This window comes from Bacillus sp. FSL M8-0063 (assembly GCF_038005545.1).
Taxonomy (GTDB): Bacteria; Bacillota; Bacilli; order Bacillales; family Bacillaceae_G; genus Bacillus_A; species Bacillus_A wiedmannii.
The window spans coordinates 4,110,742-4,167,758 of the sequence record NZ_JBBOTJ010000001.1; the positions used below are offsets into that span (position 1 = coordinate 4,110,742).

Annotated in this window: 64 protein-coding genes, 3 pseudogenes and 1 other annotated feature (1 of these 68 running past the window's edge); of the genes and pseudogenes, 23 read left to right on the plus strand and 44 right to left on the minus strand. The window is 36.6% G+C overall.

Annotated features, from left to right (window positions below):
* Positions 1–3,310, minus strand: the 5' portion of a protein-coding gene (gene dnaE / locus MKX31_RS20930) for a DNA polymerase III subunit alpha (protein WP_064474604.1). The gene continues 17 nt to the left of window position 1, outside the view; only the first 3,310 of its 3,327 coding nucleotides appear in the window; its start codon is at positions 3,308–3,310; its stop codon lies off the left edge, out of view.
* A gap of 42 nt (positions 3,311–3,352) precedes the next feature.
* Between dnaE and MKX31_RS20935 the strand changes: the two genes are divergently transcribed.
* Both MKX31_RS20935 and ytrI read left to right on the plus strand, forming a co-directional pair.
* Entirely contained in the window at positions 3,353–3,766 is a 414-nt protein-coding gene (locus tag MKX31_RS20935; protein WP_002008713.1) for a YtrH family sporulation protein, read from the plus strand.
* Positions 3,763–4,266, plus strand: a complete 504-nt coding sequence (gene ytrI, locus MKX31_RS20940) for a sporulation membrane protein YtrI (protein ID WP_064474603.1) — start codon at positions 3,763–3,765, stop codon at positions 4,264–4,266. The genes MKX31_RS20935 and ytrI overlap by 4 nt, the downstream gene beginning before the upstream one ends.
* A gap of 234 nt (positions 4,267–4,500) precedes the next feature.
* Here ytrI and MKX31_RS20945 read toward each other — a convergent pair whose 3' ends face one another.
* Positions 4,501–5,433: a DHH family phosphoesterase gene (locus MKX31_RS20945; RefSeq protein WP_048562137.1), complete on the minus strand. Its 933-nt coding sequence runs from the start codon at positions 5,431–5,433 to the stop codon at positions 4,501–4,503.
* A gap of 238 nt (positions 5,434–5,671) precedes the next feature.
* Between MKX31_RS20945 and MKX31_RS20950 the strand changes: the two genes are divergently transcribed.
* Positions 5,672–5,968 carry a YtpI family protein gene (locus MKX31_RS20950; protein WP_001144772.1) on the plus strand — a complete coding sequence of 99 codons (297 nt, stop codon included), beginning with the start codon at positions 5,672–5,674 and terminating at the stop codon, positions 5,966–5,968.
* A 17-nt stretch (positions 5,969–5,985) separates the two neighbouring features.
* Here MKX31_RS20950 and MKX31_RS20955 read toward each other — a convergent pair whose 3' ends face one another.
* The 4 genes from MKX31_RS20955 to MKX31_RS20970 form a co-directional block, all read right to left on the minus strand.
* Positions 5,986–6,249 carry a DUF3949 domain-containing protein gene (locus MKX31_RS20955; protein ID WP_048544372.1) on the minus strand — a complete coding sequence of 88 codons (264 nt, stop codon included), beginning with the start codon at positions 6,247–6,249 and terminating at the stop codon, positions 5,986–5,988.
* Positions 6,250–6,336: 87 nt separating this feature from the next.
* Positions 6,337–7,278 carry a phosphotransferase enzyme family protein gene (locus MKX31_RS20960; protein ID WP_064474601.1) on the minus strand — a complete coding sequence of 314 codons (942 nt, stop codon included), beginning with the start codon at positions 7,276–7,278 and terminating at the stop codon, positions 6,337–6,339.
* A 76-nt stretch (positions 7,279–7,354) separates the two neighbouring features.
* Positions 7,355–7,678, minus strand: a complete 324-nt coding sequence (locus tag MKX31_RS20965) for a hypothetical protein (protein ID WP_064474600.1) — start codon at positions 7,676–7,678, stop codon at positions 7,355–7,357.
* Between the two features lie 148 nt (positions 7,679–7,826).
* Positions 7,827–9,140 (minus strand): CBS domain-containing protein, encoded by a 1,314-nt coding sequence (locus tag MKX31_RS20970; RefSeq protein WP_000201565.1) that lies wholly within the window; start codon positions 9,138–9,140, stop codon positions 7,827–7,829.
* 244 nt (positions 9,141–9,384) lie between these two features.
* On the opposite strand from MKX31_RS20970, the gene MKX31_RS20975 reads away from it, so the two are divergent.
* Positions 9,385–9,546 (plus strand): hypothetical protein, encoded by a 162-nt coding sequence (locus MKX31_RS20975; protein WP_088048025.1) that lies wholly within the window; start codon positions 9,385–9,387, stop codon positions 9,544–9,546.
* A gap of 40 nt (positions 9,547–9,586) precedes the next feature.
* On the opposite strand, the gene MKX31_RS20980 is transcribed toward MKX31_RS20975, so the two are convergent.
* Complete coding sequence (locus MKX31_RS20980) at positions 9,587–10,270, minus strand: metal-dependent hydrolase (RefSeq protein WP_088048024.1); 684 nt, start codon at positions 10,268–10,270, stop codon at positions 9,587–9,589.
* A gap of 149 nt (positions 10,271–10,419) precedes the next feature.
* Between MKX31_RS20980 and pepQ the strand changes: the two genes are divergently transcribed.
* Positions 10,420–11,517 (plus strand): Xaa-Pro dipeptidase, encoded by a 1,098-nt coding sequence (gene pepQ, locus MKX31_RS20985; protein ID WP_088048023.1) that lies wholly within the window; start codon positions 10,420–10,422, stop codon positions 11,515–11,517.
* 40 nt (positions 11,518–11,557) lie between these two features.
* On the opposite strand, the pseudogene MKX31_RS20990 reads toward pepQ, so the two are convergent.
* Positions 11,558–11,932, minus strand: a pseudogene (locus MKX31_RS20990) (hypothetical protein).
* Positions 11,933–12,050: 118 nt separating this feature from the next.
* Here MKX31_RS20990 and MKX31_RS20995 point away from each other — a divergent pair.
* Complete coding sequence (locus MKX31_RS20995; RefSeq protein ID WP_340981568.1) at positions 12,051–12,854, plus strand: DUF2785 domain-containing protein; 804 nt, start codon at positions 12,051–12,053, stop codon at positions 12,852–12,854.
* 13 nt (positions 12,855–12,867) lie between these two features.
* Here MKX31_RS20995 and MKX31_RS21000 read toward each other — a convergent pair whose 3' ends face one another.
* The 6 genes and pseudogenes from MKX31_RS21000 to MKX31_RS21025 form a co-directional block, all read right to left on the minus strand.
* Positions 12,868–13,074 carry a hypothetical protein gene (locus MKX31_RS21000; protein ID WP_001248905.1) on the minus strand — a complete coding sequence of 69 codons (207 nt, stop codon included), beginning with the start codon at positions 13,072–13,074 and terminating at the stop codon, positions 12,868–12,870.
* Positions 13,075–13,137: 63 nt separating this feature from the next.
* Positions 13,138–13,319 (minus strand): annotated as a pseudogene (locus MKX31_RS21005) (anti sigma factor C-terminal domain-containing protein); the annotation flags it as partial.
* A gap of 92 nt (positions 13,320–13,411) precedes the next feature.
* Positions 13,412–13,756: a DUF6176 family protein gene (locus MKX31_RS21010; RefSeq protein ID WP_088048021.1), complete on the minus strand. Its 345-nt coding sequence runs from the start codon at positions 13,754–13,756 to the stop codon at positions 13,412–13,414.
* Between the two features lie 2 nt (positions 13,757–13,758).
* The gene (locus MKX31_RS21015) at positions 13,759–14,547 is read right to left on the minus strand and encodes a GNAT family N-acetyltransferase (protein WP_064474595.1); all 789 of its coding nucleotides are present in this window, start codon (positions 14,545–14,547) and stop codon (positions 13,759–13,761) included.
* A pseudogene (locus MKX31_RS21020) lies at positions 14,544–14,876 on the minus strand (cupin domain-containing protein). The gene MKX31_RS21015 and the pseudogene MKX31_RS21020 overlap by 4 nt, the downstream one beginning before the upstream one ends.
* A 43-nt stretch (positions 14,877–14,919) precedes the next feature.
* Positions 14,920–15,348, minus strand: coding sequence for a hypothetical protein (locus MKX31_RS21025; RefSeq protein ID WP_064474593.1), 429 nt, complete (start codon positions 15,346–15,348; stop codon positions 14,920–14,922).
* 131 nt (positions 15,349–15,479) lie between these two features.
* On the opposite strand from MKX31_RS21025, the gene MKX31_RS21030 reads away from it, so the two are divergent.
* Complete coding sequence (locus tag MKX31_RS21030; RefSeq protein ID WP_141554606.1) at positions 15,480–15,743, plus strand: helix-turn-helix transcriptional regulator; 264 nt, start codon at positions 15,480–15,482, stop codon at positions 15,741–15,743.
* Positions 15,740–16,165 carry a hypothetical protein gene (locus tag MKX31_RS21035; protein ID WP_098101972.1) on the plus strand — a complete coding sequence of 142 codons (426 nt, stop codon included), beginning with the start codon at positions 15,740–15,742 and terminating at the stop codon, positions 16,163–16,165. Before MKX31_RS21030 ends, MKX31_RS21035 begins: the two co-directional genes overlap by 4 nt.
* A 51-nt stretch (positions 16,166–16,216) precedes the next feature.
* Here MKX31_RS21035 and ald read toward each other — a convergent pair whose 3' ends face one another.
* On the minus strand, positions 16,217–17,350 hold the full coding sequence (gene ald, locus MKX31_RS21040) for an alanine dehydrogenase (protein WP_001219390.1): 1,134 nt from the start codon (positions 17,348–17,350) through the stop codon (positions 16,217–16,219).
* A gap of 213 nt (positions 17,351–17,563) precedes the next feature.
* The gene (locus MKX31_RS21045) at positions 17,564–18,355 is read right to left on the minus strand and encodes an SDR family oxidoreductase (RefSeq protein WP_088048143.1); all 792 of its coding nucleotides are present in this window, start codon (positions 18,353–18,355) and stop codon (positions 17,564–17,566) included.
* A 147-nt stretch (positions 18,356–18,502) separates the two neighbouring features.
* Between MKX31_RS21045 and MKX31_RS21050 the strand changes: the two genes are divergently transcribed.
* Positions 18,503–18,961, plus strand: a complete 459-nt coding sequence (locus MKX31_RS21050) for a universal stress protein (protein WP_001066680.1) — start codon at positions 18,503–18,505, stop codon at positions 18,959–18,961.
* A gap of 266 nt (positions 18,962–19,227) precedes the next feature.
* On the opposite strand, the gene MKX31_RS21055 is transcribed toward MKX31_RS21050, so the two are convergent.
* Both MKX31_RS21055 and MKX31_RS21060 read right to left on the minus strand, forming a co-directional pair.
* Entirely contained in the window at positions 19,228–19,650 is a 423-nt protein-coding gene (locus MKX31_RS21055) for a VOC family protein (protein ID WP_088048018.1), read from the minus strand.
* Positions 19,651–19,733: 83 nt separating this feature from the next.
* Positions 19,734–20,429 (minus strand): hypothetical protein, encoded by a 696-nt coding sequence (locus tag MKX31_RS21060; RefSeq protein ID WP_098101974.1) that lies wholly within the window; start codon positions 20,427–20,429, stop codon positions 19,734–19,736.
* A 94-nt stretch (positions 20,430–20,523) separates the two neighbouring features.
* Between MKX31_RS21060 and MKX31_RS21065 the strand changes: the two genes are divergently transcribed.
* Positions 20,524–20,703 carry a hypothetical protein gene (locus MKX31_RS21065; RefSeq protein ID WP_064474588.1) on the plus strand — a complete coding sequence of 60 codons (180 nt, stop codon included), beginning with the start codon at positions 20,524–20,526 and terminating at the stop codon, positions 20,701–20,703.
* A gap of 76 nt (positions 20,704–20,779) precedes the next feature.
* Here MKX31_RS21065 and argH read toward each other — a convergent pair whose 3' ends face one another.
* Both argH and MKX31_RS21075 read right to left on the minus strand, forming a co-directional pair.
* The gene (argH, locus tag MKX31_RS21070) at positions 20,780–22,168 is read right to left on the minus strand and encodes an argininosuccinate lyase (RefSeq protein ID WP_088048016.1); all 1,389 of its coding nucleotides are present in this window, start codon (positions 22,166–22,168) and stop codon (positions 20,780–20,782) included.
* A complete protein-coding gene (locus tag MKX31_RS21075) occupies positions 22,165–23,370 on the minus strand; it encodes an argininosuccinate synthase (RefSeq protein ID WP_088048015.1) in 1,206 nt (401 codons plus the stop codon). The genes argH and MKX31_RS21075 overlap by 4 nt, the downstream gene beginning before the upstream one ends.
* 166 nt (positions 23,371–23,536) lie before the next feature.
* Here MKX31_RS21075 and MKX31_RS21080 point away from each other — a divergent pair, with 166 nt between their 5' ends.
* Entirely contained in the window at positions 23,537–23,854 is a 318-nt protein-coding gene (locus MKX31_RS21080) for a hypothetical protein (RefSeq protein WP_064474585.1), read from the plus strand.
* Between the two features lie 29 nt (positions 23,855–23,883).
* On the opposite strand, the gene MKX31_RS21085 is transcribed toward MKX31_RS21080, so the two are convergent.
* Entirely contained in the window at positions 23,884–24,078 is a 195-nt protein-coding gene (locus MKX31_RS21085) for a hypothetical protein (RefSeq protein ID WP_000910293.1), read from the minus strand.
* Positions 24,079–24,933: 855 nt separating this feature from the next.
* Between MKX31_RS21085 and MKX31_RS21090 the strand changes: the two genes are divergently transcribed.
* Positions 24,934–25,596, plus strand: coding sequence for a YitT family protein (locus tag MKX31_RS21090; protein ID WP_048544413.1), 663 nt, complete (start codon positions 24,934–24,936; stop codon positions 25,594–25,596).
* Positions 25,597–25,628: 32 nt separating this feature from the next.
* On the opposite strand, the gene MKX31_RS21095 is transcribed toward MKX31_RS21090, so the two are convergent.
* On the minus strand, positions 25,629–26,462 hold the full coding sequence (locus MKX31_RS21095) for an EcsC family protein (protein WP_001256871.1): 834 nt from the start codon (positions 26,460–26,462) through the stop codon (positions 25,629–25,631).
* A 137-nt stretch (positions 26,463–26,599) separates the two neighbouring features.
* Here MKX31_RS21095 and MKX31_RS21100 point away from each other — a divergent pair, with 137 nt between their 5' ends.
* Both MKX31_RS21100 and MKX31_RS21105 read left to right on the plus strand, forming a co-directional pair.
* Positions 26,600–27,235, plus strand: coding sequence for a DUF1796 family putative cysteine peptidase (locus MKX31_RS21100; protein WP_088048013.1), 636 nt, complete (start codon positions 26,600–26,602; stop codon positions 27,233–27,235).
* 69 nt (positions 27,236–27,304) lie between these two features.
* On the plus strand, positions 27,305–27,739 hold the full coding sequence (locus MKX31_RS21105) for an NUDIX hydrolase (RefSeq protein WP_088048012.1): 435 nt from the start codon (positions 27,305–27,307) through the stop codon (positions 27,737–27,739).
* A 26-nt stretch (positions 27,740–27,765) separates the two neighbouring features.
* On the opposite strand, the gene ackA is transcribed toward MKX31_RS21105, so the two are convergent.
* The 5 genes from ackA to MKX31_RS21130 all read right to left on the minus strand — a co-directional run bounded on the left by ackA (position 27,766) and on the right by MKX31_RS21130 (position 32,125).
* Entirely contained in the window at positions 27,766–28,959 is a 1,194-nt protein-coding gene (gene ackA / locus MKX31_RS21110; RefSeq protein WP_064474582.1) for an acetate kinase, read from the minus strand.
* A gap of 299 nt (positions 28,960–29,258) precedes the next feature.
* The gene (locus MKX31_RS21115) at positions 29,259–30,245 is read right to left on the minus strand and encodes a class I SAM-dependent methyltransferase (protein ID WP_142315006.1); all 987 of its coding nucleotides are present in this window, start codon (positions 30,243–30,245) and stop codon (positions 29,259–29,261) included.
* Between the two features lie 199 nt (positions 30,246–30,444).
* On the minus strand, positions 30,445–30,945 hold the full coding sequence (gene tpx, locus MKX31_RS21120) for a thiol peroxidase (protein ID WP_000024522.1): 501 nt from the start codon (positions 30,943–30,945) through the stop codon (positions 30,445–30,447).
* A gap of 133 nt (positions 30,946–31,078) precedes the next feature.
* Entirely contained in the window at positions 31,079–31,474 is a 396-nt protein-coding gene (gene ytfJ, locus MKX31_RS21125; protein ID WP_000350003.1) for a GerW family sporulation protein, read from the minus strand.
* Between the two features lie 12 nt (positions 31,475–31,486).
* Positions 31,487–32,125 (minus strand): DUF2953 domain-containing protein, encoded by a 639-nt coding sequence (locus MKX31_RS21130; RefSeq protein ID WP_064474581.1) that lies wholly within the window; start codon positions 32,123–32,125, stop codon positions 31,487–31,489.
* A gap of 205 nt (positions 32,126–32,330) precedes the next feature.
* On the opposite strand from MKX31_RS21130, the gene MKX31_RS21135 reads away from it, so the two are divergent.
* Positions 32,331–33,134 (plus strand): NAD kinase, encoded by an 804-nt coding sequence (locus tag MKX31_RS21135; protein WP_064474580.1) that lies wholly within the window; start codon positions 32,331–32,333, stop codon positions 33,132–33,134.
* 107 nt (positions 33,135–33,241) lie between these two features.
* On the opposite strand, the gene MKX31_RS21140 is transcribed toward MKX31_RS21135, so the two are convergent.
* The 8 genes from MKX31_RS21140 to MKX31_RS21175 all read right to left on the minus strand — a co-directional run bounded on the left by MKX31_RS21140 (position 33,242) and on the right by MKX31_RS21175 (position 42,807).
* Positions 33,242–34,810 carry an amidohydrolase gene (locus MKX31_RS21140; protein WP_222654772.1) on the minus strand — a complete coding sequence of 523 codons (1,569 nt, stop codon included), beginning with the start codon at positions 34,808–34,810 and terminating at the stop codon, positions 33,242–33,244.
* A gap of 70 nt (positions 34,811–34,880) precedes the next feature.
* Entirely contained in the window at positions 34,881–35,312 is a 432-nt protein-coding gene (locus MKX31_RS21145) for a VOC family protein (RefSeq protein ID WP_088048009.1), read from the minus strand.
* 102 nt (positions 35,313–35,414) lie between these two features.
* Positions 35,415–37,001 (minus strand): acyl-CoA synthetase MbcS, encoded by a 1,587-nt coding sequence (gene mbcS, locus MKX31_RS21150; protein ID WP_149173673.1) that lies wholly within the window; start codon positions 36,999–37,001, stop codon positions 35,415–35,417.
* Between the two features lie 176 nt (positions 37,002–37,177).
* Positions 37,178–37,372 carry an alpha/beta-type small acid-soluble spore protein gene (locus tag MKX31_RS21155; protein ID WP_000168890.1) on the minus strand — a complete coding sequence of 65 codons (195 nt, stop codon included), beginning with the start codon at positions 37,370–37,372 and terminating at the stop codon, positions 37,178–37,180.
* An 80-nt stretch (positions 37,373–37,452) separates the two neighbouring features.
* Positions 37,453–38,667: a tRNA uracil 4-sulfurtransferase ThiI gene (gene thiI / locus MKX31_RS21160; RefSeq protein ID WP_000989277.1), complete on the minus strand. Its 1,215-nt coding sequence runs from the start codon at positions 38,665–38,667 to the stop codon at positions 37,453–37,455.
* 6 nt (positions 38,668–38,673) lie between these two features.
* Positions 38,674–39,816, minus strand: coding sequence for a cysteine desulfurase family protein (locus MKX31_RS21165; protein ID WP_098101983.1), 1,143 nt, complete (start codon positions 39,814–39,816; stop codon positions 38,674–38,676).
* A 228-nt stretch (positions 39,817–40,044) separates the two neighbouring features.
* Entirely contained in the window at positions 40,045–41,757 is a 1,713-nt protein-coding gene (ezrA, locus tag MKX31_RS21170; RefSeq protein ID WP_340981487.1) for a septation ring formation regulator EzrA, read from the minus strand.
* A 207-nt stretch (positions 41,758–41,964) separates the two neighbouring features.
* Positions 41,965–42,807, minus strand: a complete 843-nt coding sequence (locus tag MKX31_RS21175; protein WP_064474574.1) for a LysR family transcriptional regulator — start codon at positions 42,805–42,807, stop codon at positions 41,965–41,967.
* A gap of 124 nt (positions 42,808–42,931) precedes the next feature.
* Here MKX31_RS21175 and MKX31_RS21180 point away from each other — a divergent pair, with 124 nt between their 5' ends.
* Positions 42,932–43,876, plus strand: coding sequence for a DMT family transporter (locus MKX31_RS21180; RefSeq protein ID WP_000358804.1), 945 nt, complete (start codon positions 42,932–42,934; stop codon positions 43,874–43,876).
* Between the two features lie 11 nt (positions 43,877–43,887).
* Here the strand turns inward: MKX31_RS21180 and refZ are convergent, their stop codons facing one another.
* Positions 43,888–44,526, minus strand: coding sequence for a forespore capture DNA-binding protein RefZ (refZ, locus tag MKX31_RS21185; RefSeq protein WP_000814940.1), 639 nt, complete (start codon positions 44,524–44,526; stop codon positions 43,888–43,890).
* 147 nt (positions 44,527–44,673) lie between these two features.
* Between refZ and MKX31_RS21190 the strand changes: the two genes are divergently transcribed.
* On the plus strand, positions 44,674–45,153 hold the full coding sequence (locus MKX31_RS21190; RefSeq protein ID WP_098101984.1) for a GAF domain-containing protein: 480 nt from the start codon (positions 44,674–44,676) through the stop codon (positions 45,151–45,153).
* A 62-nt stretch (positions 45,154–45,215) separates the two neighbouring features.
* On the opposite strand, the gene megL is transcribed toward MKX31_RS21190, so the two are convergent.
* Positions 45,216–46,394, minus strand: a complete 1,179-nt coding sequence (megL, locus tag MKX31_RS21195) for a methionine gamma-lyase (RefSeq protein WP_000726585.1) — start codon at positions 46,392–46,394, stop codon at positions 45,216–45,218.
* A 399-nt stretch (positions 46,395–46,793) separates the two neighbouring features.
* On the opposite strand from megL, the gene rpsD reads away from it, so the two are divergent.
* The gene (rpsD, locus tag MKX31_RS21200) at positions 46,794–47,396 is read left to right on the plus strand and encodes a 30S ribosomal protein S4 (protein ID WP_000135322.1); all 603 of its coding nucleotides are present in this window, start codon (positions 46,794–46,796) and stop codon (positions 47,394–47,396) included.
* A gap of 54 nt (positions 47,397–47,450) precedes the next feature.
* Here rpsD and MKX31_RS21205 read toward each other — a convergent pair whose 3' ends face one another.
* Positions 47,451–47,579 (minus strand): hypothetical protein, encoded by a 129-nt coding sequence (locus MKX31_RS21205; protein ID WP_000050944.1) that lies wholly within the window; start codon positions 47,577–47,579, stop codon positions 47,451–47,453.
* Between the two features lie 150 nt (positions 47,580–47,729).
* Between MKX31_RS21205 and MKX31_RS21210 the strand changes: the two genes are divergently transcribed.
* Positions 47,730–48,032 (plus strand): YjdJ family protein, encoded by a 303-nt coding sequence (locus tag MKX31_RS21210; RefSeq protein WP_088048002.1) that lies wholly within the window; start codon positions 47,730–47,732, stop codon positions 48,030–48,032.
* Between the two features lie 79 nt (positions 48,033–48,111).
* Here MKX31_RS21210 and tyrS read toward each other — a convergent pair whose 3' ends face one another.
* The 6 genes from tyrS to acsA all read right to left on the minus strand — a co-directional run bounded on the left by tyrS (position 48,112) and on the right by acsA (position 53,382).
* The gene (tyrS, locus tag MKX31_RS21215) at positions 48,112–49,368 is read right to left on the minus strand and encodes a tyrosine--tRNA ligase (RefSeq protein ID WP_000512075.1); all 1,257 of its coding nucleotides are present in this window, start codon (positions 49,366–49,368) and stop codon (positions 48,112–48,114) included.
* Positions 49,369–49,439: 71 nt separating this feature from the next.
* Positions 49,440–49,669, minus strand: a binding site (T-box leader).
* Positions 49,670–49,746: 77 nt separating this feature from the next.
* Entirely contained in the window at positions 49,747–49,992 is a 246-nt protein-coding gene (locus tag MKX31_RS21220; protein ID WP_088048001.1) for a hypothetical protein, read from the minus strand.
* The gene (locus MKX31_RS21225) at positions 49,973–50,518 is read right to left on the minus strand and encodes an RNA polymerase sigma factor (protein WP_098101986.1); all 546 of its coding nucleotides are present in this window, start codon (positions 50,516–50,518) and stop codon (positions 49,973–49,975) included. Before MKX31_RS21225 ends, MKX31_RS21220 begins: the two co-directional genes overlap by 20 nt.
* Positions 50,499–50,954, minus strand: a complete 456-nt coding sequence (locus tag MKX31_RS21230; protein WP_064474569.1) for a hypothetical protein — start codon at positions 50,952–50,954, stop codon at positions 50,499–50,501. Before MKX31_RS21230 ends, MKX31_RS21225 begins: the two co-directional genes overlap by 20 nt.
* Before the next feature lie 66 nt (positions 50,955–51,020).
* Entirely contained in the window at positions 51,021–51,578 is a 558-nt protein-coding gene (locus MKX31_RS21235; protein WP_088047999.1) for a maltose acetyltransferase domain-containing protein, read from the minus strand.
* An 85-nt stretch (positions 51,579–51,663) separates the two neighbouring features.
* The gene (gene acsA / locus MKX31_RS21240; RefSeq protein ID WP_064474567.1) at positions 51,664–53,382 is read right to left on the minus strand and encodes an acetate--CoA ligase; all 1,719 of its coding nucleotides are present in this window, start codon (positions 53,380–53,382) and stop codon (positions 51,664–51,666) included.
* A gap of 176 nt (positions 53,383–53,558) precedes the next feature.
* Here acsA and acuA point away from each other — a divergent pair, with 176 nt between their 5' ends.
* The 4 genes from acuA to MKX31_RS21260 all read left to right on the plus strand — a co-directional run bounded on the left by acuA (position 53,559) and on the right by MKX31_RS21260 (position 56,999).
* The gene (gene acuA / locus MKX31_RS21245) at positions 53,559–54,191 is read left to right on the plus strand and encodes an acetoin utilization protein acetyltransferase AcuA (protein ID WP_063222474.1); all 633 of its coding nucleotides are present in this window, start codon (positions 53,559–53,561) and stop codon (positions 54,189–54,191) included.
* A 17-nt stretch (positions 54,192–54,208) separates the two neighbouring features.
* The gene (locus tag MKX31_RS21250; protein WP_000634568.1) at positions 54,209–54,853 is read left to right on the plus strand and encodes an acetoin utilization AcuB family protein; all 645 of its coding nucleotides are present in this window, start codon (positions 54,209–54,211) and stop codon (positions 54,851–54,853) included.
* Entirely contained in the window at positions 54,850–56,016 is a 1,167-nt protein-coding gene (gene acuC / locus MKX31_RS21255) for an acetoin utilization protein AcuC (protein ID WP_340981488.1), read from the plus strand. The genes MKX31_RS21250 and acuC overlap by 4 nt, the downstream gene beginning before the upstream one ends.
* Positions 56,017–56,138: 122 nt before the next feature.
* Positions 56,139–56,999, plus strand: coding sequence for an alpha/beta fold hydrolase (locus tag MKX31_RS21260; RefSeq protein ID WP_098101987.1), 861 nt, complete (start codon positions 56,139–56,141; stop codon positions 56,997–56,999).
* Positions 57,000–57,017: the final 18 nt, after the last annotated feature.

The window sequence follows — 57,017 nt, forward strand, 5'->3', positions numbered from 1 at the left end:
CATTTTCTTCCCCGACAATTTCACGAAGTGCTCCTAAACATTCTTCACTTGGATGAATCGATAAACTTCGAGATAATTGTACCATTTTATGTTCCTTTTCATAATAAATTAGTACTTTCGCAAAACCTGAATAGTCAAACAATATTTTAGTAACCTGATTTAAAAGCTTTTTCTCATACTGAGACGGCAATTTCACGTAAACAGATGCGTCTTTCTTTTCTTCATACACATCCATTTCTTCTAATGGATATAGTCCATTTACAATCCATTGTAACTTATGATTTCTTAGCTCAATCATGCCGTCAACTAAAACAATTGCTCCTTCTTGTAACTTATCTGAGAAATGTATATACGTTTCAGGGAAAAGAACTGCTTCCATTTCATCATTTTGATCACAAAATGTAATAAACGCCATCTTTTGCAACTTTTTCGTACGAATCACTCTCACGCTTGTTATATACACGATAGCCCTTTGTACTTTTTTCTTATGTCGCATCGCCTGAGCAAGAGATGGAATTTCTAATTCTTTCGCTAACTTCACATACTGCGCTGTCGGATAGCTTGATAAATAAAAACCTAGTGCTTCCTTCTCCTTATTTAACTGTTCAATAAAAGAGAGCTCTTCTCCTTGTACGTATTTTGATTTTGGAACAGCATCTCCTAAATCACGTGCAAGATTTGCGTACTCTAACGCTCCTTTAAGGCTTTTCCATAAATTTGTTCTCGAAACACCAAAATCATCAAAACATCCAGACCAGACGAACGCCTCTAAATTTCGCTCTGTTACAAACTTTGATGGCATGCGAAGACAAAATTCAAATAAATCTTCAAACATTTTTTTCTCTCGTTCTTCGAGTAATGCTGTCACTGTAGCCATTCCGATGTTTCGAATGGAAAGTAAGCTGTAACGTATCGCATTGCCTTCTATTTGGAAATCGTAACCACTTCTCTGAAGAGACGGCGGCAAAACATGAAAACCTTTTCGCTTCGTTTCGCGTATATACTGCACAATCTTATCTTCATTTCCAATTGCACTTGATAATAGTGCCGTCATGAATTCCAACGTATAATTCGCTTTTAAGTAGGCAAGCTGATATCCAATCATACTGTAGGCTACGGCGTGACTTCGGTTAAAACCGTAATTCGCAAATCTTACAATCAAATCGTAAATTTTCTCCGCGGATGTCTCGTCATAACCGTTTTTTAAACAACCTTGCACAAAATGCTTACGTTCCTGATCTAAAATATCACGATTTTTTTTACTCACTGCACGGCGTAATAAATCTGCTTCTCCGAGCGAGAATCCCGCCAACTTCGACGCAATTTGCATAATTTGTTCTTGGTATACAATTACACCGTATGTTCTTTCTAAAATCGGCTTTAAATCCGGATGTAAATATTCAATTTTTCTTTTTCCGTGCTTTGATTCAATAAAGGTTGGAATTTGTTCCATTGGTCCTGGTCTATATAACGAGTTAACAGCGACAATATCTTCAAATTCATTCGGTTTTAACCCGCGAAGTACATTTCGCATACCACCTGATTCAAGCTGGAATACACCTGTTGTATCCCCTCTACCTAACAATTGGAACGTCTTTTCATCTTGAAGCGGTAAATTTCTTAAATCAATTTGTGTTCCCGTCTTTTTCACGATAAACTTTATAATATTTTCAAGTAACGTTAAATTACGTAATCCTAAAAAATCCATCTTTAACAAACCAAGTTCTTCTAATGCATCAGCTGGATATTGCGTAACATACACATCGTTATGCCCTTCTTGAATTGCAACACTTCCTGTTAACGGCTCTTGACTCATAATAACGCCAGCTGCATGAATAGACGTATGACGTGGTAAACCTTCTACACGTTTTGCAATTTCAAACACACGCTCATGCAACAGATTCCCTTGTATGAACTCACGGAGTGATTGCGATTCCTCATATGCATCTTTTAACGTTATACCGAGCTTTGATGGGATAAGTTTTGAGAATATGTCAATATCTCGCGGCGGAAGCCCCATTACACGCGCAATATCTCTAATTGCCGCTTTCGCTGCAAGCGTCCCGAACGTTACGATTTGTGCAACACGAAGCTGACCATATTTATCTTTCACATATCGAATCATCTCATCACGTCTTATATCTGGAAAATCGATATCAATATCTGGAAGTGTCACACGTTCGGGGTTTAAAAATCTTTCAAATAATAGATCATATTCAATCGGATCAATATCTGTAATTTCTAATACGTAAGAAACGAGTGAGCCAGCTGCCGATCCACGTCCTGGTCCTGTTAAAATATGATTTTCATGCGCATACTTCATAAAATCCCACACGATGAGGAAATAATCACTAAACCCCATACTAGAAATAACGGTTAATTCATGATTCAAACGCCTTATATGTACTTCTTTCGGCGTACCATATCGTTTCTGCAAACCTTCTTCACAAACGCGGCGTAAATACATATCATTCGTCTCGTTAGCTGGAACAGGAAATTTCGGTAATTGATTTATATGAAACGGTATTTCTACTCTGCAACGTTCTGCAATTTCTACTGTGTTATAAATCGCTTCTTCTACGTGAGAAAATAGTGCTTCCATTTCATCTGATGATTTTAAATAATATTGATCCGTTTTCAACCTTGGTCTATCTGGATCAGTCATTTTCGTTCCACTTTCAACAGATAATAAGCACTCATGAACAAGTGCGTCACTTTGATTGATGTAGCGTACATCATTTGTCGCAACGACTGGAACATTTATCCTACTCATAAATACAGGTAATTTCTCTTGCAGGAGCAGTTCATCTTGAATCGCATGATGCTGCAAACTCATATAAAAATTACCGAACATACTTTGATACATGCGAGCTACTTCTTCAGCTTGACTCTCTTTGTCTTCTAATAATAATTGTTCAATTTCCCCATCTTTACCTGGTGAAATAGCAATTAATCCTTTCGCATAATGGGCAAGCCACTTTTTCGGAATACCTTCTTTTGACTTCGTCATAATGCTACTAGAAATCTTTAATAAATTTTGATAGCCCATTTCATTTTCAGCAAGTAAAACAAGCGGATAAGATTTTTCCTCTTCTTCACTAAAAATAGAAGCTGTTAAGCCGATAATAGGCTGTATACCATGTTTCTTACATGCTTTATAAAACGGAATAACGCCATACATAACATTTTCGTCCGTAATAGCGAGTGACGAAAAACCAAGTTCTTTCGCCCTGACTACAAGCTCATCAATTTTACAAGCACTTTTTAATAAACTAAAAACGGTTTGACATTGTAAATGCACAAACTTCACTGTTGTACCCTCTCTTTACCAATCTGACTACTTTTATTATAGGTGATGAGGAAAGCGGAAATCAAAACATACTTCTTATACTTTGTCCATATATATGAAGAAGAAAGGGGAATGACGATGGATGTAAGAGAACATACTTTTTTCTCTCTGCTTATTATTAGTTATTTTATTGCCTTTGGGGTTATACTTGGTGGTTCATTAATTGGTGGATTTGGTGCATTTCTTATCGGAAAACCAACTCTAACTTACATTAATCAATTCGCCCAAAATTTAAGAATTTGGGCACTCGTTGCAGCAATTGGCGGAACATTTGATACTTTTTATAGCTTTGAAAGAAGTTTCTTTGGCGGAGATATGAAAGATATCGTAAAACAAATTCTCCTTATTTTTTTCGCAACGGGTGGTATGCAAACCGGTCTTATTATTATTAAATGGCTAACGCAGGAACATGTATGAGAGTACCAAGTGCCAATACAGCAAAAAGATGGTATTTAGTTTTAGCTGGTGCTGCTGTTGGAGGCGTGTTGAGCTGGTTTATTTTTTTGTACATATACGGTGTTTTTCAAGAAGAACAAGCTATTAAAATAGCAGAACAAAAAGAAATTATAGAAAAACAAGAAGCAAAGCTCCACGTCCTTCTCGAAGATCAAGAAAAATTGAATACAGAAAATAAACGACTCTTAACTATTCAAGAGATTAAAATAAAAATAATCAATCGAGAAAAATACGATTTAGACAATCTTACACTCGAAAATATGACCACTTCTATTCATAATGACCTCCAGCATCTTTTAACGAAAAACATACAAAGTATCGCAAAAAATAAAGACCTACTCAAAAAAGCAATCGAAAATAAAACGTATAAACATTACGATCGTCTATACCGCTTTAAAGTCGATACAATATCTTTTGATACCGTGCTTGAAATTAGCATTGCTATAGAAAAAGAAAAATAAAATCCCTCCACTTTATCGACATATATAACTCGATAGATGGAGGGGCTTTTTATTTTATTATCGTCATGAGGGTTCTCTTAAAACATAAAAAAAGACGTTTTTGGGAGTTTTTCATTATTCCATCAAATCAATCTCATAAATAACAAAAAACCCCTATTTATTGATGTTTCATTTAAAAAACAAAAAAGAAGGGCTTAAGCGCCCTCCTTCTTTTTTCGTTCAACATACAATTTTTTATCTACACAGCTCACGTAAATCAGCAAAAAGACGATCCGCTTCTTCCCAAGAAGATGCTTTTGCACCAGAAGCCATCGGATGCCCTCCGCCATTATATTGCATTGCTAATTTATTTATCACTGGTCCTTTTGAGCGAAGACGAACACGAATCACATCGTCTTCCTCTAAAAATAGAACCCATGACTTTAATCCATCAATATTACCAAGTGCTCCAACAACGCCAGATGCCTCAGAAGGAAGTACATCAAACTTTTCTAATACTTCTTTCGTTAATTTAATGTAAGCTGCTCCTTCTTCTACCATCGTAAAGTTTTGTAAAATATAGCCGTTTAAACGAGCAATCTTTTCTTTCGTCTTATACATTTCATTGTATAAATCTGTGAACTTCACATCCATATCAACAAGTTCACTCACGTAACGAAGTGTTTTCGCTGTTGTATTCGGGAATAAGAAACGACCTGTATCCCCAACAATACCCGCTAAAATAAGACGAGCTGCTTCTTTCGTTATCTGTAATCCTTTATCTTTTCCATAACTGTAAAACTCATAAATCATTTCACTTGTAGAACTTGCTGTCGTATCTACCCATGTAATATCTCCGTACGGATCTTCATTCGGATGATGATCAATTTTAATTAACATCTTCCCTTTTGCATAGCGTTGATCGTCAACACGTTCTTGGTTCGCAGTATCACATACGATAACAAGTGCATTTTCATATACACTATCTTCAATATCATCCATTACTCGTAAATATTCTAGTGACGGTTCATTGTACCCAACCGTATAAATATTTTTCTCTGGAAACGATTCTTGTAGAATTGTACCCAGACCGCCCTGTGAACCTAATGCATCTGGATCTGGACGCACATGACGATGAATAATAATTGTATCAAACTCTTTAATTGCTCCTAAAATTTGCTCATGCATATGTATAATCTCCTTTTCACTCAACTTCTTCACTTTAACGTGCAGTAAAAGCCCAATTGGTGCGGGCAAATCATTAGCGCAGAAACATCCTCACACTAATTAAAGCTTCACTTTATCCTCCATTATAACGGAAAGTATTTCATACATGCGAACAATTGCTTTATAATAAAAGTTAGAAAGTTTAGATATTTCTTTTTTCTCCACTATTATTTTTCACAAAGCGATGGGAGTGTGCATTATGCCAGTATTAGTCTTCTGTATTATCGTCTCATTTATGTTGTACCTCTTCTACAAAACAAAATACTTTCGTACAAACCGCCCAATGGAGAAAGGTTGGCTCTCTGGAAAATCCGCAATGGCACTTGGTTCATTCGTCTTATTCTTTGGGATAAACCAATTCTTTTTAGAACTTTCAACCGCTCGAATTATCGTTGGTGTTTTATTTGTTCTATTTGGTAGTGCAAGTGTATTTAATGGATTTCGCCAATACAAACATTTCTTACCATTAGCAGTTGAAGAAGCTGAATCTGTCTGAAGCAACATAAAAAAGCATCAATATTGTGATGCTTTTTTACGTCCCTTAACTTTTAAAATCATATATGCAACAAAAGCAGAAGGTATATTAAAGGGGTTGCCTTGTACGTGAAAATGTAATTGTTCTTCTTCAAAAGACATTTTTTCATATAGTTCTCGCTGAGATAATCCTGTTCGTTTCTTTTTTTCATGTAAACCTTGTAAGTATAAATATTGAAACGGTATCATCACAAGAAAGTAAAAGAGTGCGATTCCACCAAAAAAGAGCACTTCTGATGACATAATGCATACCACCTTCCTGAAATCCATTTTCTTACAATTGAATTATAACATAATATACAACCTAATTGAATTACTATTCTGTCTTCTTTATGTAACCGTCTCTCCACATAACTCTTTTTCAGCATACTGAACATATCGCCGAATAAAAGCACCAGGATCTTTTCTAATAGGTTCGATATCAATCCTTAACGGAATCTTTCCCGCCATATAAAAAATTCTCGAAGCAGTCCCAAGTCGAATAGCTGCTTCCGAAATATTTTCCCCATATCCCATCATGAAATTCCCCCATGCGTCTTCTAACTGTCCCGAAGCAATTAAATGCAATCTCGGAACACCAATATCAAACTCTTTATACCCAAATCCACATTCATCAAAATCGAGTAAATACCAATCCTCTTTGTCTACAAGAATATTGCCAAAATGCATATCACCATGAACAAATTGTTTTTCTCCTAATTGAGTTAAATTTGCAAGTTCTTGTATTCTTTCTGCAATTCTTATGCACTTATGCTTATCCGCATTCGATAGAAATGAAGCATTTAGTAATCGTTGTAAAGGCTCGTGGATTATCTTTTTCTCACTATATATAGGCCTTTCATAACCTCTCCAAGTTTGCGGCACTCTTTTGAGCACTTCATTTGTTTTTTCATGAAACTTTCGCATTAATGATCCGAGTTTTTCATAGTCCCTATCCCTTAGTTCTAAAATTTCACTTCCGTTTATAAACCTAAAGACAACAAAATACTGGATATTCCCTTCATCTTTCATAACAGATGTAATCCAATCACCATTTTTATTTACCACTACTTCTGGTACTAACATTTGTTTTTGCATCGCTATTAACCAATGTATTTCAGCCTCTATTTGCTCGCATGTATAACGTCCTTCTCTGTACTGCCTAACTACAAATTTATTTTTGTCCGATTCGAATATATATGTTTGATTTTCTCCCCCATGTAACAATGAAACTTTCGTAAAACTATTTAAATTATATTGCTTACATAACTGCTCTTTAGTGTGAAAATCCATCCTTCTCCCCCTAGTTCCTCTAGTGAAGCGTAATCGACTAACAACCAATTTTCTATCCACATTGATACATATCCTTCTATTTTTTCACTTCTCTATCCGAACTCTTACGTAACTTAAACAATAGCTTCAAAATCCAATAAAACAAAATAAAGTTAAAGAAAAAAACTAATGGATTAAACCAACATTCCCACCCACCATAATAAACAAACGTTTCAGCCGGTACACCAAAGTAAAGAAAATCCGGCTCATTTTCTCCTGATATAGGAATCAAGGCACCTATACTAGCAAGAGTCAAACTTACAAAATAAAGCCTCTTTTTAATAGCGTCCATTCTTCTATGCGTTAACACATGAATAATGATGAAACATATGACAACTAAAAAGAAAAGAATTCCGCCCATTCGCTTCCTCCTTATCACTATTCCATTTCCACATCTTCAAATTGTTTAGTATTTTTATTATAAATATGAAATGATACGTTATTTATTTTTTGTTTCTATCCTTTTAACAAAAAAGATGGAACAAACCAAAGCGGTCTGCTCCATCTTTTTATTTATCGATCAACTGCACCATAAGTAATGCTTTCCCGACAACATTGCCTTCATGATGCACTTCTACATCAACCTTACCAAATTTACGCCCAATTTCTAATACTTTCGGATGTACGGATACAACATTATCAATTTGAACTGGTTTTACGAAATAAATTGTTAAGTTCTCAACAATTAAATCGCTCTTCTTTTGGGCACGAATAACGCGATTCGTTGCTTCCGTCACAATCGTTGCGAATACACCGTAAGATAACGTTCCGATTGAATTCGTCATTTGCGGCGTCACTGAAAATTGATATAAATGTTCATTTTTCGCTTCTTTCGGCGTCATAAATTGATTCGTTACAATATCATCGATTGTTTCACCGACTTGTGGTTGACGCTGAATCATTTGCAACGCCTGAAGTACATCTTGACGGCTAATAATACCTTGCAGTTTATTTCCTTCATCAACAACAGGAAGTAACTCAATTCCTTCCCACACCATCATACGTGCTGCAGCTGCGACAGACATTTTTCCATTTACCGTAATTGGATGCTTTGTCATTACTTTATCAATTGGTGTTTCTTTCGCTACACCAATCATATCTTTTGAAGTTACGATACCTAACACCTTTTTATTTTCATCAACAATTGGATAACGCCCATGCATCGTTTCTTCATTGTACGCATGCCATTGTTGCACTGTATCATTCGGCTTTAAATATAACGTCTCTTCAATTGGCGTTAAAATATCTTCAACGAGGACAATTTCTTTCTTAATAAGCTGATCGTAAATTGCACGGTTAATTAACGTCGCAACTGTAAATGTATCGTAACTACTTGAAATAATCGGCAATTTTAATTCATCTGCTAATTTCTTCACATGATCTTCCGTATCAAATCCGCCCGTAATCAATACCGCAGCTCCGGCTTCTAACGCTAATTGATGTGCGTTCGTACGGTTACCGATAATAAGTAAGTTTCCAGCTTCTGTATAGCGCATCATCGCTTCTAATTTCATTGCCCCGATTACGAATTTATTTAACGTTTTATGTAGTCCCTCTCTGCCCCCAAGTACTTGACCATCGACAATGTTAACGACTTCTGCATATGTCAGCTTTTCAATATTCTCTTTCTTCTTTTGTTCAATTCGAATTGTTCCGACACGTTCAATCGTACTAACATATCCTTTATTTTCTGCATCTTTAATTGCACGGTAAGCTGTCCCTTCACTTACACTCAAATCTTTTGCAATTTGCCTTACAGAAATTTTATGCCCTACTGGCAGGCCATTAATATGTTCTAAAATTTGGTTATGCTTGGTAGCCAAATGGTTTCACCATACTTTCTTTTCCCTAAATTCTTCATGTGTTGTATTTTTAGTATACTATATTTTCAAAACTGTTACACTCTCTCTTTATATATCTGTACTATTTTTTTTATAACAAAATACGGCTTACATGACACTACTTCTTCTATTACAACAATGGAATGGTTTTGTCATCTCGTTCGATAGTTTGTCCAGCCGCTTCAATATACAATTAAGACAAGAAATGAAACAAAGGAGCGGATATATGATGAAAAAATTATTAGAAGTTGTAAGTGCTGTATTTTTAGCTTTCGTAGACGGAAAAAAAGTTGCAATGGAATTGAATGAAACACCTGAACAGCCACTTCCAAAAAGAAAAAAATCATCAAAACAAGTACAACCTTTAAAAGCTGTCCTACACACGTAAAAAAACCTTCACTTGTCTTTTCAAATGAAGGGTTTCTTTTCTATAGTGTAATACTTTCTCCAGCTTCTAATACTTTTCCTGTACAATTTTGTAGCTTTTCTACAAATTGATATGGGTCTTGTTCAATTACTGGGAACGTATTGTAATGCATCGGTACAACAGTTTTCGCCTGAGTCCATTTCGCTGCTAAAACAGCATCTTCTGGTCCCATTGTGAAATTATCACCAATTGGTAAAAACGCTATATCAATGTTATTCAGTTCCCCTATTAATTTCATATCAGAGAATAGAGCGGTATCTCCTGCATGGTATACAGTTTTCTCTTCTGCTGTAAATAAAATACCTGCTGGCATACCTGTATATGTAATCGTCTTATTTTCTTCATCAATATAACTAGAACCGTGGAATGCTTGTGTAAACTTCACTTTTCCGAAGTCAAATTCATGCGAACCACCAATATGCATCGGATGTGTATTTACACCTTGCCAACTTAAAAATGTCGCTAGTTCAAATGGTGCCACAACAACTGCATTATTTTTCTTCGCAAGCTCTACTGTATCTCCAACATGATCACCATGTCCATGTGATAAAAGAATCGCATCTACTTTTACATCTTCGGCCTTTAAATCTGTCTTCGGATTTCCAGTTAAAAATGGATCAATTAAAATCACTTTTCCATTCGTTTCAATTTTTACAACTGAATGTCCATGATAAGATACTTTCATTATTACATTCCTCCCCTATTCACATTCTCACTTTTTATTCTACATGATTTTTCAATTCCCTGTCTTTTCTAACATCGATTTACTTGTCATAACGCTTTCCTCCGATGTAAAGTTATATTTGTAATTAAATATTTCGGGGGTGCCAATCGATGAATGCTAGATTAGAAAATTTAATGCAATGGCTAAAAGAAAAAAACGTAGAAGCTGCGTTCTTAACTTCTACACCAAACGTTTTCTACATGACAAACTTCCACTGTGAACCACACGAAAGACTTCTTGGCATGTTTGTATTCCAAGAAAAAGAACCTATTTTAATTTGCCCTAAAATGGAAGAAGGTCAAGCGCGTAACGCTGGCTGGGCACATGAAATTATCGGATTTACTGATACTGACAGACCATGGGATATGATTGCAAAAGCAATTAAAGACCGCGGCATCAATGCAAATGCAGTTGCAATTGAAAAAGAACATTTAAACGTAGAGCGCTACGAAGAATTAACAAAGTTATTCCCAAATGCAGCTTTCAAATCAGCTGAGGAGAAAGTTCGTGAACTTCGCTTAATTAAAGATGAAAAAGAACTTTCTATTTTACGCGAAGCAGCTAAAATGGCGGACTACGCTGTTGAAGTTGGTGTAAATGCAATTAAAGAAAATCGTAGCGAGCTAGAAGTATTAGCAATTATTGAACACGAATTAAAAACAAAAGGCATACATAAAATGTCATTTGATACGATGGTATTAGCAGGTGCAAACTCTGCTCTTCCACACGGTATTCCAGGTGCAAACAAAATGAAACGCGGCGATTTCGTACTATTTGATTTAGGCGTAATCATTGAAGGTTATTGCTCTGACATTACACGTACAGTGGCATTCGGTGAAATTTCTGAAGAACAAACTCGCATTTATAACACTGTACTTGCTGGACAACTACAAGCAGTTGAAGCATGTAAACCAGGTGTTACACTTGGCGCAATCGACAACGCTGCTCGTTCTGTTATCGCAGATGCAGGTTACGGCGACTTCTTCCCACACCGCCTTGGTCACGGACTTGGAATTAGCGTACACGAATATCCAGATGTAAAAGCTGGTAACGAGTCTCCATTAAAAGAAGGTATGGTCTTCACAATCGAGCCAGGTATTTACGTACCAAACGTAGGTGGCGTTCGTATTGAAGATGATATTTACATCACACAAGACGGGTCAGAAATTTTAACGAAATTCCCGAAAGAATTACAATTTGTGAAATAATAAAAAGGCAGCGTAAGTGCTGCCTTTTTTTATTTCTCTACTATTTCAAATTTAACACCATCTTCTCCTCATACTTATCATCCCATTTAATTACAACTTCTATCGGTTCATCTTTAGATAGAGGTGCACAACTTACACAAGAAGATTTCATTTCAATCCTTGCTCCTTTATGAACTTCTGACGTTTCTGTCATTGCACTAAAGGCTCCATTAATAGCAATCTCTAAATTTTAAAATTCTGTCTTTCCATCTCCGCCCTTATATTGAAACGTAAACATTCCATCTTCACTGTCATCCTTAATATACCCTTTATATTGCCCCGTCCAACTTTTGCTCTCGCTAGAAAAAGTAACATACGAAATCGAACAACTTCCTAAAAAGAAAATACTAATGAAAAAGAATAACGCTCTCTTCATAATGCCCCCTCCATTCAAAAGCACTTATTTATTGTCTATTTCTCCCTCTTATCATATTATAAAAATACAGAATTTTCTAAAATAGGAGGTTTATACGTTACAACAACAGTTAGAAGAAATTCGTAATAATAATTACATATTGGATAACACACTTAACATTGATTCTTTAAGTTCCAATATGTTTGAGCATATCGGTGTTACCGATAGCTATTTAAGAGACAAACTTATTTACTCTACTTTTTACCATCTCATCAAAAAGGACTACATTTCACACACACAATTACAGAAACTATTATTAGAAAGCATTAGTGAAAAATATTTATTGTATAAAATTCATTCGGATGACGAAGATGCTGTATTTACTCGTGCATTTACGACATTATTACTTGCGCTCATTATTGATGCTGATACAAAATATAATTTCTTATCACAGAATGATATTTTAACTGTAAAAGATCAATTGATTCTATATATGAACAATGAACATGATTTCCGTGGATATGTTCAAGACCACGGCTGGGCACACAGTATCGCTCATGCTTCTGATACATTTGAAGCGCTTGTTCGTAGTCCTAAACTGGAAACTTTATATTACGAAGAAATATTACAAACTTTATTAAACAAAGTTTGTGTCCATTCTATTTACTATAAACATGAAGAAGACGAACGACTCGTTTATCCGATTGTCTCAATGCTACAAAATGGTCTAAAGGAAGAAGTACTCATAGCAGCTCTTCATGACTTAGTAGACCAATTACCAGTCCAAAAACAAACACTACATATTGAATCGTACGAGTTTCTATACGGAAATATAAAATCTTTCTTACGTAGCTTATTTTTCAGATTACGTACAATGTCTATATGTAAAGAAACTGAATACGAAATTGAAAAATTACTACAAGGACTTCGCCAACATTACTAAAAAAGAAGGCCCTTTAAAAAGTGCCTTCTTCTATTTCACTAATATTTAATTGAAATTTCACGATCCAAACTGAGAAAAGGTGGACAAGAAGCGCAAACGCCATACATGCTCCGCTCAAAAAAGTTAGTATAGGATGCGAATACACGTGCCCTAATCCATAGGATATCGCCACGAAAAACATTGTTATGTAAATATAAATTGCTCCATGTATTTGCCTCATATGAACCTCCTTTTCCCATATTATAACATAAATTTTCTGATTATTCACATTTATCGCTTGTAATCAATATTTCTCAACTGTTACACCTCTAACAGCAGCCTTAATATATGGTGCTCCTTGTAAACTTTGTAAATCCTCTGTTTTGCCTGTTGCAACTACACCGTATATTGGTAGGTCTTTTGATTCGAAGTTTTCATCTCATTATAGTTTGTCCTAAATTTCTTTTGACATCCTCCTTTATTTTCAAAGATATCTAAATAACACTTTTCTTTTTAAAATTTTTTCAAAATAAAAAGCACACCTATTTTGATGCACTTCTCTCCAACATACTATTCTATTATTTCATCGCTTCCTTCACAACATCTTGAATCATAACGACTTCTGTTTTCATATCAACAGACCGTGCTTCTTCATCAATACATTCATACCAAAACGCTAAGTGCTTTTTATCAATTTCATGATGAGAATTTTCGACAAGAGCCCCGCCTTCTCCTTGCACAGAATACCAATATAAGTACTCTTCTCCATCTCTTATTTCCCGGAAAATTGTCTCAACGTACATCTTTTCGTCGTTTAGTGTCAAAAGCACTTCTTTCATATTGCCATTAAGAAGCTGCATCCATTCATCTACACGATGACTTTTACCTTGTTTCACCTTAAATCTCGTTAACTCCACATTCATTTTTATTCCCCCGTTTTCTTACGTACAAACAATCTATATTCTATTGGATTATAAAAACTTAATTTACTAGCTAATTTTTGCGAAGGAATATTGTCTACATAACAATCCCAGCACGGTGTAATATCATTTTGTGTGCAATGTTCAATGAACCGTTGTGCAACAGCTTGGGCTAATCCTTTCCCTTGATATGCTTCCTGCGTCACAATATCAATTTCAGCAAATCCATTCCCACTAAATATCGAAACACATTCAGCTACAATTATCCCATCTTGTTCTATACAAAATCCGAAACCACCGTTCAAAAATAGCTCTTTTGATCCCCAATATTCTTTATAATACTCCTCTGTAAATTCACTACTTCGTTCTATATCACTTTTATCAATACGCTTCACTTCATATGTATTTTTGTTTGCATCTCGTTTTCTCTCTTCAGAAATTTCTCGTTGGAATTTCATTCGAGGCATGTCCCGAAGTGCATTACTAAAACGCCCTTCAATCATCATTTCCCACTCGTCACTCGAAGTGAAGAGTGTAAATCTCTTCTCTGTTGTTTCAATAGCCATTTTTAAATAGGAAAATAAATCTTCGTTATAATTTTGATCATAAGTATCACCAAATAAATAATAGATACCATTAGCTGTACGAATTAATCCTGCTGTTAACTTCTCGTTGGCAAAAATCTCACCATCTATCATTTGGTCACATACCGCATAAGCAAACGTCGTCGTTCCTGTATTACTTTCTAAAATCGGAAGGATTTTTCTATACTCGGCTACAGATAATTTTTTCATAACTGCTCCACTTTAATCGTATCAGCTTCTATATTTTCAAAACAAAGATTTACTGTTCTCTTTAATGCTCTCGTTCTATGGATCTTGCACGCTGGAATTAAGATAGAATCATTTGGCTTTAAAACCGCCGTCTCTCCATCTTCAAAATCGATAAGTAGTTCTCCCTCTAACACAATAAACAATTCATCCGAATTAGAATGATAGTGCCAATCATATTCACCAGTAAATACGGCGATTCGTAAGCAATGATTATTTACATTTTAAACGACGAAATTTTTGTGTTGATCTTGAATGTCCTTTGTTAATTCTAATAAATTCACAGTTTCCATATTTCATCTCACCCTTTCACTAGTCGTTCTTCTGAAAACTAACTTAGTCTCCGCCACCTCCGCAATCTCCTCCACCATCACTTGAGCTGCTACAATCGTTGCTACTATAATCACCAAATCCGCTTGATGAGCTTGAATCGGATGAAGATTTTTTGCTCTTTTTGCTTTTCCTATCCCTCTTACTTTCATGACTAGGCCATACTTTATTAAATAATATAAAGAATAAGACTAACTCTATTGCGACAAGGATATATCCAAAAACATTCTCAATAATATTGGGTGTTATCCCAAAACTGTAAAACACCCTAGCTGAATAAAGACACAAAATTACATACAGGACCATACAAATATACCGAAATGTTTTTTCTATCATAATGACTACTTTTTTTGAAAGAGGTATGTTCTGTTCCTGTTTTTTCTTTATATACTTTTGTCTTTTGGCTTGCTTTTTCTTCCTATTTTTACTCCCCATTGAATCCCCTCTATCGACTTTCACTTTTCATTTAATTCCAAATTATCACAAAAAACAACATCATAACAAGCTATATTTTACGTAAAGTTTTGTTTACTTTTTGTAAAGTTTTATTTACTTATTACCTAAAAATGGATATGATAAATGTAACAAATTTACAAAAAGGAGACTTTGTATATTTGATTAAAAATAAGGTGAAACAATTCCGCGTCGTTAGAGACATCACCCAAGAACAATTAGCTTCCTCTGTTCAAATCACTAGACAATCCCTCATCGCTATCGAGAAGAATAAATACAACCCGAGTTTAGAATTAGCATTGAAATTATGTGAGTTTTTCAACTGTAAAGTAGAAGATTTATTTCAATTAGATAAAACTGGGGAGGAAAAAGAATGAAAAATACTTTTAATCAAGAGTTCATTTCGCATCTTACCATTTTATTGTTAGGTTCAACTTTTCTTTATTTCAATAATAATGATGAAGAAAAGATTAGTTCTGTCCTTCTATTCGCTGGCGTATACATACTCTTAGCCTTAATACTATTCATAGTGAAACGAATATTCTTTAAGAAAAAAAAGAACGATTCCGAGAAATATCCATTACCTGAGATGGATGAAAGAATCGAGAAGATGAGTTTAAAACTTATGGCGCAAATTTTCGGCCTCTCTCATTTAATCGGTTCTGCGATACTATTTATTTTATATATCACTGACAAAAATTCGATGATACTAGTTGAGTATGCCTTGTATTACTTGTTCGGCATTCTTTTCTTTACAATGATGTTCGGATTGAGAATTGTAAAGAAACTAGACAATTAACCCAAGTAAAAAGCCCCTCCTTACAAAAGGAGGGGCTTACATGTATTTCTATTATGATAAAGCAGGAGCTTTTTCAAGAAGCTCTTTCGCATCAGCGTATTGTAAGCCATGAGCTTCTGCAACTGCTTCGAATGTTACGTATCCATCTAATGTGTTAATACCTTTTAGTAATGCAGTGTTTCCTAAGCAAGCATCTTTGTAGCCTTTGTTCGCAATTTGTACTGCATATGGTACTGTTACGTTTGTTAATGCAAGAGTTGATGTACGTGGAACTGCTCCTGGCATATTAGCAACTGCATAATGAACAACGCCATGTTTTTCGTAAGTCGGGTTGTCGTGAGTTGTAATACGGTCAGTTGTTTCAAAAATACCACCTTGGTCAATTGCGATATCTACAACGACAGAACCTGGTTCCATTGATTGAATCATTTCTTCTGTTACAAGTTTTGGCGCTTTTGCACCTGGAATTAATACCGCACCAATAACAAGATCAGACTCTTTTACAGCTTCTGCAATGTTGTATGGATTAGACATTAACGTTTTTACTTGGTTACCGAAAATGTCGTCTAATTGACGAAGACGTTCTGCACTTAAGTCGATGATTGTTACATCTGCACCTAAACCTACTGCAATCTTCGCTGCGTTTGTACCAGCTTGACCACCGCCGATAATTGTTACTTTGCCGCGTTTTACCCCTGGAACGCCTGCGAGTAAAATACCTTTACCACCTTTGTTTTTCTCAAGGAATTGTGCACCGATTTGTGCAGACATACGACCAGCTACTTCACTCATAGGTGCAAGTAATGGTAAAGAACGATTGTCTAATTGCACTGTTTCGTATGCAATTGATACCACTTTGTTATCAATTAATGCTTTCGTTAATTCTGGTTCTGGAGCTAAGTGTAAGTATGTGAATAAAATTAAACCTTCGCGGAAATAGCCGTATTCACTTGCAACTGGCTCTTTTACCTTCATAACCATATCTTGATTCCATGCTTCTTCAGCAGTTTCAACAAGTTTCGCACCAGCTTGTACGTATTCTTCATCTGTAAAGCCTGATCCTATACCTGCTCCTTTTTGAACAAAAACTTCATGACCATTTTGTACTAAATGTACAGCTCCCGCTGGCGTCATCGCCACGCGGTTTTCATTGTTTTTAATTTCTGTTGGAATACCGATACGCATTATTAGTTCCCCCTTGAGTTATGAAATGACCCCTGAATCATTTTTTAAAGCGCTTTCTATGCTCTTATATTTTAACATAATATCTCAATATTTGACAAAAATTAATACAAGCTTTCCGATAGATTTAACCTTACATTAAAGGACAGTATTATCCGCACCTCTCAGCATACAGGATAAACTGTCCAATTATTCGAGACTTCACTTTATTTTATTCTATCGATGTCTATGAATAACATCTACTGCACCAGTTACTTCAATAATTGTACCGGTAATCATATCGGAATCGTCCTCACATAAAAACGAAATCGTTCTTGCGATATCTTCACCTGTTCCAGATCTACCAATTGGTGTGTTACGTTCTTTCAACTGACGTGCTTCTTGAATTGTCGCTTCTTTCATTTCACCAATAATATCACCAGGACATACCATATTTGCAGTAATACCATATTCTGCTTCTTCGTAAGCAACTGTTTTTGTTAATGAAACAAGTCCTACTTTCGCTGCTGCAAAAGCTGAACGATAAATCCATCCTGGTGCACTATCTGCCCCTTGGAATCCGTAATTAATAATACGACCAAAGTTCTGTTTTCTCATAACTGGAACGACAAGTTTCAACAAATGAAACACCGCTGTTAAATTACCCTGAATCATTTCATTCCATTCGTCTTCTTCATAATCAACTAACTTTTTTCGTTCAAATACATATGGACCAGCATTATTAATTAAAAAGTCAATTTTGCCAAAATGGCTTATCGCTTCTTCTACTATTTTATGTAAATCTTCCTTTTTCGTGACATCCGCTTGCACGAATTGTAGACGCTCTTCCATATTTTTATATGTTTCTTTCATCGTTTCCATAGCCGCCATATCGCTATGGTATGTTACTGTTACTGAATATCCTTTAGCCAATAACTTTTCTGTTACTTGCTTTCCTAAACCTTTCGTACCGGCTGTAATGAGCGCGTGTCTCACAAACATGCCTCCTTTTAAATTGCTATACTTCATATGTAACAAGTTCTCGCCCCAATTACAACTAAAATGAATTAAAGCAAAGTTTTCAAAATTCTGTAACGTTTCCGACAAGCACATTACCAAAATTTGTTTTATAATAAAGTTGTAAACGGTAATAAAAATGATTGGGAGGAATTTACTATGAATAATACATATACAAATATTTTAATCGCGGTGGACGGTTCTAAAGAAGCAGAAAGAGCTTTTAAAAAAGCAATTCAAGTCGCAAAACGTAACAATGCAACATTAACAATTGCTCATATCGTTGATGTAAAAGCATACTCAGCAGTAGAAGCTTATAGCCGCGCAATCGCTGAACGTGCAAATCTATTTGCAGAAGACTTATTAGAAGACTACAAAAAAACTGCGCTTGAAGCTGGCCTTGAAAAAATTGAAACTGTATTAGAATTTGGTAATCCTAAATCTAAAATTTCAAAAGAAATTGCTCCAAACCATAAAGTAGATTTAATTATGTGTGGTGCAACTGGTTTAAATGCTGTTGAGCGTTTCCTAATTGGTAGCGTCTCTGAACATATTATTCGCTATGCGAAATGCGATGTCCTTGTTGTTCGTGGTGATGAGGAGCAAGGCGATCTTTAATTTATAAATAAAACACCAAGTCCACATGTTTTACTGGTGGATAAGGGAAATGAAGCTTTAGGCTTGAATGAACAATAAATACATGTTGTTAAATAATGATAAAAAAGGAGTGGGTAATCCACTCCTTTTTTCACGACTGTGTAAGAAGAATAAAGATGTTTAATGTTACTCATAAAAATAAATCTTCTCTGTTTTTTCTCTACTCTTGCATGGATTTTAAAATCCTCATTTTTCAATTGATTGTTTAATCAAGTTTAAACTGTATTCTACTTAATTCTTTGAGCAATTGGATGGTCATCTTTTAGTTGTAACAAATCCCATAAATTCCCGTACAAATCCTTGAATACTGCAACTATTCCATATTCTTGCTCTTTCGGCTCTCTCACAAATTCTATTCCTCTTGAAATCATTTCATTATAATCTCTCCAAAAATCGTCAGTATTTAAGAAAAGAAAAACTCTGCCGACTGATTGGTTACCGATAAAGGAATCTTGCTCAGGTTTAGATGCTCTAGCCAGTAATATTGTGGTGCCGACTGAACCAGGAGGAGATACCACTACCCATCTTTTGTTTTGCTCTGGCTGATATATATCTTGGACTAGTGTGAAATTTAGTTTCTTTGTATAGAACTCTATTGCCTCATCGTAGTCTTTTACTACTAATGCGATATGAACTATTGATTGAACTATTATTACTAAATAAGCAAATTGTAGTATAACATTTCTTGCTTTAATCTATCTATTAGCTTAATAACACAGGTTCTTGTTTTTCTTCATTTCACATACTTCACTATAAATACAAGACAAACAACCACTACAACAGCTACTGCCAACACATATGGCGGTAAGAACTTCAAAGACCATAATGCCATCATGATCGTCGCAATCGTTAAGTACGTTTGCTTTGCATCTTCTGTCATTTTTTTACGAAGCAAGAACACATACAAATAACCGATTGGCGGCGTAATGAAGCAAAGAACATATATGATTTTAGATTTTAAATACCATTTTTGTTCTCCGAGCTTCTTTATATCTTCTTCTATTCTCTTATGCTCTTGCTCTCTCGCTTCTTCTACAAGCGGATCTTCCTCTTCTCCTCGCTTTTCTTTCATATAAGGAAGAAAGTGCACGAAAAAATAGTATGCGAATACGAACGCTCCAAATCCAATACCGAATCTTTCCAATGGAATATTCTCACTAAAAAAAGCAGCAGCAATCGCTAAAGAAAAACAATACGTCATCATCCAAAATGAACGTTTTCTCTTTTTCCGTTCCATTTTTTTTTTATCTTGTACATGTTTTCTTTTCGAAAGCCATATTGAAATACAGCAATCTACTACAAATAGAATAAAGATAAATATCCCAACGTGTACTGTTTCTACATCCTTAAATGAAAAGATGTTTGGGAATGCAACATGTAATACAATTAGCGTGTACAAAATTATCCCTATAAAATAAATACGTCTCATTGTCCATTCCTTTCTGATTTCCTAACTTTAGGTTAACATACATTTTTTAGAAATAGACGGACAAAATATATATGTTAAAAAAGGAGGATGCTACATGAATGATTCTGAACGTATTATTTTAGATGTGAACGGGAAAGAGCTCGAAATGTTACATACAATCCGTACACATTTTAAAGAAAAACATGGTGTGGAACTAAGTAATGGTGCATTACTACGTGATTTGATGGATATTGAGTATATTCGAATTACAGAAGATCGGCATAAGTATGATTAACTTTAAGCTATAAAAATCACAAAAAAGGTACGCTTCTCTCTACTAAGATTCGCGTACCTTCTGCCCTATAAACCAATCAACTTCCAACGAACTCTCTAACTAATCCTTTCGCCTTCTCCAAAGCTTTCTCAATTTGCTCAAATCCTGTCCCGCCAGCACTGTTACGACGCTTTACAGCTGCATATGGTGAAAGAACTTCATACAAATCTTCTTCAAATAATGAGCTCATTTCTTTATATGTTGCTAGTGGTACATCTAGTAAATAAATTCCTTTTTGTGTGCAGTGTAGCACTAGCTTCCCAACAATTTCATGAGCTTGACGGAATGGTAGTCCTTTACTTGCTAAGTAGTCAGCAATTTCTGTTGCGTTTGAGAAATCTTGCGTTACAGCTTGCCCCATCTTTTCTTTGTTGACAGTCATCTTCTCTAACATGCCTGCCATAATATGAAGGCATCCTTCTACTGTTTTTACTGTATCAAACATTCCTTCTTTATCTTCTTGCAAGTCTTTATTGTAAGCGAGCGGTAATCCTTTCATGACTGTAAGTAAACTAAATAAATTACCGTACACTCTGCCCGTTTTACCGCGGATTAGTTCCGCCATATCTGGATTTTTCTTTTGCGGCATAATGCTGCTTCCCGTTGCGTATTGATCGCTCATTTCAATAAATTGAAACTCTTGGCTACTCCATAAAATAAGTTCTTCGCAGAAGCGTGATAAGTGCATCATGAGCATAGATGAGTTACTTAGGAACTCCAGTATGAAATCACGATCGCTTACTGCATCTAAACTATTTTCATAGATTCCATTAAATCCAAGAAGCTCCGCACTATATTCTCGGTCAATCGGGAATGTTGTCCCAGCTAATGCTCCTGCTCCTAATGGTGAAATGTTAATGCGCTTTAATGAATCTTCATAACGATTCACATCACGCTCTAACATCCAAAAGTAAGCGAGAATATGATGCGCAAATGAAATTGGCTGCGCACGCTGCAAATGCGTATAGCCAGGCATAATGGTTTCAATATTATTTTCCGCTTGATGAACAAGAACCGTTTGCAATTGTTTTGTAGCTTTAATAATATGCTCTACTTTTTCTTTTAAATATAAATGCATATCAGTCGCTACTTGATCGTTACGGCTTCGCCCAGTATGAAGTTTCCCTCCTACTTCGCCAATTTGTTCAATTAACATTTTTTCAATGTTTAAGTGAATATCTTCTGCTTCTACTGAGAATTGAAGCTTATTCTCTTTTGCTTCTTTTAATAAATACTGAAGCCCTACCTTTATTTTCTCAGCTTCTTCTTTCGTAACGATGCCTTGCTTTGCTAGCATCGTTACGTGTGCAATACTTCCGTTTATATCTTGATTTACTAATTGTTGATCGAAGGAGATGGATGCTCCAAACTCTTCAACCCACGCTTCCGCTTCTTCTGTAAAACGTCCGCCCCAAAGTTTGCTCACGCTTCCACCTTCTTTTGATTCACTTGGCTGTATACTTTCGTCGGTAAACCGAATAATGAAATGAATCCAACTGCTGCATCATGATTAAATTCGTCCTGAGCAGTATATGTTGCTAATTTTTCGTCATATAAAGAGTACTCAGATTTACGTCCTTCTACAATCGCATGGCCTTTAAATAGTTTCACACGCACTGTACCTGTTACATTCTTTTGCGTTTCTTGTAAGAAAGCGTTAAGCGCTTGTTTTAAAGGAGAGAACCATAAACCGTTATAAATAAGTTCTGTTATTTTTTGCTCAATCATCGGTTTAAAATGCGCTACTTCTTTTACGAGTGTTAAATCTTCTAGCTCTTTATGCGCCGTGATTAATGTCATTGCTGCTGGACATTCGTATACTTCACGCGATTTAATACCAACAAGGCGATTTTCTACGTGATCGATACGTCCAACGCCATGTTTTCCAGCAAGTGCATTTAACTTTTTAATTAATTCTGAAAGTGAATATACAGTACCATTTAAAGTAGTCGGTACTCCTGCTTCAAAGCCAATTTCTACAAACTCTGGTTTATTCGGTGTATCTTCTAATGCCAATGTCATCTCATATGCATCTTCTGGCGGTGCTGCCCATGGATCTTCTAAAATGCCACATTCGTTACTGCGTCCCCATAAGTTTTGATCGATTGAAAATGGGCTATCTAAATTAATAGGAATTGGAACATCGTTTTCTTTTGCATATGCAATTTCTTCTTCACGTGACCATTTCCATTCACGTACAGGCGCAATCACTTCTAAGTAAGGATTTAACGCTTGAATAGAAACTTCAAAACGAACTTGATCATTCCCTTTCCCTGTACATCCATGTGCAACTGCAGTCGCCCCCTCTTGTTCTGCAATTTCTACTAATTTCTTAGCGATAAGTGGACGAGATAATGCAGAAACGAGAGGGTATTTCCCTTCGTATAACGTGTGTGCTTGCATAGCCATCAATGCATATTCATTTGCAAATTCCTCTTGAACATCAATCATATATGATTTAATTGCACCTACTGAAAGTGCCTTTTCTTTTACGAATGCTAAGTCTTTACCTTCCCCTAAGTCTAAACAAAGCGCGATAATATCATAATTCTTCTCTTGTAACCATTTAATTGCAACGGAAGTATCAAGACCTCCGGAATATGCTAATACCACTTTTTTCTTCTCCATTTTGCATCCCCCTAAAGAATAAATATTCATTTTCTTTTATAATAATACACACTTTAACACCTTTTACAAAATGTATCAAGAGTCATTTTCAAATTTTTTCAAACAATTTCGTCGAACTTCTTTCTGTTTTTATGTACAATATAAGCAGGAAAACGGGGGTGAACTGATGGAAAAGTATTTCTTATACGATGAACATCTAGGAATTGAAATTCCGCATTTACAAGAAGACTGGGAAAGTATCCCCGAAAAAATGCAGCATGCTATTTTATTAAAATGGGAACAAGTTCGCGGAAAGATTCCTGATCGTATAAAAGAGCTTGAACACTATATTAATGCAAAACAGCATCATTTAAATAACGAAGAAAACTTCGAAATTTCCTGCAAACTTAATTCAGAAATTGCCGATCTCGCTTCCATCATTAATGACCTTTGGCTTTGGTATCGACTCACTCAAAATGTATCTGAGGGGAAAGCACACCAATGAAAAAAAGCATGCCCCTCAATCACTTTGGGTCATGCTTTTTTGTCGTAACACGATTTACAATATATTTCTTGTGCTGTTTTCGCCAAACATACATCAAACGGTCCAACTAATATACTTCTTTCCTTTGGCAACTTTACAAAAGCAACGAGCTCTTCTTCATATTGAATCTTTTTCTGACATGAAACGCATACTAATTCTTTTCTTTTGAACATGTCTTTTAGCATATCTTCTCTCTCCCTTTCATCTATCTATACTGATATAATCTCATAATAATTAAGACTTGTAAAAAAATGACACATTCTGAAACAAATTATTCATATACTATGTACAAAAGGAGGTCTCAATTTTATGCGAGCTTTCATTATTATCGCTTTAACTTTTTTAAGTGTGATTAGCTGGGATGCGTTTTTTAAAGATAAAGGTGACCAGAAAGATACAACTGAATAAACGCCATCTTTTTCTTACTTATTGGACAAACTTTTAAACACTGTCCGATTTCACGAAATAACTTAGGCTTTTCTACAAAAATATTTAAACATAATAATTTTTGTAGATTCCCTCCGTTTATTGTCGGTTTCCATCCGCATACATTTTTTGAAAGTATGATATAATAATATAAATCTTGAAGGAAGGGATTTTGATATCATGATCGCTCGAAGGAGCATGTGGCATCGTATTGACGAATCATACACGTAGCGTATTTTTCAGCTCAGATACTTTAGTCTAGCGAAAAAAATACGAGAGTGGGGAAATTATGATTGCCCGAAGGATAATTTGGCAAAAAAAAGACTCTTCTTACACATAGCGTTTTGTTTAGGACTTAATTGTTACTAGCTAAACAAAACAAAGAAGAGCAGGATTGCTAAATGAAGAATCCTACTCTACGTTTTGTTTAGTCGTTTTAAGACTTAAACTAAAACGAAGGTAGGGAGAATTGATGGACGAGAGGATTATTCGTTATTTCTTCAGCGACATATAGCGTAGTTAGTTTTTTTCGTAAACTAACTGAAGCTACATGTGAGCTCGTAGTTAGTTTACAACACAAAAAGGACTACTAACTACGGAAAGAAGGAATAACGATGAGGAACATCCAAAGTCGACAAATTATTAAAGAAATTTTTATGGTTTTAATCGGTTCATTTATTTTAGCAGCAGCGCTATATCACATTCACTTCCAAAACCACTTAACAGAAGGTGGCTTTGTAGGAATTGCACTATTCATCCAAAATTTTTATGATATTTCACCATCCATTTCAACTGTAATTATGGATATCCCAATTATTTTACTATGTGCTTCATTTTTAGGTAAAAAAATGGTTGGCTATTCATTCCTAGGTTCGATTTCATTCGGAGTATTTTATTCTCTTATGGAAAATTATTCTCCATTTACGGTCGATTTATCAAATAATTTATTTATAGCTGCAGTAGTTGGCGGTGCGTTAGCTGGTATTGGACTCGGTTTTATATTGCGATTTGGCGGTGCAACCGGCGGAGACGATATTTTAACAATTGTATTAAGTAAACGAACTCGTTTTACAATTGGGCAAATTTTCTTCGTCTTTGACGCGATTGTTCTTGCGCTTTCATTATATTATTTAAATTGGACAGAAATTGCTTTTACTATTCTTTCGATTGCCGTACAGGCAAAAACATTGGATTTAATTTATTATCCAAAAGCAGAGAAGAAAGCAGAAAAGCAACCAGTATCTATTCCAATGTCCAAAAAGCATGCAACAAATTAAAAAAGCGAAAGGCTTCGGCCTCTCGCTTTTTTTTACGCTCTTTTTTCCTTCTCGACTATGTGGCGCACTTGATAAAATCTATTTGCAAATTCAGTAACGTTTCTCGTTAAACGATAGTTCACTGTAGACCCGATTGCCATTCCAATTACCGGAATACCTTGGAATAATTTACGACGTAAAGCATAAATCGAAAATGTTTTCAAAATTTGTTTTAACACAACTTCAGTAGAAGCTGGCTGTAACACCGCTTCGTCTCCTTCATAAAAGAACGAATCTTCTTGCTCTAGCTCTTGCAGTAAATTGTACCATGCGTATTGCTGAAGCCTTCCTGGTAGTAATGACGCATGAAACACCTTTAACGCAAGCATCATTTCATAAGGCTTGTTCACATCATGTCCAAATGATGTTGCAATAAGTTGAACAGCTTTCACATTTAACGCGATCATAACCGGAAAATCAGCTGTTAATAATAATAAACCCCCAGCACCCGTTGCTCCGCCTTGTACGAATGAATATAGGCGATGTCGTGCTGTTTGTTGCTCTGCTATGTATGTTAATTGATCAATAGATAATGCTTTCAAATCTTCTAGTTGCTCAATCGATTCATCAAATAATCTCGACGTTCCTAAAATACGATTACGCGCATCTAATTGTGATTGTGAACTTTGAATCAATGCATGCAAATGAAAGAGCCATCCATCTGCTTTCGTAAAGAAATCTTTTCGTTTTTTCTCCGGCAATTTCGCAATTGTAGTATGTACCCATTTATCAAACATTTTTTGAAAATCAGTCGCTTCTTGCTCAACTAATTGCGATTCCCATTCTTTTATATTGTCTAAAATGGCTTGTTCTCGCTTCGATCGCATCGTAACAACCACCTCGTTCGATTTTTTTCTATTGTAACATATTTCTGCTTATTCTTTGCAAATATGCTTGTCTATCTTTATTCACATACCATTTTTTAGTGACATAAAATATTAGCAAAAAGGATGAGATAAATCACATGAATCTATCCAATATAAAAAAAGAATATAATGCAGTATTCAGCTTAGGACAAAACTGCTGGCCTGCTTGGGCTTTATATCAATTCTATTTATCACCCTTTTTTGGCGTTATCGATTTTATGCTAAGCCCTTCATTAGAAAAAGTGAATGTATTATTACAAAATCGATTTGACCGTTTTTTACAGTTCGAAAACTTATCCTTCATCTCATTTTGGGATGATGGTGCGAAATTAAGACTCCGTGACAACCTATATGAAATCGACTCCTGCCACGACTTTAAAACAGATGTAAACACACCAACATCTTGGCCTTCTTATACAGAAATTAAGTTAAACTATGAGCATCGAATTCATCGTTTTCTAACTACAATGGAAACGGCAGAATCCATATCGTTTATTCGAACTGGAGGAACATACGAAGAAGCACGTTCCTTGGAACAAATTTTATCTCAAATAGTTAAACATACATTCTCTGTCCTATTACTCATTCCTGAAGATGTACCAACTATCGCCCAAGAAGATTGGGGATTACAAAACATTTGTGTTATAAAATGCCCTATTATGGATGTATACCAGTACAATGAAGCATTTTGGAATGATTTATTTGATGGGATCACGATTAGACCGCAAGCTTAAACACGATACTTTTTATTACACACTGCCTTATAATCATCCTTATACAAAAGAAATAAGGAGTGATTATATATGTATCCACGTGCAAAAGCTTTTGGCATTGCTATACATCACGATCGCCTTCTCGTACAAGAATATCATACAGGCGATGAAACATATTACCGACCTCTTGGCGGTTCAATTGAACTTGGTGAAAAATCAGCACATACCGTTATTCGTGAATTTAAAGAAGAGCTTCATACAGAAGTGGAAATCACCAATTATTTAGGCTGCTTAGAAAACATCTTGCATCTTGATGGAGAAGTTGGTCATGAAATCATTCAACTATATTCTTTACGCTTATTAGACACATCACTATATGAAATGGAAATACTGAATATACAAGATGAGCAAACAGCATCATATGCGAAATGGATTCCCATGACAGCATTCATTCAAAAAGAGAAAGCACTATATCCAGATGGAATCTTGAAATATATCCAACAAAAAAAAGACGAAACCCTATAGGATCTCGTCTTTTTTCATATAGTATATTAACCAATATCTCCAAGACGTAGTACGTCACGAGCGATCATAACTTCTTCGTCAGTTGGAATTACGATAATTTTTACTGGAGAGTGTGGGAAGCTGATGAATGCTTCTTCACCAAATACGTTATTACGTTTTACGTCGAAGTATACACCCATGTACTCAAGGCCTTCTAATACGCGCTCACGAATAACTGCACTGTTTTCACCGATACCAGCTGTGAAGATGATTGCGTCTACACCTTTCATACGAGCTGTGTAAGAACCGATGTATTTGTGGATACGGCTTACGAATACATCAAGTGCTACTTTCGCACGGTGGTCGCCTTCTTCTTCTTTCGTGATGATGTCACGTAGGTCACTAGAGTAACCAGTAAGACCTAACATACCACTCTTCTTGTTTAATACGTTAACTACTTCTTCTACTGTTTGGCCTGTTTTTTCCATGATGTATGGAATTAACGCAGGGTCAATGTTACCAGAACGTGTACCCATTGTTACACCAGCAAGTGGAGTGAAGCCCATAGAAGTATCGATAGATTTACCGCCTTCTACTGCTGCGATACTTGCACCGTTACCTAAGTGACAAGAAAGTAAGCTTAAGCTTTCAAGTGGACGACCTAATAATTCAGCCGCACGCTCAGTTACGTATTTATGAGAAGTTCCGTGGAAACCGTATTTACGGATGCCAAATTTCTCATAGTACTCATATGGTAAGCTGTATAGGAAAGCAGATTCCGGCATTGTTTGGTGGAATGCTGTATCGAATACTGCTACTGCTGGTACGTTTGGTAATACTTCTTGGAATGATTTAATACCAACAAGGTTTGCTGGGTTATGAAGTGGTGCTAAATCGCTTAATTCTTCGATATCAGCTAATACTTCATCAGTAATTAAAACAGAATCAGCAAATTTTTCGCCGCCGTGTACAACACGGTGACCGATACCGCCAATCTCATCAAGAGATTTTACGATTCCGTTTTCAGTTAATTTCTTAAGAAGCATGTTAACTGCTACTGCATGATCTGGGATGTTTGTAATTTCTTTTTGTTTTTCGCCATTTACAGTAATTGAGAAGACACTATCTTCTAAACCGATACGTTCTACTAAACCTTTTGTTAATACTGTTTCACTTGGCATTTCAAATAATTGGAACTTTAAGGAAGAGCTTCCTGCGTTAATCGCGATGATTTTTGACATCTAGTCTTTCGCCCCTTTTTCTCTTGGTAGTTGTGTGGATATGTCCACAAACCGCTCGATTTTATCTAATTAAATTCACTCATTATGAAAACGTTTCATCATTAGTAAATTTTATACTCACGATTTTAATTTAAACATCGTCCGACATATATTTCAAGTGAAAAAATTGTAACACCAAGAAAAAATATATATTACAGATTTCAAAAAAATTCAGTTTAATCTAGTATATATTTAAAAATATGACATATCATATAAAACTGTACTACATGAATTACTAACCCTGTTACATATACCTTGCCTTATTTGTGGGTTGCAAACCAAGTATTTAATTGATCCATAATGTTCTCCATCGCCTTCATGTTGGAGAATTTAGGTAACTCCACTAATAACGCCTGTTTTGGCATTGTTACACTAGGACCTTTCTTTTGGAGAACAAATATACTTTTTGCATTTTTCTCGTTTTTAAACATGGAAACAGGTAGCTGTAATAGCCCTTGAATAAAACATGTTTCTTTAATAAATGCATGTAATTTTGGTGCTTGATCACTTTCAAAAATGAAGTTTGGTACTAGGAAGAATAAGTACCCGCCTTCTTTCGTATGTTTCACACTTTGTTCAATAAATAGGTGATGGGCATACGACATTCCTTCATCTGCTTTTAACTTATATTCACTTGCACCGATTTCATTTGGATAGTAACCAATCGGTAAGTCTGAAACGACTGCATCAACCGGATCGATATAAAGTGGCGCTAGTCCATCTTGATGGAAGAATTCGATTGCATGCTTTTGTAAATTCGCATTTACTAAAGCAAGTTTAATTAGCACTTCATCCACTTCTACACCAAATCCACTCATTGCTATTCCTTCTTTGGCGCTATTAAATACTGTAGTCATTAAGTTACCTGTTCCAATTGCAGGATCTAAAACAGTAATTTCGTTTTGCCCTTGCATAAATTTATGGAATAAGTAGCTCATGAACATTCCAACTGCATCAGGCGTCATTTCGTGATTCGCTTGTACGCCTTCTTTCATTCCTTTTAAAATGGCTAACTGAAATGCTTTACGAATTTCTTCACCTTTATATGTTTCTTCATTAAACGTACTATATTCACGATTCAGCCTTTCAATTGCTGATTCGGATAATTCCTCTTGTAAAATTGCTCCTTCAAACAAGTTATTACCTGTTTCTACAAGCGCCTCTAAATATGTTACATCTAATTCTTTACGTAAAACTACCGCAGAAGAATCAAAAATAGAAAATAATGTTTCTACTGTCTGACTCACGTACATTCCTCCTTCTCTCTTTTACACATAACTTATATCATACCACAAAGTGTTTTTTTCCAAAAAGAAAAAGCGACCTCCTGCAAAGAGCTCCCCTTTAAGTTATATATGATATAACGTTTTTTCTCATATATTGGTACCATTACGCAGCAATACATGAGAAAAAACGACCTCTTTATAAGAGGTCATTTCTTTCACATTATTTTGCCGCTTTAGCTGCTTCTAATGCTGCTTCATAGTTTGGATGGCTTGTACCTTCGCTTACGTACTCTGCGTAAACTACTTTGTCGTTGCTATCTACTACGAATACTGCACGAGCAAGTAAACGAAGCTCTTTCATTACTAAGCCGTAAGCTTCACCGAATGAAAGGTCACGGTGGTCAGAAAGTGTTACAACATTTTCTAAACCGTTTGCTGCACACCAGCGTTTTTGAGCGAATGGTAAGTCAGCGCTAATTGTTAATACTTTTGCGTTTTCAATACCTGCTGCATCTTGGTTAAAACGACGTGTTTGTGCATCACACACACCTGTGTCGATTGAAGGTACAACACTAATTAATTTTACTTCGCCTTTGTATGTTTCTAAACTTACTGGAGATAAGTCATTTGCTAATACTTGGAATTTTGGCGCTTGATCGCCAACTTTAACTTCTGTTCCAACTAAAGTCATTGGGTTACCTTTAAAAGTTACGTTTGCCACTTGAAAATCCTCCCTTATTTAAACAAAATATGTACAATGTAAATGATAGTTTGTCCCTATCGATAATGCAAATAAAATCGCTTTATTTACAAAAAAATTAAAGAAGCTAATCCATTGATTAGCTTCTTATTTGTTAAATTTGAAATTCAGGATCGTCTTCTTTTCGTTTATCCATCATTTCCTTCACTTTATCAACAGCTTGTGGCGCTAATTCAATTATTTTATCGATGACGTGTGTTTGCTTATCTAAATGCAACACTTTTACACCGTCTCCATTTATAACAAGAAAAGCAACAGGATTAATAGAAACTCCTCCACCACTTCCCCCGCCAAATGGATGACGGCCTGAATGTTCTACTTTTCCAAATTCACTTCCACCAGCAGCGAATCCGAAACTAACTTTCGAAACGGTAAGAATTACACTTCCATCTGCCGCTTTAATCGGATCACCAACAATTGTATTTACATCAGTCATTTGTTTTAAATGCTGCATTGCGGTTGTCATTAAACCTTGAATTGGATGGTCCATTCTATATCCCCCCTATGCTTGAACAGATTTTTCTGTCATACCAGATCTTTGCTTCCTCATAAACACAAGTAATTTTACCGCTGTTTTTACAGTACGGAATATACGAAAAGATGCTGTTAACTCACATCTTGATGCAAATCCTTTCCCTTGAAAAACAGGGGTAATTTCAAATTCTGGTACGTCGACAATATGCATATATTGTCCTACAACTCCAGCAGCCATTCCTTTTGTCCCCCATGCATATCCAGTGACAATTCCAGTGCTAGCTGCGTCGCCTGCTCCAATTTGCGTGTGCCATTTCCACCCATTGATTTTCACTCGTTTGAGAAAATCTTTAACAATAGTATGAACTTCTTGTAGCTTTTTTATCAGCTCCCCCATACTATCAAGTTGCGCCATAATTTTATTATCTAATCCACCGTCTTTTTCAGCTTTTTCGATTTTCTGCCCTGTCTTTTTCTGTTGTTTTTCAATTCTTTCCAATACATCAAACGTATATCGAATCATCCATATTTTCACTTGAAACAAACATTGCTTTTCCATTTCTGAATATAAAAATGTCACTTTAAGCTTTATTTTCGACAATAGTATAAGCAAAATAAAAAGGAGAAGAATTATTATTCCAATCACGAGCCACTTCATACGTATCATCCTTTCACTCCGTACCCATTATCGACAAGTTTATTCATCATTAAACAGAATCCTTTAAGATTGAATATAAAAATTTTTCTAAAAATAAAAAAAGGATTTTGACATTTTATATCGAAATATATTATTTGAACATATCTTCAAGAACGTATTTGGATGATATGTAGCACGAAAAACAGAAAATTTAACTGCAGTGGAGGGATACATAATGGCAGATCGTCGCAATTTATTTTTCTTTTATGGTGATGACAAAGCAACGCTCGTTGAAAAAATGAAACCAATCTATCGTATTTTAGAAGAGAATGGATTCACCATATTAGATAATCCAAAAAATGCAAACGCTATCGTCAGTGTTGGAGATGATGCAACTTTCTTACAAGCCGTTCGTAAAACTGGTTTTAGAGAAGATTGCTTATACGCAGGGATTTCTACGAAAGATGAAATTTCGTTCTACTGCGATTTCCATATTGATCACGTTGATACAGCCCTTCAAGAAATTACAAAAAATGAAATTGAAGTGCGAAAATACCCAACAATTCAGGTAGATGTAGATCACGGTACATCTTTCCATTGTTTAAATGAGTTCTCATTACGTTCTAGCATTATTAAAACATTCGTAGTAGATGTTCACGTTGATGATCTATATTTCGAAACATTTAGAGGGGACGGTTTAGTTGTTTCTACCCCAACAGGAAGTACAGCTTACAATAAATCGTTACATGGTGCGGTTGTTGATCCGCTCATCCCATGCTTCCAAGTAAGCGAACTCGCATCATTAAATAACAACACATACCGTACGCTCGGTTCACCGTTCATTTTAAATCACAAGCGTACATTAACTTTAAAACTAAAACCAAACGGTAACGATTATCCTGTTATCGGTATGGATAATGAAGCGCTTAGCATTAAACAAGTGGAAAAAGTTGTTGTACGCTTAAGCGATAAACAAATTAAAACAGTTAAATTAAAAAACAATTCCTTCTGGGAAAAAGTACAGAGAACGTTTTTATAGTATTAAAATAACCGCCGAATTACGGGATTCCATAATTCGGCGGTTATTTATTTCTCTCGCTACCGGCCACTATTCTTGTCATTTTTTGTCGGTAAGTCGATATATTTTCACGCGTCTTTCCTATACACAATCTTCCCATCAATTACGGTCATTTCTGCTTGTACTTCTTTTATTTCTTCTGCCTCTATTTCAAATATGTTTCGATCTACTATGGTAAAGTCTGCCTCATATCCTTTTGCGATTTTTCCTCGCTTCGTTTCTTTTCCGATTGCATAGGCACTTCCTGTTGTAAATAAAGAGATAGCTTCATATACCGTTAATCTTTCCTCTGGCATATAGCATACACCGTCAATAAAACTTCTACGTGTAACAGCGCTATATATGCCTAAAAACGGATTCACTTGTTCAATTGGTGCGTCAGATCCACCATTGCAGTGTAATCCTGCTTCTAGTAACGTCTTCCACGCGTATGCATAACGAAGACGATTCTTGCCTAGTTTTTCAATGACTGATGGGAAGTCCGATGACACAAAGACGGGCTGAATATCAATAATAGCCGGTAAATGTTTCATTCTCTCAATCAACTCTTCACGAGCGAGCTGACAATGAATAATGCGGTCGCGTAATCCTTCTACTGGTGGATATAATTCAAGTGCATCAATAACATACTGGAGCGATAAATCACCGATTGTATGAATCGCTACTGACATATGTAAATCTCGTGCCTTTTTCACTAACTCCGCAAGCTCTTCACGTGAGAAAATTGCAACTCCATTTGTTTCCTCCGCATCTTCATACGGTTCACTTAATAAAGCTGTTCTTCCGCCAAAAGAGCCATCAGAAAAAATTTTCATCGCCCCAAATTCAATATAATGCTCATTTTCATATTCTTTTCGTTCACCTGCTACTTCATGGTGAACGAGTAAATGTGCTTTAAATGACATTTCCTTTATAACATGAGAAAAAGCATTGTGCGTTTTTCTAAAACCACCGTAATAATTTAAATCTTCCGTATGCCCGCCAACGAGTCCATATTGCCAACAATTTTTAATTGCTGTTTGCAGGGCTCTTTGTAAATAAGCTTCATCAATTTCCGGCTGCACATGTTTAATTAATTCTTGCCCTTGTTCATATAAAAGGCCTGTTAACATATTTAATGAATCCCGGCCGATTTTCCCGCCTTTCGGGTCTTGCGTCATTTCTGTTATGTTCGCCTCTTGCAATATGTATGAATTCACCCATGTAACGTGGCGACAAACGCGCTTTAATAAAATGGGGTGTTCTTTAGAGATTTCATCTAGATCACGTACGTGAACTTTTTTTGTATCTGTAAAATTATTTTCATTCCAGCCTTCTCCAATAATCCAAGAACCTTTTGGCGCTTCTTCTACTCGGTTCTGAACAAGAGTCAACACTTCGCTATAAGATGTACAATTTGATAGATCTAATCGAAGTAATCTCTCCCCATGACCAATCAGATGCATATGACTATCAACGAGACCTGGAATCATCGTTTTGCCTTCTAAATCGTGAAATTTAACCGTAGCATATCGGTCTTCTAACTCTTCTTTACTCCCGACATCAACGATCATGCCCTTTTCAACATAAACAGCGTCTACTTTTTCATTCTCTTCTCGCATCGTGTAAATGGTGCCGCCATACCAAATTTCTCCCATATATCCCATCTCCTTTGTATTTATTGTATAAAAAAAAGCACCATTTCAAAACATGGTGCTTTTCTAAAAATTACTTTTGCTCAGTAGGATTCGTTGTGATTTGCCATTCAATGCTAAATTTATCTTTTAGTTGTCCGTATGCTGGGCTCCAGAACGTTTCTTGAAGTGGCATAATAACTTCTCCACCCTCTTGTAACTTTTCGAATACTTCTTTCGCTTTTTCTGCATTACTAATTTGAATTGCGATTGTTACTTGAGATCCGATTGCATGCCCTTGACCTGGGAATGTATCAGAAATCATAAGGTCCGTATTACCAACTTTTAAAGTAGCATGTAAAACGCGCTCTTTTGCTTCAGCTGGAATCGGGTATTCTGGATTTTCAGGCATATCTCCAAAAGTTTGCATGACTTCTACTTTTGCGTCTAACGCCTCTTTATAAAACTGTACAGCCTCTTGCCCACTACCATCTAAAACTAAGTACGGATTAATCCCTAAAATCATACGGACACCTCTTTTTTAAATTTATAAAATCGAACTTACGTTCGTTTTTATCTTATCATTGTTTGCCATTTCATTCAACTATTTCCTTCACTGTTTTCAAAATTATTTTGACGGAATCTCCATCTCTTGTTTTCTAAGTTCAATACGGCGAATTTTTCCGGAAATCGTTTTTGGTAGTTCATCTACAAATTCAATTTTGCGAGGGTATTTATATGGTGCAGTGAGTTCTTTGACGTGTTGTTGGAGTACTGGGATTAATGTTTCTTCGTTCTTGTCTATATTCTCTCTTAATACGATAAATGCCTTCACGACACTTCCGCGAATTTCATCAGGGCTTGCGACAACCGCACACTCTCTTACGTAAGGATGTTTTACGAGCGCATCTTCTACTTCAAACGGTCCAATTGTATAACCAGAGCTAATAATAATATCATCACCGCGCCCTTCAAACCAGAAATAGCCTTCTTCATCTTTCTTCGCTTTATCGCCGGTAATATAATAATCACCGCGGAATTGCATCGCTGTGCGCTCATCGTCTTTATAATATTGTTTAAAGAGGGCTGGCGTTTCAATGTGAACTGCAATATCACCAACTTCTCCTACCTGTACTGGAATACCTTCCTCATCTACAATATCAACGTGGTTGCCTGGCGTTGGTTTTCCCATTGATCCTGGTCTAATATCCATCCCTTTCATTACACCAACAAGCAATGTATTTTCCGTTTGTCCATAGCCATCTCTCACTGTAATATTAAAGTGCTTTTGGAACGTTTCAATGACTTCCCTATTTAACGGCTCACCTGCGGATACAGCGCTATGTAACGCTTCTAAATTGTACTCACTTAAGTCCTCTACTTTTGCCATTAATCTATACTCAGTCGGCGTGCAACACAGCACGTTCACCTTATTATCGTCTAACAAATTTAAATATGTTTTCGGTTCAAATTTACCGTTGTATACAAATCCTGTTGCACCTGATCCGAGAGTTGCTAAAAACGGGCTCCAAATCCACTTTTGCCAGCCTGGACTAGCCGTCGCCCATACAACATCATTCACTTCAATCCCGAGCCAGTTTGGAGCGCTCGTACGTAAATGAGCGTATGCCCATGCATGCGTATGAACAACACCTTTTGGATTTCCTGTCGTCCCTGACGTGTAAGATAAAAAGACCATATCTTCTTTATCTGTCGTTGTCATTTCTAACAGGTCACTTTCTGTTTCTAACGCTGTTTTTAAATTAATCCATCCATCTACTGACTGCTCGCTCAGAACGAATTTTTGAAGAGATTTCATCGCTTCTATATCATCAAACTGCCCAATGTACGGCTCATAACTTACGATTGCTTTTACTTCCCCGTGCCCAATACGATATTCAATATCCTTCTTGCGCAACATTTCCGAACTCGGAATTACGACAAATCCCGCTTTAATCGCAGCGATATACGTCATGTATGCTTCAATTAAACGTGGCATCATAATGAGGAGCTTGTCCCCTTTTTGGAGACCACTCTTTATAAAAGCGTTTCCAATTTTATTCGCACCTTTCATTAACTCAGCGTATGTAACTTCTCGTCTATTCCCTTTATCATCTTGCCAAATTAAAGCAAGCTTCTCTTTATCACTTGTATATTTCTCTATTTCAGAAACTAAATTATAAGACGGCGGCGCCAACAATTCTTCTCTCTTCATACAATATCCTCCTCCATTTCTATGCCTCCCTTATATAATAAAGAATTTTCAGTTAATTTTGAACCCTCTTCTTTTGACAAATTTTTTATGTCTATGTCGAAATAAATGTATAACGGTGCAAACAACAAAAAGAAAGAGCGGGAGAACCCGCTCTTTCTAAGCCATCATATATGGGATTATTTTTGGAAACCGCCTAATTGTTGCTCAGCTAGTGAAACTAGACGTTTAGTGATTTCGCCACCAACAGAACCGTTAGCGCGAGATGTTGCATCAGCTCCAAGTTGAACACCAAACTCTTGAGCGATTTCGTATTTCATTTGATCTAATGCTGCTTGAGCACCAGATACTGCTAATTTATTTGTGCTTGCCATGTTGTATCACCTCCTTGTGAGTATAGAGTGTGATAAACAACATGACTTCATACATATTTTAGATATGGTAATTTATGGTTTTAGAAAAGTTCTTCGAATTTTTCTTCTTCCGCCACTACTTCTACCGTTTGTAATACCATTGTTTCTTTGTTCGCTACAGCTTCATCGATTAATGGTGTGAAATCGTATTTCGCTTCAAAACGATTCGCTTTTTCACGCTTCGGCTTCGTCGCTGGGCTTGCTGGTGTGAATACTGTACAGCAATCTTCGTACGGACGAATTGAAATATCATATGTGCCGATTTCTTCAGCAATTTTAATAATTTCTAATTTATCCATCGTAATAAGTGGACGAATAACCGGATAGTTTGTTACTTCGTTAATTGTATGCATACTATCTAACGTTTGGCTTGCTACTTGCCCAAGACTTTCACCAGTCGTGATTGCAAGTGCATTACGCTCCTCTGCGATACGCTCTGTAATACGCATCATCATACGGCGCATAACTGTCATTGAATAGCTAGATGGAATTTCTTTATTAATCGTTTTTTGCACTTCTGTAAATGGAACAAGGTGAAGCGTTACACGTTTACAGTACTTCGTTAACTCTTGTGCTAAATCGATTACTTTTTGTTTTGCACGCTCGCTTGTGAAAGGTGGGCTATGGAAATGAACTGCTTCCACAGACACGCCGCGTTTCATCGTTAAGTACGTTGCTACTGGGCTATCGATACCACCAGAAAGAAGTACCATTACTTTTCCGCCAACGCCAACTGGTAAACCACCAGCTCCCATATGCTCACCACACATAATATAGCTGTAACCACTGCGAATTTCTATACGTACATTCACATCTGGATTATGAACATCTACTGTGATATCCTCTGTATTTTCTAAAATGTGTCCACCGATTTCTGGAAGTAACTCCATCGTCTTCATTGGGAAGCGCTTATCAGAACGGTGCACTGTAATTTTAAATGTTTTCACATCACCTTTTACTTGTAAGAAAGCTGCTAATGCACCTTTTTTAATATCTTCTAATTCTGATGGTACTTTCATCGCTAAGTTAAACTTATGAATACCAAATACATCTTTCAATCTTTCAGAAATTGCTTCATGGTCTTCGCCATTTAATTGGATGTACATACGATCATGCGTTGCATCGATTTTAATATTTGGGAACTTTTTCAGTTTAAACTTTACGTTATCTTTTAATGTGCTTACAAATTTAGAGCGGTTCTTACCTTTAGTCGTCATCTCTCCATAACGAACTAAAATATATTCATATGTCATCATATTCCTTTACCTCATCACTTCATGTAATTTTGGCATCGTCTCTTTCACAATACCTTCAAATTGTTTTACTTCTTCCATCGTGTTTTCTGGTGCCAAACTAATGCGAATAGCACTTGCAGCAGCGGCATGGGGTACTCCCATTGACACTAACACTCTGCTCACTTCATTTGCTTTTGAAGAACAAGCAGACTTCGTCGATACATATACACCGTGCTCTTCTAAAGCATGAACGACCACTTCTGGTTTTAAACCAACAAATGATACATTTAAAATGTGCGGTGCTGCATATGCAAGCGACGTATTGATCGTTACATCTTCCATCTCTTTAAAGAAACGGACAAGCTCTGTTTGTAAATTGTGCAAATGAGCTATCTTTTCTTTCACTTGTTCCATTGTCATGCGAAGTGCTTTCACCATCGCTACAATGCCAGGTAAGTTTTCTGTACCAGAGCGATATTTAAACTCTTGTTGACCACCTGATAAAATTGGATCTAACCTTACGCCATCACGTACATAAAGAAGACCCGTTCCCTTTACACTGTGGAATTTATGTCCAGATATTGAGCAAAGATCAATATGAGAAGCATATAAATCAAGCGGTACTTTTCCTATCCCTTGTACATGGTCCACATGGAATCTTATTTTCGGATAGTTCGATAATAACGTTCCAATTTCAGCAACAGGCTGAATTGCTCCAGTCTCGTTGTTCACATGAATAATTGACACAAGAATCGTATCTTCACGAAGTGCTCGTTTTACATCCTCTACCGATACAACACCATGCTCATTAACCGGTAAATATGTTACATCAAAACCGAGATCTTCTAATTGTTTATATGCTTCAAACACAGACGCGTGTTCAATATTTGTTGTAATGATATGTTTACCGCGCGAACGATTCCTCATCGCTATTCCTTTAATCGCAAGGTTATTCCCTTCCGTTCCACCTGATGTGAAAATAACCTCAGAAGGTTTAACATGAAGAAGCTGCGCTGCAATCGTTCTTGATTGTGTTAATAGACGCTCTGCCTCTCCCCCAAGCGAATGAATAGAAGAAGGGTTTCCAAAATATTTTCCAGCAACCGTTACGTACGATTGAAGGGCTTCTGGATATGGCTTCGTCGTCGCACTATTATCAAAATAGATCATCGTTCTTCCCCTTTCAGCGCTATCACATCATATAATCATATCACAAATACGTGTAATTACGCTAAGACTACTCAAAGGTTCCATTTTATCCCGATTGTGAAGGCCGATAATTAGCGAGGATGACCCTACTGACTACAGTTTCACTATATTTTAAAACGAATAACCTTACTGTATTCCGCTATTCATTATAGCAACATCGTCCCCAAAATTACACAAAAAAACAAACCCTTATGAAAGGGTTTGTTCATTGTCTACATATTCAGCTATTTTTTGAACAACGCCAGGTTCAAGTTGCTCTAGTATAGAAGCCGCTTGTTCTAAAGCTGCATCGTATTGATATTCACGGAATAATTTCTCCGCATAATTTAAGCTCTCTGCAAGGTTCTCATCATGACTGCGGTAACGATTACCGTATTGAATTAATTTTTCAACTAAATACGCTTGTCCAATTAACTCTTCTGTCATTTCAGCTACACCATTAACAGTTGTGTACGCTTCTTCTAAACTGCTATTTACAGCGTTCATATTTAACGGTTTCACTTCTAACTGTTCATATACAGCTTGCATTGCCATTTGTCCTCTTTTTAAATCTTCCATAATGCTTTCTGGAAGACCTGGCAAATTCGACTTTTTCATAAAACGTTTCGTTTCAAAAATGATATTTCGCATTTCTTGTAACTTCTCACGCGCTTCAAATTCTTCTTTACGCATCGTTTGCAACATTTCTTTATATTCTGCATGAAGTACTTTTAACGTTTCACATTGCTCATAAACCTCTTCTAGTTCCTCACGAATAATAGAGAAGGCAATATCTTGTTCCGCAACGCGTAATTGCAGCATTTCAAAACGTTTCATCAAAATGTGCATTTGCTTTTCAATTACTTTTTGAGACTCAATGTCCTTATCTTGTAACTGATAACTTTGTTTCACAAGTTGTGTTTCTGCTTTTGTTTCAATCGTTTCAATGCGAATTTCTTCTAAGTCTTCATAAACAGAAAGTGTTTTTTGCTCCACATAATGTCTCGCATGTACTTCTTGTTCCAGTTGATCATAGAAGCCATCTAAACGCGTTTTTAAGTTTTCTACTTTTTCAGCTGCTTCCGTTATATGAAGCTCCTGTATATCCATTAAACATGTTTGTAGTTGTGTCGTCATATCACGAACTTCTTTAGGGACTTCCAAATACTCTAATACATAACCTTGTCTTACCATATCATTATGTCCGTGTAATAAATCTTCCAGCTGAACTGGTAACGTCGCTTGACACTCTACCAATAAATCTGGAATTTGGTGAATAATGATTTCTAAGTTTGCCAAACCTTCTTCCAAACTAATAACAATTTCTCTCGCTTTTAAATAGTCGCCATTATCTGTTGCCTCTTCAAAGCTTTTAAACTTATTAGATTCAGCGTCTAGCATTTCTTCGATTTTCTGCTCTGCTGCTCCATACATATGTCTATGAGCAAGAACACTCTTCTTCATACTACGATATGTATCACGTAACCCTTCAATTTCCGAGCTATTTTTTTCATGGCTTTCTAACAATTGCTGTAATTCATTTAAAATGTCTGTAATACGATTATCAGCGTCATCTAAACCACTTATGGATTCATTCATCGCATGCTTTGCTTTTCGGAAGGAGAATTGCGAGGCGAATTTTCGCGCTTGCGCTAAATCTTTGTCTGCTTTCGGAAGGGTTGTTGATACAAGCTCATCCCATTCTTCACGCCATTTACCAAACAGTTCTTCTGTTTGACCTGTCATATTTAAGTCTTTCACCCGTTTTAGTTCATCTGCCACAGGCTTATCTTTTATCTCTTGTTTCCACTGCTCCAGTGCTTCAATATCTTTATATGAACGATTTCTTATCACAAGCTCTATCATGAGCAGCACTAGAATAGAGCTTACTACAATGATAACGATCGTCAGGATAGAATCCATGCAAAAAAGCCTCCTAGTTATATCTCTTTTTTTGTCCGTTCCGTTTATGAAATGGAAGGCATTATGTATAAAAAGGGAATCCCCCTATATTTAACAACTAACAATGTACTAATCATACCATGTAATGGCTTGTTTTTGACCTAGTTTTTTTTAAAATTTCATGTTTCTTTCAATGCAATTGTAATCTTTCTCAATCTTCTGTTTGGATTATCTCCCATCATCAAATGATTGTAATAACAGGTTCTCTTTCATATGAGATACGAAATAAATTTTGCGCACAAGTGGTGGCTCAATTAAAATCGCATGCACATTTCCTTGCTTTACCGCTTGCTCTACTGCCATTTCTGGAAGTAACGTAATACCAAGTCCAGCTCCGACCATTGCAAGCATCGGTTCTGCATAAGAAGTTTCAAATGCAATGATTGGTTTCGCACCTATCCCTTGAAACATATTCGTAATCATTTTCCTTACATCACAAATTTCTGGATATACGATTAACTTTTCATTTTGCAAATCTTCCATTCGGATTACTATTTTCTCTTTATAAAGATGATCACTTGAAACTACACAAACAATTTTTTCTTCTCGCATTTCTTTTATACACGTAGCGTCTTCTACTACTGAATCGACGAACATCGCTTCAATCTTCCGCTCTTTAAAGAGTCCCATTAGTACTTTCGTATGCTCAATTTTCCATTCTACTTCGAATTCTTCACCTAATACATCTTTACATTTTGATATATAATGCGCTGCTAAACTTGGCAATATGCCTATAGAAATTTTCCGCTTCTCTTGAAAATTCTTCATTTCGGCTTTCACTTCATGGATGTGTTCCAAAATCGGTAACATTCTTGTTATAAATAACTCTCCAGCTTCTGTTAATTCCACTCCTTGCGCGGAACGCTTCAGTAAAGTAACCTCTAAATCCGCTTCTAACCTTTGAATTTGCTTACTAAGCGCCGGTTGAGAAATATGTAAAAGCTTACTCGCCTTTGATAAACTTCGCGTATTCTTCACTTCAATAAACGATCGTACTGCTTCCAAATCCATCGTACACACCTCTAACAAAAAGTTATAACTGTCATAAAAAATCGATATTTCCCTCTATAAACAATTACTCTTTATACTTATTTCATCAACTTACTATAACGAAATGAAAAGGGGAAAGATACTCTTGGACAAAAAACAAATGCTACTCGGATCCCTCCTATGCTTACTTGCCGTAACGGCTTGGGGATTTATGTTTCCTGTCATGGCAAATGCTCTGCAGTTTATCGATCCGTTCTTCTTCACAACTATCCGATACGGATCAGCAGCTATTATTTTTCTTATTTTGCTATTCATTACTGAAGGAAAAACTTCACTCCACTTAGAAAAAAGAACACTTTCGTTATTCTTTTACGGAACAGTCGGTTTCGCTGGATATGGTTTTCTCATTTTTTACGGCCAACAACTTGCCGGGCCTTCTGGGGCCATTCATGCTGCAATGATTCAATCTCTTATGCCGCTCATCGCTTTATTATTGCAGTGGATAACAAAAAACAAACGCCCACAAAACTACACATTCCTTTGTATGTTCGTTGCATTGCTCGGTGTTATGCTTGTCATTTCAAAAGGAAATATTCACTTTTTATTTGGAGCTGCCAGTCACCTCTCAACAAATATACTTATGCTATGCGGCGTTACTTGCTGGGTCATTTATACGAACGGTGGTGCTCGTTTTCAATCTTGGTCACCACTTCGATATACGACGTTAACTTGTTTATTCGGCTCGGTTTCACTCATCGTTATCGTCACTTTCTTCACTTACACAAACATCGTTACTATGCCGTCACTTCGTACCATTATGAGCGTTCGTTTTGAACTCTTGTATATGTCGATTGTTGCAGGTGTTATCGCTGTATTTTGCTGGAACACAGGAAATCGCTATATTTCATCTATTAACGGCATATTATTTATGAATTTAGTTCCTGTACTTGCACTTATCGGTTCCATCTTTCGAGGTTATACAGTCGACAAAATTGAAATTGCCGGAGCCTCATTAACAATTATCGCGCTATTATGCAACAATGTATGGCAAAGGAAAGAAAGCACAAAAATCCCCACCTCAGTTCGTTAGGTGGGGATTCTTCACATATGAACAGCTCTTGGTAATTCATAGTATATATTCGTTATACATAATGTGTGTTCCATCCATTGTTCAATTTCTTTCGTGTACATTTCTATGAAAAATGTCTCAGACGGAAAAGAATGCAGCACTTCTGATATATATTGCGGATATAAAAACGGCATATTCATCATGCCTTTTAATTGCGTCATAAACATTGTAAAAGATACCTTTTTAAATTCTTGCTTCATTTGTCCATGCTTTATAATTTGCTCTATATAATATCTTTCTTTAGAAAAGTAAATGGTCATCACTTCGCGAATTAATGTCGTATCAAGCGAAAGCTCTCGGTAAAAGAAACGTGTCAATTCCCTATTTTCAAATTGATATCGTAAAATCCCACGCACCATTTGCACCATCATATCTTTAGCCGACAAATATTCTCTCTGTTCAAAGGACGTTTCAATCACATGAATATATCCTTCTAAAAAGTCAGTAATAAGCTGTTCTAATAAACCTTGCTTTCCAGCAAAATAATATGAAATATTCGCTACATTCACATCCGCTCGCTTTGCAATTTCTCGCACCGACGTTCCATCATAACCTTTCGTGTTAAACAACGATATTGCCGCATCAATTACTTTTTGTTTCGTCTGTTTCATGCGCTCACTTCCTCTCACTGAACAGCTATAGTTTAAATTTCTTGACTTTTAAGACAAATTCCTTTAATTTTCTATCGACAAAGTCATGTGAAATACATCGTATTTTGCTAATATTTTACACATCTCGATAAAAAGGGAGTTGTTTCCATGTTTACAAAAGAAAGTTATGCAGGTTCTCGTGAAGAACAATACGAGACAGTAATTAAACAACTGGATGCATTATTAACTGGCGAACCGAACGTAGTCGCAAACTTATCAAATGCGTCCGCATTATTAAATCAATTTTTAGATCGTGTGAATTGGGTTGGCTTTTATGTAACAGAAGGAAATCAGCTTGTTCTTGGACCTTTCCAAGGAATGCCTGCTTGCGTGCGCATTCCATTTGGACGAGGCGTTTGCGGCGCAGCAGCTGAAACAAAAACGACGCAGCTTGTAGCAGACGTTCACCAATTCCCAGGACATATCGCTTGCGATAGTGCTTCTAATTCAGAAATCGTTGTACCGATCGTGAAAGAAGGAACTGTCATTGGTGTACTTGATATTGATAGCCCTGAAAAAAATCGTTTTGATGAAGTAGATCAGCGCTATTTAGAAAAGTTTGTGGAAACACTCCTAAAACATATTTAAAAAAGAAAAGAGTGAGTTATCGATTGCGTACATCACGTACGAAACCGATAGCTCACTCTTTTTTATTGATTACTAACAGTAGATATTTTCTTTAATGCCTGCTCTAAATCAGAAACGATATCCTCCCATGATTCTAAACCGACAGATAAACGTATTAAATTATCGTAAATGCCCATTTCTTGTCTTAGCTCAGCCGGAATCGCAGCGTGCGTCATCGTTGCCGGATGCTGAATTAACGTTTCTGTATCCCCTAAACTTACGGCAATTGTAATAAAGTGAAGGTCATTGATAAACGCTTGTGTCTCTTCTTTTCCGCCTTTTACTGAAAAAGAAATCACACCGCCGCCCCGTTTCATTTGGCGAGATGCTAACTCACCTTCTGGATACCAAACACCTTCTACCGCATCATGATTTTTCAGGAACGATACAATTTTTTCTGCATTATCACAATGGCGGTCCATTCTTACCGCCAACGTCTTTAATCCGCGTAACAATAACCATGCATCAAACGGCGCCATAATACCGCCGATATCTTTTCGCATCGGGCGAATTTTTTCAGCTAACGCTTTCGTTTTACAAATCGTTACACCCGCCACAACATCGCCGTGACCGCCAATATATTTTGTCGCACTATGCACAACTGCATCACAACCAAGCTCAAGTGGTCTTTGTAAATAAGGTGAACAAAACGTATTATCAACAATGACAAGTAAACCATTTCGCTTCGCAACCCGAATTACTTGTTTTAAATCAATTAATTTCATCGTTGGATTAATCGGCGTTTCAACGAAAATAAGCTTCGTATTTGGACGGATTTTATTTTCAATATCAGCCTCTGTCTCCATATCACAAAACGAATGCGTAATCATAAATTTCTCTTCTAACACTTCTAAAAATCCGTACGTGCACCCATATAATCCATTTGAACAAATAATATGATCTCCAGCTTTTAGAAAACCAATTAACGTTGCGGAAATAGCTGCCATACCGGATCCGAAAGCAAGTGCTTCTTCTCCTCCTTCTAACACCGCCATACGTTCTTCAAATAATTTTACAGTTGGATTTCCAAGTCTTGAGTAAATATAAGATGGATCCACTCCCGCAAAACTCGCCTCTCCTTGCTGCGCAGTCTCAAATGTAAATGTAGACGTTTGAAATAGCGGTGGTGTTAAACTTCCTTTATGTTCCTCAGATGTATAACCGTGATGAATTAACGCTGTCTCCATATGCTTCTTTTTCATAAAAACATCCCCTTTTATGTTTTTATACCGCATATTCATCAACAAAAAATTAATGAACATTTTTTACTACATTTTATGTAAGCGTTTTATTTGTGTTTCTATCACTTCTTGTATATCGTTTTAAATTCCTTCTTATTAATTTCCAAAATTTATATGCATAAAACAAAAACGTACCCGCTTGACGAAACTCTAGGTAAAAGATATAATAGCGTTTGTGTAAAATAAAAAGGCAGCCTTGTAATGTGAGTTTATCGTTTGTATTTTGTTCCTCTACGGAGGTGTATCTCGTAACTCCCTGCTGCTGGAGCGAAGGTACATGAAAACAAAATGCCCGTAAATATCGATTACGTCTGTTTTTATTTTACGTAAATAAAAACATTTTTAAAGGAGGAGTCAACTATGGCTCGTTATACAGGTCCAGCTTGGAAACTGTCTCGTCGTCTTGGAATCTCTCTAAGCGGCACAGGAAAAGAATTAGAAAAACGCCCTTACGCACCAGGTCCTCACGGTCCTAACCAACGTAAGAAACTTTCAGAATACGGTTTACAATTACAAGAGAAACAAAAACTTCGTCACATGTACGGCATGACTGAGCGTCAATTCCGTCGCACATTTGACCAAGCAGGTAAAATGCCTGGTAAGCACGGCGAAAACTTCATGATCCTTCTTGAAGCTCGTCTTGACAACCTAGTTTACCGTATGGGCTTAGCTCGCACTCGTCGTGCAGCTCGCCAATTAGTAAACCACGGCCACATCACAGTTGATGGATCTCGCGTAGATATCCCATCTTACCGTGTAAAACCTGGTCAAACAATCAGCGTTCGCGAAAAATCTAACAGCCTTGTTGTTGTTAAAGAAGCGATCGAAGTTAACAACTTCGTACCAGAATACTTAACTTTCGATGCTGATAAATTAGAAGCTACTTACACTCGTCACGCTGAGCGTTCTGAGTTAGCAGCTGAAATCAACGAAGCATTAATCGTAGAGTTCTACTCTCGTTAATGACAAAAAGCCAATCCTCTGGATTGGCTTTTTTCGTTTATATATAAAATAAAATTATTTATTTTCCTCTTTCTGCACATATACATAAGCATCTTTCTGCTCTTTATGTACATCAACCTTCGAATTCTCTGCAAGCTGACCCGCATTTAGCAAAGAAAAAATAATGAGCGCTTCTAGTGACATTTTGTTTTACCACTCCTTTCTATTTGTTATACATTTATCATACCGCTTACATGTGATTTCCGTATGAATTCGAAAAGGAGATTACAACAAAAAGGTTACAGGAATATGAATGCACGCTATAATAACCATAAAATAGGAGGTTGATTCATTTTGAAAATAAACCAAATGGTTCAATTAGGTAGTGCATGTATGCTTTTTATTACTTCCGCGCTTATTAATTGGTATCAGGGAAGTAATTTAATAGACTATCCCGATGAATGGAAATATAGCGCTAAGTTTACGAATTACTTTAAAGGCACCGTTTCAAATTACCAAGATATTTATCAAATCGATTTCTTTATATATGCGGCAAAATTTTATCCAACAGCATTTATTGTTATGCTCATTAGCTTACTTTATATGATCGTATTAATTCTTCATATTCTATTTACAAGAACTGGTGAGACAATCTAAATTCATACATAAAAAAACCCGAATTATAGACTTTTCATCCTACAATTCGGGGTACTATTTGTTTTATATTCGTTTCTGATTAGTAACGAATTAAGAAATATTTCTTTTTACCGCGGCGAATGATTGTGAATTTACCTTCGATGCGGTCGTTTTCTGTTACAACGTAGTCTAATGCTTGTGTACGCTCACCGTTTACGTAGATTGCACCATTCGTTACATCTTCACGTGCTTGACGTTTTGATGGAGAGATTTTGCTTTCTACAAGTAAGTCGATTAATACTGTATCTTCTGCAGTACGTTCTACAGATGGTACGTCTTTGAATCCTTGCTCGATTTCGCTTGCAGTCAGTTCTGCTACAGAGCCGCTGAATAATGCAGCTGAAATTTTAATCGCTTGCTCTAATGCTTCTTCGCCGTGAACAAGTTTTGTCATTTCAGAACCTAATGCTTTTTGTGCTGCACGTTTTTCCGGAGCTTCAGCTACTTGCTTTTCAAGCTCAAGAATTTCTTCATGAGATAAGAATGTGAAGTATTTTAAGTATTTAACAACGTCGCGGTCATCTGTGTTAATCCAGAATTGGTAGAACTCGTAAGGAGTTGTTTTCTCTGGGTCTAACCAAATTGCGCCGCCTTCTGTTTTACCAAACTTCGTACCATCAGATTTTGTAACTAGTGGAATTGTTAAACCGAATGCTTTCGCATCTTCTTCTGATTTACGAATTAATTCAAGGCCAGCTGTAATGTTACCCCATTGGTCACTACCACCGATTTGTAGACGGCAATTATGGTTTTGGTATAAGTTTAAGAAGTCGTATGATTGTAAAATCATATAACTAAACTCAGTGAATGAAATACCAGTATCTAAACGAGATGCTACTGTATCTTTTGCTAACATATAGTTTAAACCGAAGTTTTTACCGATATCGCGTAAGAATGAAATGACATCTAAGTTACCAAGCCAATCATAGTTGTTAGCCATTGTTGCTGGGTTGTCCACGTTTTCAAACTCTAAGAAGTTTGAAAGTTGGTTTTTAATGCTTTCTGTGTAGTAAGCAACTGTATCTTTCGTATTTAATGTACGTTCTGCTTTTTTACCACTTGGGTCACCGATCATACCAGTACCACCGCCAACAAGTGCGATTGGTTGGTGACCAGCTAATTGGAAGCGACGTAACATTAATACTGGTAACATATGACCGATGTGTAAGCTATCTGCTGTCGGATCGAAACCACAGTATAATTTAACGCTTTCTTTTTCTAATAATTGCTCAAGTCCCTCAGCATCTGTTTGCTGATTAATTAGACCGCGAAATTCAAGATCTTGTAAAATACCCATATCCTACATACTCTCCTTTAAGTTCATTACTGGCGTGAAGGTTGAAAACATAAAAAAATCGCCCCCTTTAAATAAGGGACGATTTTGATTATCGCGTTACCACCCTAGTTGCAGGCCAAAAAAAGCCTACCACCTTATTTACATAACGGCTTAGCACCGTCTTTTCCCTTTTGAATACAATTCAATCGAAAAAAGATGCTCTAGGGGCGTAATTCGCGATCATCTATGTGCTGATTTTCACCGACCATCAGCTCTCTAAAACAGGGAAATGATCACTACTTCTCCCTTTCCACGCTCAATTATTCATATACTTTTCTTTATACCATCATTTATATAGGCGTGTCAAATAGAGGTAGGTGTTCTCTTCTTACCAATCCTTTACAACGTCGCAAAGAGTATCGTAATAAGAGAAAGAATTGGAACCCCAACTAATAACGACACATGAAACACAACCGATAAATCATTCCCAATCGTCGCCTCCACAGGATCTTTCGCTGGAGAACCAAGAAATCCGATTAATCGATCGAAGCGACTTACCGTTTTTGGAAAATCTGGTATTTCTACATGGTCACTATCTAAATGTTGCTGTAATTTATATTCATTCTTAAAGGGATTTTCGCTCAATTTCATCCACCTCCAGTAATTGTTTCAATTTCTTTATCCCGTTATGAAGTCTCGACTTCACCGTTCCAATTGGAATGTTTAATATCTCTGCAATTTCTTTTTGCTGCATATCATGATAATAAGAAAGAATGAGGACAGCTCGCTGTTCTTCAGGAACTTTCAAAATCGCTTCTCTTACTGTGAGCCGATCTTCGTGAGAAAATTCTTTTTCCTGAATCGGCACTAAAAATGGCAAAAGCGTACGCCACTTTTTTCTTCTATTTAATTTATTAATCATAAGACGATAACCAATTTGAAATAAATACGTTTTTATTTTGCCTTTTTCAAGTTCATACATATGTTTCTTTCGTTCTAACATCAAAAACGTATCTTGCACAAGATCGATACTTAATTGTTCATCTCGGTTAAATCGATACAAAAATGTATATAGCGCTGGTTTGATTAAAACATATAGTTTTTCTCCCGCCTGTTTATCTCCACTTTGATACGCAAGCATGAGTTCCTCCTCAATCCCAATCTGCGCCATGATTTTTGATCTCCTTTATTCCTTTTAACGTTAACGAAATGCGGGAAATTAAATAGCAACTAGCAACAATAATCCATACTTGTGATTGATTCGTAAAAAATTGAACATACGGGTTTTGAATTGTCTGTCCGGTTGAAACTAAAATATTTAATGCTTGCACACATATGCATGCATACACTGCAAGACAAGCCGAAATCGTATCAAATACATTCCAGCGAAAATAAACTTTTGTTTTTGTAAAATCAATTTTATATCCATTTTTCCGTACTATATGTTTTCTATCAAATGGGATAATGATTGAAAACATAACAATCATCATGACCCCAGCTGTAATCATTGATACTTTAAATCCGATTGGCATCGGTAATAGCAAACCACAAGAAAATACAACTATAATTCCAATTACAGCAAAAGTAAGAAGTAATTTATTAGACATAAAAAAGCCTCCCTCATCTATTCTTTCATAAATGTATACAGACGAGGAAGGCACTTCGTTCAAATATTATTTTATTTTTTTAATAATCTTTGCAGGATTTCCGCCAACTACTACATTGTCCGGCACATCTTTCGTTACAACAGCACCAGATGCGATAACCGCATTATCTCCAATCGTTACACCTGGATTAATAATCGCTCTTCCACCAATCCATACGTTATCGCCAATTGTAACTGGTTTTCCGTATTCTGATCCGCTTATGCGCTCTACTGAATCAAGCGGATGTGTTGCTGTATAAATGTGAACACCTGGAGCTAACATACAGTTCACTCCGATTGTCACCGGGCATACATCTAAAATTGTACAATCAAAGTTCGCGTAAAAATTTTCACCAACTTGAATGTTATAACCGTAATCACATCTAAAAGAAGATTCAAGATGAATGTTATCTCCAGTCGTTCCGAATAGTTCTTTTACGATTTCGCTACGCTCTTTTAATTGTACTTCTGGCGTATCATTTAATTTTCTCGTCAAAATACGAGCCTGCTCCCTCTCTTGTACTAAAACTGGATCAGCCGGGATGTACATTTCCCCATGTATCATCTTTTCTTTTTCTGTTTTCATTTTACTGCCCCTTCAACTTATATATATAAGTTTATAATAACATAAAAAAAAGGTCTGAACGTTATTTCGTTCAGACCTTCCTCTCTTAATCTTCCATCGTTGATAAGTCACCTGTTGGTAAGTTTAACTCCCACGCTTTTAATACGCGGCGCATAATTTTACCACTTCTCGTTTTCGGTAATTTATCTCTAAATTCAATTTGTCTTGGCGCTGCATGAGCTGCTAGGCCTTTCTTTACAAATTGACGAATCTCTTCTTTTAATTCATCAGATGGTTCGTATCCTGCTCGAAGCGCGATAAATGCTTTAATAATTTCGCCACGAACCGGATCTGGAATACCAATTACACCAGCCTCTGCAACAGCCGCATGCTCGATTAATTTGCTTTCTACTTCAAACGGACCAACGCGCTCACCTGACGTCATAATTACATCATCAATACGCCCTTGGAACCAGAAGTATCCATCTTCATCCATATAAGCAGAGTCACCTGATACGTACCAATCTCCCGGCATAAAGTAAGATTCATACTTTTGCTGGTTATTCCAGATTCCACGCATCATCGCTGGCCAACCTTTACCAATTGCTAAGTTACCCATTGTGTACGGAGGCACTTCATTTCCTTCATTATCAACAATCGCTGCTTTCACACCTGGAATTGGTTTACCCATTGAACCTGGACGAATTTCCATACAAGGGTAGTTACAAATAACTTGTCCACCTGTTTCTGTCATCCACCACGTATCATGAATACGAAGTCCAAATGCGTTCATACCCCAGCGAATTACTTCTGGATTTAACGGTTCACCAACGCTTAATACGTGGCGCACTTGTGATAAATCGTATTTTTTAATTGCGTCTTGTCCAGCACCCATTAACATACGGAACGCTGTTGGTGCGCTGTACCAAACTGTTACACCGTAATCTTGTAGCGTTTCATACCACGCTTCTGGACTAAATCGCCCACCTAAAATAACATTGGATGCTCCGACTAACCACGGTGCAAAAATACCGTAAGCCGTTCCAGTTACCCAGCCCGGATCAGCTGTGCACCAATATACATCATCTTCTTTTAAATCTAGCACCCATTTTGCCGTTTGATGGTGCTGCACCATTGCATTTTGCGCATGAAGCACACCTTTTGGCTTACCAGTAGAACCAGACGTGTAATGTAGAATCAAACCGTCTTCACGGCCTAACCATTCAATATGTAATTCTTTTGAAGCTTGTTCAAATAAAGGATTGAACGCTACTGTTTTACCGCCTTCTTCTACATTATCTCCAACAAGGAAGACTGTTTTTAAAGCAGGTAAATCATTTAATGGTACGCGCTCTAACAATTCAGGTGTTGTAATTAATACCTTTGCTTCACTATCTTCTAAACGATCGCGAACTGCGCCTTCCATAAATGCTTCAAATAACGGACCAACGATTGCCCCTAATTTCACTGCACCAAGAAGGGCAAAATATAATTCTGGAGAACGCGGCATAAAAATAAAAACGCGATCGCCTTTTTCTACATCGCCATAATTTTTCAGGACGTTTCCTGCTTTATTAGAAAAATCCTTCATTTCCTTAAATGTATACTTCTCTTTTCGCGATCCATCTTGATAATAAAGGGCTACTTTATTTTTACGATCGGATTTCGCATGCTTATCAATTGCCTCATACGCCATATTTACTCGGCCTGTTTCATTCCAAGTAAAGTTTTTATTAACCTCTTCCCAGTTAAAATTCGCGTATGCCTCATCATAATTCGGCAAATTATTTTCTCCTTTAATGACAGGAAGCGTTTCTACTTTCATACTTTACATCCCCCTCCTATGTATTCTATTATCTATTATAATGACATTATTTAAAATTTTCAGTATTTTTGTTGATTTTTAGACAAATTTTTAATGACAAATTTCGATTCACATCGCATATATTATAAAGTACGATATTAATAGATTCACAAACCCTCAAGGTGGTGAGTAATACATTGATTCATAAAAAAATATATAATGCTAGAAACTTAAAAACAGCGAAAGGCACTTTAATTATTGAAGGTCCTGTCTCTACACATAACTTAGAAATGTATGAATTTCATCCCGATTTAGTTGCGTTTCGTCCTGCCGAGCAGCAATATAAAGCAATTGTCGAAATTTCTAAATTACCAGAAGCTCGTCTCATTATCGCTAGACATGACCAAACGATTGTTGGATATGTTACATACTTATATCCCGATCCACTTGAACGATGGTCAGAAGGAAAGATTGAAAACTTAATTGAACTCGGGGCGATTGAAGTTGTCCCAGCCTTCCGCGGTTGCGCTGTCGGAAAGAACTTATTAGAAGTTTCAATGATGGACGATTATATGGAAGATTACATTATATTGACGACTGAATATTATTGGCACTGGGATTTAAAACAAACAGGCTTGAATGTTTGGGAATACCGAAAAGTAATGGAAAAGATGATGAATGCCGGTGGCTTACAATGGATGGCTACAGATGATCCTGAAATTTGTTCGCATCCCGCTAACTGTTTAATGGTCCGCATCGGTAAACGCGTTGATACAGATTCTATTCAAGCATTTGATCGTCTACGTTTTCACAATCGTTTTATGTATTAATAAAGGGGGCAACTGGAATGATTGTAGAAGAAATTATGAATCAAGATGTAGTGACACTACATCCAAACGATACAATCGAAACAGCAATCCGAACGATACGCACGAAAGGCATTCGGCACATTCCAATTGTCGATCAAAATAATCATGTCGTAGGCATTATTTCTGATCGGGATGTAAGAGATGCAAGTCCGTCTATTTTAGATGAACAAGTTTCACTCGATATGCTGAAGCAACCACTTGAACTTATTATGAAACATCCTGTTATGACTTGCCATCCTCTCGATTTCGTTGAAGAAATTGCTACTTTATTTTTTGAAAATAAAATTGGCTGTCTCCCTGTTACAAAGGCTGGCAAGCTAGTTGGAATCATTTCTGAATCTACTGTACTGCACACGTTAGTGAAATTAACAGGAGCACATCAACCGAGTTCACAAATTGAAATTCAAGTAAAAAATGAACCTGGTATTCTCGGAAAAGTCGTTGCCATTTTTAGTGAGTTACAAATCAATATCGTGAGCGTTCTCGTCTACCCAGCAAAAGATGAGAATGATAAAGTACTCGTTTTCCGCATTCAAACGATGAATCCGCTAAAAGTGATTGATGCACTTGAAGCAGAAGGCTACCGCGTATTATGGCCGAATATTATGGGGATGCAAGCATGAGTAGCGCGTTTATTTATTCGGATGACTTTCGGGGCTATTCGTTTAGCCCTGATCATCCTTTTAACCAACTGCGCGTCACACTCACGTATGATTTATTACAAAAGGGCGGTTTTATCTCTCCCTCCCAAATCATCTCACCACGAATGGCTACAGATGAAGAAATCGCCTACGTTCATACAGAGGAGTACATAAATGCGGTAAAACGTGCTGGAGAAGGTAAGTTAGAAAAATCAATTGCGATGACATATGGACTTGGAACAGAAGATACACCGATGTTTCCAAATATGCACGAAGCAAGTGCATTACTCGTTGGCGGTACGTTAACTGCTGTCGATGCTGTCCTTTCCGGAAAAGTAAAACACGCGCTTAATTTAGGCGGCGGCTTACATCACGGCTTCCGCGGCAAGGCATCTGGATTTTGTATTTATAACGATAGTTCCATCGCAATGAAATATATACAGAAAAAATACGGTTTACGTGTTTTATATATTGATACAGATGCTCATCACGGTGATGGTGTACAGTGGTCTTTTTACGATGATCCTAACGTATGCACCATTTCATTACATGAAACTGGGCGCTATTTATTCCCTGGAACTGGCGCTGTAAATGAACGCGGACAAGGTAATGGCTATAGTTATTCTTTTAACGTCCCACTCGATGCCTTTACAGAAGACGAATCGTTTTTAGATTCATATCGAACTGTCGTAAAAGAAGTTGCCGCATACTTTAAACCGGATATTATTTTAACGCAAAATGGTGCTGACGCACATTATTACGACCCACTTACACACCTTTGCGCAACGATGAATATTTACCGTGAAATACCGAAGCTCGCTCGCGAAATCGCTAATGAATATTGCGAAGGTCGCTGGATCGCTGTCGGCGGTGGTGGCTATGACCATTGGCGCGTCGTCCCAAGAGCTTGGGCACTCATTTGGCTCGAAATGAACAACATCCAAAACATCTCAGGTTATCTCCCTCCAGAATGGATTGACGCTTGGAAAGGACAAGCTGAAACAGAACTTCCCCTCACATGGGAAGATCCAAACAACATGTATAAACCGATCCCCCGTAAACCAGAAATTGAAGAAAAGAACGCATTAACTGTAACGAAATCCCTTGAAATTATTCGGAATAATATGACAAAATATTTGTACTAAACGAAAAGGAGGCTCGTTTTTGAATAGCCTCCCTTTTATTTATTATCTGATTTTGTCAGTAAGTCGCTATATTTCGAGTTGCGCTGATATATTTTATTTCATAATTAACTGGTCCAACTTTTATGAGAAAAGGTAGTGATATTATGTGGAAACTACAAATAATTAGCACGAAACGTGGCACATTTGAACTCTTTACAAAAGGAAATGGCGAACCACTTTGCATTACACATCACTATTCACAATTTAATGAAACTGGCGATTACTTTGCGGATGTTTTCACTGCTACGCATCGTGTATTGCTCATTAATTTACGAAACGCTGGTAACTCAGCAAAAGCCAATTCAGAAAAAGAATTAAGTATGATTGAAACCGTTCACGACTTAGAAGCAATACGAGAAGCTTTACAACTCCCAACATGGCATTTCGCTGGCCATTCAACAGGTGGTATGCTTGGACTTTTATATGCGATTGCATATCCAAATTCCTTACAATCATTAGTCGTCGTTGGAGCCGCAGCAAGTAACTATACCGAAACACCCTTTTGCATTTATCACCCAGCACATCCTCAGTTTCATTATATGCAACAACTCATCGAAAACTTAAAAAGCCCTCTCCTTACAAGTGAAGAACGGAAAGAGCTATCTACTAAGAGAACAAAATTATCATTGTATAAACCAGAAAACTACAACTCTTATTTTTGTAAACCAATCCAAAAAACTATGTCCGCTAGCCGGATGAACGCTTTTTCAAATGAATATCCTTCATTTGATTTAAGAGAGCATTTACCTTCCATCCAAACAAAGACACTTATTATATGCGGAAGACATGATGTACAGTGCCCAATTCAGTATTCTATTGAGATGCATGATGGCATACGTAATTCTATCTTTGTGATATTTGAGGAGAGTAACCATTATCCTTTTTTAGAAGAATGTGCTCAGTTTACTTCTACTACTCAAACATTTTATAAATCGTTACACTAGTACCGTTATTACTAAGGA

What these genes read in the sequence shown, in the direction of transcription:
- MKX31_RS21175 (WP_064474574.1), bottom strand. Translation starts at nt 42,807, where the DNA reads ATGGATTTGGAAGCAGTACGATCGTTTATTGAAGTGAAGAATACGCGA.
- MKX31_RS21155 (WP_000168890.1), bottom strand. Translation starts at nt 37,372, where the DNA reads ATGGCAAGCACAAATAAATTAGCAGTATCTGGTGCTCAAGCAGCATTA.
- tyrS (WP_000512075.1), bottom strand. Translation starts at nt 49,368, where the DNA reads ATGGGTATTTTACAAGATCTTGAATTTCGCGGTCTAATTAATCAGCAA.
- mbcS (WP_149173673.1), bottom strand. Translation starts at nt 37,001, where the DNA reads ATGAAGAGAGAAGAATTGTTGGCGCCGCCGTCTTATAATTTAGTTTCT.
- MKX31_RS21250 (WP_000634568.1), top strand. Translation starts at nt 54,209, where the DNA reads ATGATTGTAGAAGAAATTATGAATCAAGATGTAGTGACACTACATCCA.
- ytfJ (WP_000350003.1), bottom strand. Translation starts at nt 31,474, where the DNA reads ATGGACCATCCAATTCAAGGTTTAATGACAACCGCAATGCAGCATTTA.
- MKX31_RS21080 (WP_064474585.1), top strand. Translation starts at nt 23,537, where the DNA reads ATGGAAAAGTATTTCTTATACGATGAACATCTAGGAATTGAAATTCCG.
- MKX31_RS20975 (WP_088048025.1), top strand. Translation starts at nt 9,385, where the DNA reads ATGATGAAAAAATTATTAGAAGTTGTAAGTGCTGTATTTTTAGCTTTC.
- MKX31_RS21140 (WP_222654772.1), bottom strand. Translation starts at nt 34,810, where the DNA reads ATGGGAGAAATTTGGTATGGCGGCACCATTTACACGATGCGAGAAGAG.
- thiI (WP_000989277.1), bottom strand. Translation starts at nt 38,667, where the DNA reads ATGATGACATATGAATATATTTTAGTTCGTTATGGAGAGATGACGACT.
- ackA (WP_064474582.1), bottom strand. Translation starts at nt 28,959, where the DNA reads ATGTCAAAAATCATCGCGATTAACGCAGGAAGCTCTTCCTTAAAGTTC.
- pepQ (WP_088048023.1), top strand. Translation starts at nt 10,420, where the DNA reads ATGAATGCTAGATTAGAAAATTTAATGCAATGGCTAAAAGAAAAAAAC.
- ytrI (WP_064474603.1), top strand. Translation starts at nt 3,763, where the DNA reads ATGAGAGTACCAAGTGCCAATACAGCAAAAAGATGGTATTTAGTTTTA.
- MKX31_RS21105 (WP_088048012.1), top strand. Translation starts at nt 27,305, where the DNA reads ATGTATCCACGTGCAAAAGCTTTTGGCATTGCTATACATCACGATCGC.
- MKX31_RS20980 (WP_088048024.1), bottom strand. Translation starts at nt 10,270, where the DNA reads ATGAAAGTATCTTATCATGGACATTCAGTTGTAAAAATTGAAACGAAT.
- MKX31_RS20950 (WP_001144772.1), top strand. Translation starts at nt 5,672, where the DNA reads ATGCCAGTATTAGTCTTCTGTATTATCGTCTCATTTATGTTGTACCTC.
- rpsD (WP_000135322.1), top strand. Translation starts at nt 46,794, where the DNA reads ATGGCTCGTTATACAGGTCCAGCTTGGAAACTGTCTCGTCGTCTTGGA.
- MKX31_RS21050 (WP_001066680.1), top strand. Translation starts at nt 18,503, where the DNA reads ATGAATAATACATATACAAATATTTTAATCGCGGTGGACGGTTCTAAA.
- MKX31_RS21135 (WP_064474580.1), top strand. Translation starts at nt 32,331, where the DNA reads ATGGCAGATCGTCGCAATTTATTTTTCTTTTATGGTGATGACAAAGCA.
- ezrA (WP_340981487.1), bottom strand. Translation starts at nt 41,757, where the DNA reads ATGGATTCTATCCTGACGATCGTTATCATTGTAGTAAGCTCTATTCTA.
- MKX31_RS21035 (WP_098101972.1), top strand. Translation starts at nt 15,740, where the DNA reads ATGAAAAATACTTTTAATCAAGAGTTCATTTCGCATCTTACCATTTTA.
- MKX31_RS21145 (WP_088048009.1), bottom strand. Translation starts at nt 35,312, where the DNA reads ATGATTTTAGGGATTAATCCGTACTTAGTTTTAGATGGTAGTGGGCAA.
- acsA (WP_064474567.1), bottom strand. Translation starts at nt 53,382, where the DNA reads ATGAAAGTAGAAACGCTTCCTGTCATTAAAGGAGAAAATAATTTGCCG.
- ald (WP_001219390.1), bottom strand. Translation starts at nt 17,350, where the DNA reads ATGCGTATCGGTATTCCAACAGAAATTAAAAACAATGAAAACCGCGTG.
- MKX31_RS21015 (WP_064474595.1), bottom strand. Translation starts at nt 14,547, where the DNA reads ATGAAAAAATTATCTGTAGCCGAGTATAGAAAAATCCTTCCGATTTTA.
- MKX31_RS21065 (WP_064474588.1), top strand. Translation starts at nt 20,524, where the DNA reads ATGAATGATTCTGAACGTATTATTTTAGATGTGAACGGGAAAGAGCTC.
- MKX31_RS21260 (WP_098101987.1), top strand. Translation starts at nt 56,139, where the DNA reads ATGAGAAAAGGTAGTGATATTATGTGGAAACTACAAATAATTAGCACG.
- MKX31_RS21100 (WP_088048013.1), top strand. Translation starts at nt 26,600, where the DNA reads ATGAATCTATCCAATATAAAAAAAGAATATAATGCAGTATTCAGCTTA.
- MKX31_RS21130 (WP_064474581.1), bottom strand. Translation starts at nt 32,125, where the DNA reads ATGATACGTATGAAGTGGCTCGTGATTGGAATAATAATTCTTCTCCTT.
- megL (WP_000726585.1), bottom strand. Translation starts at nt 46,394, where the DNA reads ATGAAAAAGAAGCATATGGAGACAGCGTTAATTCATCACGGTTATACA.
- MKX31_RS21205 (WP_000050944.1), bottom strand. Translation starts at nt 47,579, where the DNA reads ATGTCACTAGAAGCGCTCATTATTTTTTCTTTGCTAAATGCGGGTCAG.
- MKX31_RS21010 (WP_088048021.1), bottom strand. Translation starts at nt 13,756, where the DNA reads ATGAATGTGGAGTTAACGAGATTTAAGGTGAAACAAGGTAAAAGTCAT.
- MKX31_RS21165 (WP_098101983.1), bottom strand. Translation starts at nt 39,816, where the DNA reads ATGATCTATTTTGATAATAGTGCGACGACGAAGCCATATCCAGAAGCC.
- MKX31_RS21045 (WP_088048143.1), bottom strand. Translation starts at nt 18,355, where the DNA reads ATGAAGTATAGCAATTTAAAAGGAGGCATGTTTGTGAGACACGCGCTC.
- MKX31_RS21030 (WP_141554606.1), top strand. Translation starts at nt 15,480, where the DNA reads ATGGATATGATAAATGTAACAAATTTACAAAAAGGAGACTTTGTATAT.
- acuC (WP_340981488.1), top strand. Translation starts at nt 54,850, where the DNA reads ATGAGTAGCGCGTTTATTTATTCGGATGACTTTCGGGGCTATTCGTTT.
- MKX31_RS21230 (WP_064474569.1), bottom strand. Translation starts at nt 50,954, where the DNA reads ATGTCTAATAAATTACTTCTTACTTTTGCTGTAATTGGAATTATAGTT.
- MKX31_RS21235 (WP_088047999.1), bottom strand. Translation starts at nt 51,578, where the DNA reads ATGAAAACAGAAAAAGAAAAGATGATACATGGGGAAATGTACATCCCG.
- MKX31_RS21225 (WP_098101986.1), bottom strand. Translation starts at nt 50,518, where the DNA reads ATGGCGCAGATTGGGATTGAGGAGGAACTCATGCTTGCGTATCAAAGT.
- MKX31_RS21090 (WP_048544413.1), top strand. Translation starts at nt 24,934, where the DNA reads ATGAGGAACATCCAAAGTCGACAAATTATTAAAGAAATTTTTATGGTT.
- MKX31_RS21025 (WP_064474593.1), bottom strand. Translation starts at nt 15,348, where the DNA reads ATGGGGAGTAAAAATAGGAAGAAAAAGCAAGCCAAAAGACAAAAGTAT.
- MKX31_RS21060 (WP_098101974.1), bottom strand. Translation starts at nt 20,429, where the DNA reads ATGAGACGTATTTATTTTATAGGGATAATTTTGTACACGCTAATTGTA.
- MKX31_RS20965 (WP_064474600.1), bottom strand. Translation starts at nt 7,678, where the DNA reads ATGGGCGGAATTCTTTTCTTTTTAGTTGTCATATGTTTCATCATTATT.
- MKX31_RS21075 (WP_088048015.1), bottom strand. Translation starts at nt 23,370, where the DNA reads ATGGAGAAGAAAAAAGTGGTATTAGCATATTCCGGAGGTCTTGATACT.
- MKX31_RS20960 (WP_064474601.1), bottom strand. Translation starts at nt 7,278, where the DNA reads ATGGATTTTCACACTAAAGAGCAGTTATGTAAGCAATATAATTTAAAT.
- MKX31_RS20955 (WP_048544372.1), bottom strand. Translation starts at nt 6,249, where the DNA reads ATGTCATCAGAAGTGCTCTTTTTTGGTGGAATCGCACTCTTTTACTTT.
- MKX31_RS21190 (WP_098101984.1), top strand. Translation starts at nt 44,674, where the DNA reads ATGTTTACAAAAGAAAGTTATGCAGGTTCTCGTGAAGAACAATACGAG.
- refZ (WP_000814940.1), bottom strand. Translation starts at nt 44,526, where the DNA reads ATGAAACAGACGAAACAAAAAGTAATTGATGCGGCAATATCGTTGTTT.
- MKX31_RS21085 (WP_000910293.1), bottom strand. Translation starts at nt 24,078, where the DNA reads ATGCTAAAAGACATGTTCAAAAGAAAAGAATTAGTATGCGTTTCATGT.
- MKX31_RS21000 (WP_001248905.1), bottom strand. Translation starts at nt 13,074, where the DNA reads ATGAGGCAAATACATGGAGCAATTTATATTTACATAACAATGTTTTTC.
- MKX31_RS21095 (WP_001256871.1), bottom strand. Translation starts at nt 26,462, where the DNA reads ATGCGATCGAAGCGAGAACAAGCCATTTTAGACAATATAAAAGAATGG.
- MKX31_RS20945 (WP_048562137.1), bottom strand. Translation starts at nt 5,433, where the DNA reads ATGCATGAGCAAATTTTAGGAGCAATTAAAGAGTTTGATACAATTATT.